This window comes from Pseudomonas syringae, assembly GCF_021605415.1.
Classification (GTDB): domain Bacteria; phylum Pseudomonadota; class Gammaproteobacteria; order Pseudomonadales; family Pseudomonadaceae; genus Aquipseudomonas; species Aquipseudomonas syringae_S.
On sequence record NZ_WKEQ01000015.1, the window covers coordinates 1 to 56,222 of the forward strand.

General features: G+C 60.3%; 54 protein-coding genes (1 of these 54 running past the window's edge). 31 read left to right on the forward strand and 23 right to left on the reverse strand.

Annotated features, from left to right (window positions below):
* Positions 1-375 precede the first annotated feature (375 nt).
* The 4 genes from GIW69_RS12785 (at position 376) to GIW69_RS12800 (ending at position 6,770) form a co-directional block, all read left to right on the forward strand.
* On the forward strand, positions 376-2,754 hold the full coding sequence (locus GIW69_RS12785) for a hybrid sensor histidine kinase/response regulator (protein WP_236483010.1): 2,379 nt from the start codon (positions 376-378) through the stop codon (positions 2,752-2,754).
* Between the two features lie 72 nt (positions 2,755-2,826).
* Positions 2,827-4,476 carry an acyl-CoA dehydrogenase family protein gene (locus GIW69_RS12790; protein WP_236483012.1) on the forward strand — a complete coding sequence of 550 codons (1,650 nt, stop codon included), beginning with the start codon at positions 2,827-2,829 and terminating at the stop codon, positions 4,474-4,476.
* Positions 4,477-4,562: 86 nt separating this feature from the next.
* Positions 4,563-6,062 (forward strand): AMP nucleosidase, encoded by a 1,500-nt coding sequence (gene amn / locus GIW69_RS12795; protein WP_236483014.1) that lies wholly within the window; start codon positions 4,563-4,565, stop codon positions 6,060-6,062.
* A 72-nt stretch (positions 6,063-6,134) separates the two neighbouring features.
* Positions 6,135-6,770 (forward strand): pseudouridine synthase, encoded by a 636-nt coding sequence (locus tag GIW69_RS12800; RefSeq protein ID WP_236483016.1) that lies wholly within the window; start codon positions 6,135-6,137, stop codon positions 6,768-6,770.
* On the opposite strand, the gene GIW69_RS12805 is transcribed toward GIW69_RS12800, so the two are convergent.
* Complete coding sequence (locus GIW69_RS12805) at positions 6,765-6,974, reverse strand: DUF2788 domain-containing protein (RefSeq protein ID WP_236483018.1); 210 nt, start codon at positions 6,972-6,974, stop codon at positions 6,765-6,767. The genes GIW69_RS12800 and GIW69_RS12805 overlap by 6 nt on opposite strands.
* Before the next feature lie 212 nt (positions 6,975-7,186).
* The gene (locus GIW69_RS12810; RefSeq protein WP_007909658.1) at positions 7,187-7,666 is read right to left on the reverse strand and encodes an Lrp/AsnC family transcriptional regulator; all 480 of its coding nucleotides are present in this window, start codon (positions 7,664-7,666) and stop codon (positions 7,187-7,189) included.
* Between the two features lie 448 nt (positions 7,667-8,114).
* Here GIW69_RS12810 and GIW69_RS12815 point away from each other — a divergent pair, with 448 nt between their 5' ends.
* Complete coding sequence (locus GIW69_RS12815) at positions 8,115-9,179, forward strand: DUF6515 family protein (RefSeq protein ID WP_236483020.1); 1,065 nt, start codon at positions 8,115-8,117, stop codon at positions 9,177-9,179.
* A 23-nt stretch (positions 9,180-9,202) separates the two neighbouring features.
* Here the strand turns inward: GIW69_RS12815 and GIW69_RS12820 are convergent, their stop codons facing one another.
* On the reverse strand, positions 9,203-10,108 hold the full coding sequence (locus GIW69_RS12820) for a cation diffusion facilitator family transporter (protein ID WP_236483022.1): 906 nt from the start codon (positions 10,106-10,108) through the stop codon (positions 9,203-9,205).
* A 24-nt stretch (positions 10,109-10,132) separates the two neighbouring features.
* Positions 10,133-10,552, reverse strand: coding sequence for a periplasmic Zn2+ metallochaperone PmcY (pmcY, locus tag GIW69_RS12825; RefSeq protein ID WP_236483023.1), 420 nt, complete (start codon positions 10,550-10,552; stop codon positions 10,133-10,135).
* A gap of 109 nt (positions 10,553-10,661) precedes the next feature.
* Between pmcY and hrpB the strand changes: the two genes are divergently transcribed.
* Positions 10,662-13,172, forward strand: a complete 2,511-nt coding sequence (hrpB, locus tag GIW69_RS12830; RefSeq protein ID WP_236483025.1) for an ATP-dependent helicase HrpB — start codon at positions 10,662-10,664, stop codon at positions 13,170-13,172.
* A gap of 12 nt (positions 13,173-13,184) precedes the next feature.
* Here the strand turns inward: hrpB and GIW69_RS12835 are convergent, their stop codons facing one another.
* Entirely contained in the window at positions 13,185-14,267 is a 1,083-nt protein-coding gene (locus tag GIW69_RS12835; RefSeq protein WP_236483027.1) for an endonuclease/exonuclease/phosphatase family protein, read from the reverse strand.
* Positions 14,268-14,343: 76 nt separating this feature from the next.
* A complete protein-coding gene (locus tag GIW69_RS12840) occupies positions 14,344-15,018 on the reverse strand; it encodes a YciC family protein (protein ID WP_236483029.1) in 675 nt (224 codons plus the stop codon).
* A gap of 179 nt (positions 15,019-15,197) precedes the next feature.
* Between GIW69_RS12840 and GIW69_RS12845 the strand changes: the two genes are divergently transcribed.
* The 5 genes from GIW69_RS12845 to rhlE1 all read left to right on the forward strand — a co-directional run bounded on the left by GIW69_RS12845 (position 15,198) and on the right by rhlE1 (position 19,647).
* Positions 15,198-15,950 carry a DUF2076 domain-containing protein gene (locus GIW69_RS12845; protein ID WP_236483031.1) on the forward strand — a complete coding sequence of 251 codons (753 nt, stop codon included), beginning with the start codon at positions 15,198-15,200 and terminating at the stop codon, positions 15,948-15,950.
* Between the two features lie 136 nt (positions 15,951-16,086).
* Positions 16,087-16,566, forward strand: a complete 480-nt coding sequence (locus tag GIW69_RS12850; protein ID WP_236483033.1) for a LabA-like NYN domain-containing protein — start codon at positions 16,087-16,089, stop codon at positions 16,564-16,566.
* Positions 16,567-16,590: 24 nt separating this feature from the next.
* On the forward strand, positions 16,591-17,196 hold the full coding sequence (locus tag GIW69_RS12855) for a 3'-5' exonuclease (RefSeq protein WP_236483035.1): 606 nt from the start codon (positions 16,591-16,593) through the stop codon (positions 17,194-17,196).
* Between the two features lie 110 nt (positions 17,197-17,306).
* On the forward strand, positions 17,307-18,233 hold the full coding sequence (gene yedA, locus GIW69_RS12860) for a drug/metabolite exporter YedA (RefSeq protein WP_236483037.1): 927 nt from the start codon (positions 17,307-17,309) through the stop codon (positions 18,231-18,233).
* Between the two features lie 76 nt (positions 18,234-18,309).
* Positions 18,310-19,647, forward strand: coding sequence for an RNA helicase RhlE1 (rhlE1, locus tag GIW69_RS12865; protein WP_236483039.1), 1,338 nt, complete (start codon positions 18,310-18,312; stop codon positions 19,645-19,647).
* Between the two features lie 63 nt (positions 19,648-19,710).
* Here rhlE1 and GIW69_RS12870 read toward each other — a convergent pair whose 3' ends face one another.
* Entirely contained in the window at positions 19,711-20,958 is a 1,248-nt protein-coding gene (locus GIW69_RS12870; protein WP_236483041.1) for a TIGR03862 family flavoprotein, read from the reverse strand.
* A 282-nt stretch (positions 20,959-21,240) separates the two neighbouring features.
* Positions 21,241-22,158: a histone deacetylase family protein gene (locus GIW69_RS12875; RefSeq protein WP_236483043.1), complete on the reverse strand. Its 918-nt coding sequence runs from the start codon at positions 22,156-22,158 to the stop codon at positions 21,241-21,243.
* Positions 22,159-22,239: 81 nt separating this feature from the next.
* Between GIW69_RS12875 and GIW69_RS12880 the strand changes: the two genes are divergently transcribed.
* The 3 genes from GIW69_RS12880 (at position 22,240) to GIW69_RS12890 (ending at position 24,375) form a co-directional block, all read left to right on the forward strand.
* Positions 22,240-22,809 carry a GNAT family N-acetyltransferase gene (locus GIW69_RS12880; protein ID WP_236483044.1) on the forward strand — a complete coding sequence of 190 codons (570 nt, stop codon included), beginning with the start codon at positions 22,240-22,242 and terminating at the stop codon, positions 22,807-22,809.
* 106 nt (positions 22,810-22,915) lie between these two features.
* Positions 22,916-23,785, forward strand: a complete 870-nt coding sequence (tesB, locus tag GIW69_RS12885) for an acyl-CoA thioesterase II (protein ID WP_236483046.1) — start codon at positions 22,916-22,918, stop codon at positions 23,783-23,785.
* On the forward strand, positions 23,782-24,375 hold the full coding sequence (locus GIW69_RS12890) for an HAD family hydrolase (RefSeq protein ID WP_236483047.1): 594 nt from the start codon (positions 23,782-23,784) through the stop codon (positions 24,373-24,375). The genes tesB and GIW69_RS12890 overlap by 4 nt, the downstream gene beginning before the upstream one ends.
* Before the next feature lie 31 nt (positions 24,376-24,406).
* On the opposite strand, the gene GIW69_RS12895 is transcribed toward GIW69_RS12890, so the two are convergent.
* From GIW69_RS12895 to GIW69_RS12915, 5 genes are all read right to left on the reverse strand, one after another.
* Positions 24,407-25,363 carry an alpha/beta hydrolase gene (locus GIW69_RS12895; protein WP_236483049.1) on the reverse strand — a complete coding sequence of 319 codons (957 nt, stop codon included), beginning with the start codon at positions 25,361-25,363 and terminating at the stop codon, positions 24,407-24,409.
* On the reverse strand, positions 25,364-26,254 hold the full coding sequence (gene ypfJ / locus GIW69_RS12900; RefSeq protein WP_236483051.1) for a KPN_02809 family neutral zinc metallopeptidase: 891 nt from the start codon (positions 26,252-26,254) through the stop codon (positions 25,364-25,366).
* A gap of 113 nt (positions 26,255-26,367) precedes the next feature.
* Positions 26,368-27,189 carry a KPN_02809 family neutral zinc metallopeptidase gene (ypfJ, locus tag GIW69_RS12905; RefSeq protein ID WP_236483053.1) on the reverse strand — a complete coding sequence of 274 codons (822 nt, stop codon included), beginning with the start codon at positions 27,187-27,189 and terminating at the stop codon, positions 26,368-26,370.
* A gap of 99 nt (positions 27,190-27,288) precedes the next feature.
* Complete coding sequence (locus tag GIW69_RS12910) at positions 27,289-28,122, reverse strand: aldo/keto reductase (protein ID WP_236483054.1); 834 nt, start codon at positions 28,120-28,122, stop codon at positions 27,289-27,291.
* Positions 28,106-29,851 (reverse strand): FAD-dependent oxidoreductase, encoded by a 1,746-nt coding sequence (locus tag GIW69_RS12915; protein WP_236483056.1) that lies wholly within the window; start codon positions 29,849-29,851, stop codon positions 28,106-28,108. Before GIW69_RS12915 ends, GIW69_RS12910 begins: the two co-directional genes overlap by 17 nt.
* Positions 29,852-30,028: 177 nt before the next feature.
* Between GIW69_RS12915 and GIW69_RS12920 the strand changes: the two genes are divergently transcribed.
* The 4 genes from GIW69_RS12920 (at position 30,029) to GIW69_RS12935 (ending at position 33,996) form a co-directional block, all read left to right on the forward strand.
* Positions 30,029-30,805, forward strand: a complete 777-nt coding sequence (locus GIW69_RS12920; protein ID WP_236483058.1) for an IclR family transcriptional regulator — start codon at positions 30,029-30,031, stop codon at positions 30,803-30,805.
* Between the two features lie 243 nt (positions 30,806-31,048).
* Entirely contained in the window at positions 31,049-32,110 is a 1,062-nt protein-coding gene (locus GIW69_RS12925; RefSeq protein ID WP_236483060.1) for a Gfo/Idh/MocA family protein, read from the forward strand.
* A gap of 2 nt (positions 32,111-32,112) precedes the next feature.
* Positions 32,113-32,928, forward strand: a complete 816-nt coding sequence (locus tag GIW69_RS12930; RefSeq protein ID WP_236483062.1) for a sugar phosphate isomerase/epimerase family protein — start codon at positions 32,113-32,115, stop codon at positions 32,926-32,928.
* 189 nt (positions 32,929-33,117) lie between these two features.
* Positions 33,118-33,996, forward strand: coding sequence for a DMT family transporter (locus tag GIW69_RS12935; RefSeq protein WP_236483064.1), 879 nt, complete (start codon positions 33,118-33,120; stop codon positions 33,994-33,996).
* A gap of 109 nt (positions 33,997-34,105) precedes the next feature.
* Here the strand turns inward: GIW69_RS12935 and GIW69_RS12940 are convergent, their stop codons facing one another.
* Positions 34,106-35,443: an MFS transporter gene (locus GIW69_RS12940; protein ID WP_496570914.1), complete on the reverse strand. Its 1,338-nt coding sequence runs from the start codon at positions 35,441-35,443 to the stop codon at positions 34,106-34,108.
* A 363-nt stretch (positions 35,444-35,806) separates the two neighbouring features.
* On the opposite strand from GIW69_RS12940, the gene quiC reads away from it, so the two are divergent.
* Both quiC and GIW69_RS12950 read left to right on the forward strand, forming a co-directional pair.
* Positions 35,807-37,708 carry a 3-dehydroshikimate dehydratase QuiC gene (gene quiC / locus GIW69_RS12945; protein ID WP_236483065.1) on the forward strand — a complete coding sequence of 634 codons (1,902 nt, stop codon included), beginning with the start codon at positions 35,807-35,809 and terminating at the stop codon, positions 37,706-37,708.
* A 102-nt stretch (positions 37,709-37,810) separates the two neighbouring features.
* On the forward strand, positions 37,811-38,497 hold the full coding sequence (locus tag GIW69_RS12950) for a TetR/AcrR family transcriptional regulator (protein ID WP_236483067.1): 687 nt from the start codon (positions 37,811-37,813) through the stop codon (positions 38,495-38,497).
* Positions 38,498-38,571: 74 nt separating this feature from the next.
* Here the strand turns inward: GIW69_RS12950 and GIW69_RS12955 are convergent, their stop codons facing one another.
* From GIW69_RS12955 to GIW69_RS12965, 3 genes are all read right to left on the reverse strand, one after another.
* Complete coding sequence (locus tag GIW69_RS12955) at positions 38,572-39,426, reverse strand: shikimate dehydrogenase (RefSeq protein WP_236483069.1); 855 nt, start codon at positions 39,424-39,426, stop codon at positions 38,572-38,574.
* 5 nt (positions 39,427-39,431) lie between these two features.
* A complete protein-coding gene (gene aroQ / locus GIW69_RS12960; protein ID WP_102899935.1) occupies positions 39,432-39,872 on the reverse strand; it encodes a type II 3-dehydroquinate dehydratase in 441 nt (146 codons plus the stop codon).
* A gap of 182 nt (positions 39,873-40,054) precedes the next feature.
* Positions 40,055-40,966 (reverse strand): LysR family transcriptional regulator, encoded by a 912-nt coding sequence (locus GIW69_RS12965; protein WP_236483071.1) that lies wholly within the window; start codon positions 40,964-40,966, stop codon positions 40,055-40,057.
* A 211-nt stretch (positions 40,967-41,177) separates the two neighbouring features.
* Here GIW69_RS12965 and GIW69_RS12970 point away from each other — a divergent pair, with 211 nt between their 5' ends.
* Complete coding sequence (locus GIW69_RS12970; RefSeq protein ID WP_236483073.1) at positions 41,178-41,606, forward strand: DUF4160 domain-containing protein; 429 nt, start codon at positions 41,178-41,180, stop codon at positions 41,604-41,606.
* A complete protein-coding gene (locus tag GIW69_RS12975; protein WP_236483075.1) occupies positions 41,603-42,049 on the forward strand; it encodes a DUF2442 domain-containing protein in 447 nt (148 codons plus the stop codon). Before GIW69_RS12970 ends, GIW69_RS12975 begins: the two co-directional genes overlap by 4 nt.
* Before the next feature lie 55 nt (positions 42,050-42,104).
* Here the strand turns inward: GIW69_RS12975 and trmA are convergent, their stop codons facing one another.
* Both trmA and GIW69_RS12985 read right to left on the reverse strand, forming a co-directional pair.
* Complete coding sequence (gene trmA, locus GIW69_RS12980) at positions 42,105-43,184, reverse strand: tRNA (uridine(54)-C5)-methyltransferase TrmA (protein ID WP_236483077.1); 1,080 nt, start codon at positions 43,182-43,184, stop codon at positions 42,105-42,107.
* Positions 43,181-44,476: an NCS2 family permease gene (locus GIW69_RS12985; RefSeq protein ID WP_236483078.1), complete on the reverse strand. Its 1,296-nt coding sequence runs from the start codon at positions 44,474-44,476 to the stop codon at positions 43,181-43,183. Before GIW69_RS12985 ends, trmA begins: the two co-directional genes overlap by 4 nt.
* Before the next feature lie 216 nt (positions 44,477-44,692).
* Between GIW69_RS12985 and GIW69_RS12990 the strand changes: the two genes are divergently transcribed.
* Positions 44,693-45,139, forward strand: coding sequence for a DUF4879 domain-containing protein (locus tag GIW69_RS12990; protein WP_236483080.1), 447 nt, complete (start codon positions 44,693-44,695; stop codon positions 45,137-45,139).
* A 67-nt stretch (positions 45,140-45,206) separates the two neighbouring features.
* Positions 45,207-45,758, forward strand: a complete 552-nt coding sequence (locus tag GIW69_RS12995) for a DJ-1 family glyoxalase III (protein WP_236483082.1) — start codon at positions 45,207-45,209, stop codon at positions 45,756-45,758.
* A 6-nt stretch (positions 45,759-45,764) separates the two neighbouring features.
* Here the strand turns inward: GIW69_RS12995 and GIW69_RS13000 are convergent, their stop codons facing one another.
* Positions 45,765-47,003 (reverse strand): MFS transporter, encoded by a 1,239-nt coding sequence (locus tag GIW69_RS13000; protein WP_236483083.1) that lies wholly within the window; start codon positions 47,001-47,003, stop codon positions 45,765-45,767.
* A 395-nt stretch (positions 47,004-47,398) separates the two neighbouring features.
* Here GIW69_RS13000 and GIW69_RS13005 point away from each other — a divergent pair, with 395 nt between their 5' ends.
* From GIW69_RS13005 to GIW69_RS13015, 3 genes are all read left to right on the forward strand, one after another.
* Entirely contained in the window at positions 47,399-48,838 is a 1,440-nt protein-coding gene (locus GIW69_RS13005) for a cytochrome ubiquinol oxidase subunit I (RefSeq protein WP_236483085.1), read from the forward strand.
* Between the two features lie 3 nt (positions 48,839-48,841).
* Positions 48,842-49,849 carry a cytochrome d ubiquinol oxidase subunit II gene (gene cydB / locus GIW69_RS13010; RefSeq protein ID WP_236483087.1) on the forward strand — a complete coding sequence of 336 codons (1,008 nt, stop codon included), beginning with the start codon at positions 48,842-48,844 and terminating at the stop codon, positions 49,847-49,849.
* 73 nt (positions 49,850-49,922) lie between these two features.
* Positions 49,923-50,090 carry a DUF2474 domain-containing protein gene (locus GIW69_RS13015; protein ID WP_236483088.1) on the forward strand — a complete coding sequence of 56 codons (168 nt, stop codon included), beginning with the start codon at positions 49,923-49,925 and terminating at the stop codon, positions 50,088-50,090.
* Between the two features lie 72 nt (positions 50,091-50,162).
* Here the strand turns inward: GIW69_RS13015 and GIW69_RS13020 are convergent, their stop codons facing one another.
* Positions 50,163-51,287 carry a class I SAM-dependent methyltransferase gene (locus GIW69_RS13020; protein WP_236483089.1) on the reverse strand — a complete coding sequence of 375 codons (1,125 nt, stop codon included), beginning with the start codon at positions 51,285-51,287 and terminating at the stop codon, positions 50,163-50,165.
* Between the two features lie 174 nt (positions 51,288-51,461).
* Positions 51,462-52,172 carry an autoinducer binding domain-containing protein gene (locus GIW69_RS13025; protein ID WP_236483090.1) on the reverse strand — a complete coding sequence of 237 codons (711 nt, stop codon included), beginning with the start codon at positions 52,170-52,172 and terminating at the stop codon, positions 51,462-51,464.
* A gap of 320 nt (positions 52,173-52,492) precedes the next feature.
* On the opposite strand from GIW69_RS13025, the gene GIW69_RS13030 reads away from it, so the two are divergent.
* On the forward strand, positions 52,493-53,269 hold the full coding sequence (locus GIW69_RS13030) for a ferredoxin--NADP reductase (protein ID WP_236483091.1): 777 nt from the start codon (positions 52,493-52,495) through the stop codon (positions 53,267-53,269).
* 42 nt (positions 53,270-53,311) lie between these two features.
* On the opposite strand, the gene mscL is transcribed toward GIW69_RS13030, so the two are convergent.
* Positions 53,312-53,725 carry a large-conductance mechanosensitive channel protein MscL gene (gene mscL / locus GIW69_RS13035; protein WP_236483092.1) on the reverse strand — a complete coding sequence of 138 codons (414 nt, stop codon included), beginning with the start codon at positions 53,723-53,725 and terminating at the stop codon, positions 53,312-53,314.
* 283 nt (positions 53,726-54,008) lie between these two features.
* Between mscL and GIW69_RS13040 the strand changes: the two genes are divergently transcribed.
* From GIW69_RS13040 to radA, 3 genes are all read left to right on the forward strand, one after another.
* A complete protein-coding gene (locus tag GIW69_RS13040) occupies positions 54,009-55,550 on the forward strand; it encodes a catalase (RefSeq protein ID WP_236483093.1) in 1,542 nt (513 codons plus the stop codon).
* A 62-nt stretch (positions 55,551-55,612) separates the two neighbouring features.
* A complete protein-coding gene (locus tag GIW69_RS13045; RefSeq protein ID WP_236483094.1) occupies positions 55,613-56,149 on the forward strand; it encodes an ankyrin repeat domain-containing protein in 537 nt (178 codons plus the stop codon).
* A gap of 45 nt (positions 56,150-56,194) precedes the next feature.
* A protein-coding gene (gene radA, locus GIW69_RS13050; RefSeq protein ID WP_236483095.1) for a DNA repair protein RadA crosses the window boundary here: on the forward strand, positions 56,195-56,222 show its start. It continues 1,340 nt past the right edge of the window; the window shows 28 of its 1,368 coding nt (coding positions 1-28); the start codon lies at positions 56,195-56,197; the stop codon falls past the right edge of the window.

The window sequence follows — 56,222 nt, forward strand, 5'->3', positions numbered from 1 at the left end:
GGGATGGAGCACCATCTACATTGCAGGCAAAAAGCCTAAGGAGCTGCGCGGCTTCCAGATCCCTCCCTCGATGATCAGTCGAGAACTATCGCTCCGTCAGGGGCGATAGTCGAGATACAAGGAGCTGTCGCAGGCTGCGATCTTTTAATGGCCGGTCGCGACAAATTCTGACCAAGCCAACAGCTCTAGCGCGTGTCTCTTGTCTGGAACGCCCGTTCTAGAGGCCTCAAAGTAAAATTTTCAATGGTGCTCAATGGCCACCAACGGCTATGCTAGTCTGGATCCAAACCAATAACGGGTAATACCGGTTTTATGTCTACTCAAGGGAAATGGGGGGCTTCCTGACACAACCGGACAGGCCACGCTGGGGCTTCAATGCGCTATTTGTTGATGTTGTTGTTCTGCTTGCCCCTGTTTGCAAGCGCCGTCGAGTTTGACGAATTCACTCAGAGCCTGCCCTTGGGTCGTTCCCTGCAAGTGTTCGAAGACACGAGCGGTGAGGCGACCATTGGCGACGTCCTCGCGCAAGCGGCGGCCGGTAATTTCAAAACCAATCCCAACGCCACGTTGAATGCCGGCTATTCGCGATCGGCGTTCTGGCTGAAGATCGATCTTCATTATCGCCCGAGCAATCCGTCGGCCCAGCGCACCTGGTTGCTGGAGCTGGCCTATCCGCCGCTCGATCACCTTGACCTTTACCTGCCCGACGCCAGTGGCGCTTATCGACTGGTGCGCCAGACCGGCGATGCCTTGCCGTTCGCCAGTCGCGAGATTCGTCAGAACAACTATCTGTTTGACCTGGCCTTCAAGCCCGATCAGCAGCAGACCGCTTTTCTGCGACTGTCCAGCGAAGGGTCGATTCAGGCGCCGGTGACGCTCTGGTCGAGCACTGCGTATCTGGAAGACCAACCCGTACGCCTTTATGTACTGGGGATCATTTATGGCGTGCTGCTGGGGATGCTGGTCTACAACCTGTTCATCTACCTCAGCGTGCGCGACACCAGTTATCTCTATTACATCTTTTACATTGCCTCGTTCGGCCTCTATCAATTGTCGGTGAACGGTGCGGCGGTGGAATACTTCTGGCCGAATAACCCGTGGTGGGCGAACGCTTCCACGCCGTTTTTCATTGGCTGCGCCGGCCTGTTCGGCAGCCAGTTTGCCCGCAGCTTTCTGCAGACCAAAAACCACAGCCGTTGGCTCGACCGGTTGTTGATCGCGTTGATTGCCTTCGGGGCATTGGTGGCAGGTCTTTCATTGATGGCCAGTTATGCGCTGGCCTTGCGCCTGGCAACGACGCTGGCGCTGACATTCACGGTCGTGATTTACGCGGCCGGCATTCTGGCCTGGTGGCGTGGCTTGCGCGTGGCGCGGTACTTCATTATTGCCTGGTCGGCGTTTTTGCTCGGCGGCATCGTCAACACGCTGATGGTGCTGGGTTTGCTGCCGAACGTCTTCCTGACGATGTACGCCAGCCAGATCGGCTCGGCCATCGAAGTGGCGCTGTTGTCCCTGGCGTTGGCCGATCGCATCAATGCCATGCGCGAGCAGCAGGCGAAAATCCTCTATGACGCGGGCCAGAAACTCGAAGTGCTCAACCAGCAACTGGCCCACGGCAACAAGCTCAAGGATGAATTTCTCGCGACCCTGACCCACGAATTGCGCACGCCGATGAATGGTGTGATCGGCTCGCTGGAGTTGATGCAAACCGTGGACATGGATCCGGAACTGGAGCAATACCAGCAGACCGCCGCCGGATCCGCGCGGGACATGATGCGCATGGTTAACGGCATTCTTACCCTCACCGAATTGCAGGCCGGCAAGCTAACAGCGACACCGGGACCGTTCAGCCTGCGCGCAGTGGTCGAAGCCTTGCGCGTGCAGTTCGACGGCAACGCCGCCGGCAAGTCGCTGGATTTCAAAGTCGACGTGCTCCCGACCCTGCCGGATCGCTTGTACGGTGACAGCGCGAAGCTTGCGCAATGCCTGGAGTGCCTGCTGGATAACGCGATCAAGTTCACCCGCGTCGGAGGCCTCGCCTTGCGCGTGACCGGCAGACCGGCCGGGGACAATCGCATGGCGCTGTCATTTGCGGTGATCGACACCGGCATTGGTTTCACCGACCTCGGGGAGGCGACGATGTATCAGCGTTTCTTCCAGCTCGACGGTTCGATGACCCGTGAATACGGCGGCCTGGGCGTGGGTCTGGCGATCTGTCGCCAATTGGTCGAACTGCTCGGCGGCAAACTCACGCATCGCTCCGAGCCGGCCCGTGGCAGTCGTTTTCAGCTGGATGTCGAATTTGAATTGCCAGTGGTTGAACCTGCGCCGACGGCGGCGAATGCCCGCACAAGTATGCGCGAGCCGCAGGATTGCACCGTCCTGTTGGTCGATGACAATAGCGTCAACCAACTGGTGCTGCGCGGCATGTTGCTCAAGCTCGGCTTCCGCGTGCGCAGCGTCGACAGTGGTGCGGCGGCCATCGGTTGCTTGCAGCGCGAAACCTACGACGCCGTTCTGATCGATTGCCACTTGCCTGGACTGGACGGCGCATCGCTGGGCTGCCAGATTCGTGATCTCCCGGGCTGCGCTGATTTGCCGGTGCTCATGCTTGTGCCGAGTGCGGAGCGGGAGTACGGCGCGACCGGTGCATTAATCGATTATTTGAATAAACCGGTGAAGTTCGAAGATTTGCAGACGATGCTGCTGCGACGGGTTCTTGGATTTACACAGGGCGAAAGCGCCGCCAATTAGGCGCATATGACACTTTGATTGGCCTGGGCGGCGGTGCTTAACTGACTCCCTGGCCGATCGAGGAGCCCTGTCATGAACCTGCATCAATTTGCCGAAACCCACGAAGTCACCAATCAGCCGCCGTCGCTGGACGGCACCAACCTGTATCGCATCGATGTGCCGCTGCAGGAATGGTCGCGGCGATTCGGCGCCGGGTGGGCCGAGTCGCGGATCGATGCTTACGGCGCGCTGGCCGGCGGACCGCTGATGGAAGCCGGGTTTCTCGCCAATCAAAACAAACCGGTGTTCGCCAGTCACGACCGTTACGGCCATCGCATCGATCTGGTGGAGTTTCACCCGGCGTATCACGAGCTGATGCGCACCGCCGTCGAACACGGCTTGACGTCGCTGCCGTGGGCTCATCCGCAGGACGGCGCCCATGTCGCTCGCGCCTCGATGACTTATTTGCACAGCCAGGCCGAGGCGGGTAGCGGGTGTCCATTGACCATGACCTTCGCCAGCGTGCCGGCCCTGCGCCTGCAACCGAACCTGGCCGAAGCGTGGCTGCCGAAAATCCTTGCCACCGAATACGACCCGCGCAATGTCGGCATGGCGCACAAGGCCGGCGTGACCATCGGCATGGCGATGACCGAAAAACAGGGCGGCACGGACGTGCGCGCCAATACCACCAAGGCGTATCCGGTCGGCGCCGGCGGCCCGGGCCAGGCCTATGAACTGGTCGGGCATAAATGGTTTTGCTCGGCGCCGATGTGCGATGCCTTTCTCACCCTGGCGCAGACCGACAAGGGTTTGACCTGCTTCCTGTTGCCGCGCCATCGCCCGGACGACACGCGCAATCAGTTCTACATCCAGCGTCTGAAAAACAAACTCGGCAATCAATCCAATGCGTCCAGCGAAGTGGAATTTCGCGGTGCGCTGGCGTGGATGGTCGGCGAAGAAGGGCGCGGCGTGCCGACTATCATCGAAATGGTCGCCATGACCCGCTTCGATTGCATGGTCGGTTCCAGTTCGCTGATGCGCCAGGCGCTGACTCAGGCCAGCCATCACTGCGCCCATCGCAAGGTCGGCGGCAAGCTGCTTGGCGAGCAGCCGCTGATGCAAAACGTACTGGCGGATCTGGCGTTGGAGAGCGAAGCAGCGCTGGCCTTGAGTTTGCGCATGGGCAAGGCGCTGGATCATCTGAATGATCGCCACGAAGCGCAGTTCGCGAGGCTGGTGACGGCGGTGGGCAAATACTGGATCTGCAAGCGCGCACCGGGAATGATCAACGAAGCGGCTGAATGCATGGGGGGCGCCGGTTATGTCGAAGACAGCATCCTGCCGCGTCTTTATCGTGAGGCGCCGGTGAATTCGACATGGGAAGGTTCCGGTAATGTGCAATGCCTCGACGTGTTGCGCGCCTTGTCGAAAGAGCCGGGCGTGCTCGATGTGTTGTTCGCCGAACTGGGCGATGGCCATGGCGACAAACGACTGGCCGCGCACATTCAGCAATTGCAGGCGGCCTTCAAGGACACGAGCGACATTCAATACCGCGCGCGGCAACTGACTGAAGACATTGCTCTGGGCTTGCAGGCCAAGCTGTTGCTGGAGGCAGGTAACTCGGCGGTCAGCGACGGGTTTATTGCCAGTCGTCTGGCCGGTAACGGTCGAGTCTACGGCGCATTGCCGCGTGGGCTGGACATCGAAGCCATCGTCGCCCGCTCAACCCCACAGGGTTTTTGACCCCAGCCCACGGGGATTCGAGTTGTCTGAAAGATTTGTGTGCACCCACAACGCCACTGTTCCCGTCACGCCACGATGCAGGCAAGATGAAGCCCTGCAAGTCAGAACACAGGAAGCTGATCGTGACCGAAGCGTTTATCGTTGTTCAAACCGCCGAACAAGCTGTGGATCGTCTGGCCGAGCTGCATGAACAGGCCACCACGGCGCTGAACCAGGCGCTCAAGCGCTACCTCAAGGATCGCGTCGAGCCGGACGCGGAGCAGCGTGCCCAGTTTCGTTATCCCGAGTTGCGTCTGACCTACCATTGCCAGGGCGAAGTCCCGCAGACCACCCGCGCTTACGCCAAGGTGCAACTGCCAGGCACGTACAGCGTCACCGTCACTCACCCGAAAGCCTTCCGCAAATATTTGCTCGAACAGCTGACGCCGTTGATGCACGACTTCACTGTCACGGTGGAAGTCGGCGTCAGCCAGCAGAACATTCCGTATCCATATGTGGTCGAGCAGGGCGATGAACTGGCCGGCTCCGGCGTGACCGCCGCCGTGCTGGCGCGGGTGTTCCCAAGCACCGACCTGTCCGCCGCCACCGATGGCATCGCCGATGGTCTCTACGACTGGGAAAACACCGATCCACTTCCGCTGGCGTTGTTCGATGCCGCGCGGGTCGATTTCTCCCTGCGGCGACTGGTGCATTACACCGGCAGCGACTGGCGCCATGTGCAGCCGTGGATTCTGCTGACCAACTACCACCGTTATGTCGACCAGTTCATCGTCCATGGGCTGGAGCAGTTGCGCAGCGATCCGCGTTTCGTGCGCATGGTGTTGCCGGGCAATGTAATCATCGAAAAGAGCATGGATCACGGCGAAGCCTCGGCGATTGCCGCTGGCGTGGTCTGGCACCGTTATCAAATGCCGGCCTATCACCTGATCGCCAGCGATGGTCACGGCGTGACGCTGGTCAATATTGGTGTAGGCCCATCCAACGCCAAGAACATCACCGACCACCTGGCTGTGCTGCGTCCGCATTGCTGGCTGATGATCGGCCACTGCGGTGGCTTGCGTCAGTCGCAGACCATCGGCGACTACGTGCTGGCTCACGCGTACATGCGACGCGACGGGATTCTCGATCGCGTCGTGCCGCCGAACATTCCGATCCCGGCGCTGGCCGAAGTGCAGCTTGCGCTTCAGCAAGCGGCGGCGAACGTCACCGGCGATCAGGGCGATGACCTGAAGAAACGCCTGCGCACCGGCACCGTGTTGACCTACGACGACCGTAACTGGGAACTGCGCTGGGCGCAGGAACGACCGCTGATCAACCTGTCCCGCGCGGTGGCGGTAGACATGGAAAGCGGCACCATCGCCGCCCAGGGTTATCGCTTGCGGGTGCCGTATGGCACGTTGCTCTGCGTCTCGGACAAACCCCTGCACAGCGAAATCAAGCTGCCGGGCTCGGCCAACGCCTTCTATGAGCGTGCAGTCAGCCAACATCTGAAGATCGGCATCGAAGCGGTGGATCTGCTGCGCACCGAACTCAACTCGCTGCACTCGCGCAAACTGCGCAGCTTCGACGAACCGCCGTTCCGCTAACGGTTTGTCGTGGTCATTTGGCGGTCGGGGCACTAGCATTGTCAGCCCTGACCGTTAGATGTTCTCTTGCTTATGTCCCGTCCCTCGCGTCCAGCTTCCCGCCGCCCCGCCACGAAACCTCCGTCCGCTGCCCCGCGCCGTGTCGCCAAGGCGCCGCCGGCGGAGCCAAAACTGATCCTGTTCAACAAGCCGTTCGATGTGCTGACGCAATTCAGCGACGGTGAAGGGCGGGCGACGCTCAAGGACTATATCGACATCCCCGGGATTTACCCGGCCGGCCGACTGGATCGCGACAGCGAAGGTTTGCTGCTGCTGACCAACGATGGCCAGTTACAGGCAAGGATCGCTGATCCGAAGCACAAACTGGCCAAGACCTATTGGGTGCAGGTCGAAGGCGAGCCGAGCGCGGAGCAATTGCAGCGCTTGCGCGATGGCGTCGAACTGAATGACGGCATGACCTTGCCCGCCGAGGCCCGGCAACTGGACGAACCGGAACTCTGGCCGCGTACCCCGCCGGTTCGCTTTCGCAAAAGCGTGCCGACGAGTTGGCTGGAGTTGGTGATTCGCGAAGGGCGCAATCGTCAGGTACGACGCATGACCGCTGCGGTCGGGCTGCCGACGTTGCGGCTAGTGCGGGTCAGGATTGGCGAATGGACCATCGAAGGGCTGGATCAGGGCCAGTGGAAGGAAGTGCCGGCGCGCTTATAAAGCACCGGATTCGATCAGGCCGATCACCACGCTTTTGATGATGAACGCCGCGATCCCCAGACCCAGTACGAAGAACAGAATGAACGAGCCGAAACGCCCGGCCTTGGACTTCTTCGCCAGATCCCAGACGATGAAACCCATGAAAATGATCAGGATGCTGACCAGGCCAGTCATCATCCACTCTTCAAATACAGCAGGATCCATCGGGTATCTCCGGCTCGGTCGGGACTGAATAGAAGGCCGGCGAGTATACGCCAGCGGCTGGCGGCGGCACATTGACCTGCGTCGCTCTATGCTCGGCACGGCCCCCTTCGGCAGTGCCTACAGAAACAGTGCTGTAAATCGTGACGCAGAGCGTCACAGGATGCATTCCCACGCGGAGCGTGGGAACGATCAGTCATCAAGGATTTAGCTGGTCAGCTGCGCAAATGAGTCAGCGGCAATTCAGTACTGTTGAGCACCTGATTCAACACAAAACTCGAGCGCACGCTGGTGACGCCTTCAATCCGGGTCAAATGCCCGAGCAGCAATTTCTGGTAGTGATCCATGTCCGGCACCACCACTTTCAACTGGTAATCAGCATCCACGCCCGTCACCAGGCTGCACTCCAACACCTGCGGCAGCGTCCGAATCGCCGCCTCAAAGTTCTCGAAACGCTCCGGGGTATGCCGATCCATGCCGATCAACACATAAGCCGTGAGACTCAAACCGAGCATCTTGCGATCCAGCAGCGCAACCTGCCGCGAAATGTAGCCGTCATCTTCAAGTTGCTTGACCCGGCGCGAACAGGGGGAGGGCGACAGGCCGATGCGTTCGGCCAGTTCCTGGTTGGAGATGCGGGCGTCGCGTTGCAATTCCGCCAAAATGCTCAGGTCATAACGGTCAAGCTTGCTCATGAATCAGGCCTTTGTTGTATCTATTGCGGCGGATTATCTATCCAGGGTTAAAAATTGCGCAAGTGGTGTTTATTTCAGCAATCTTCGCAATCCTCTGTCGCAGCCACGGGCCTATTATCATCACCAGAATCACTGCTCGGTAACACAGTCCACTGCGGCCCGCCCAATCAGGCCCGCCGCGGCCGCCGCCCCCACCGGGGACGTGCCGGCCCCCGAGCTGCACACTGTCCACAAGACGGCGTGAGGTGAGCCGACGTCAAAAGCGTCGAGCCAGGACGCAGTTTTCTAGAAGGGAGGCCGACGGGTCTCCCTTTTTTCTTGCGCGCGTTTTTTATACCGGGAACAAAAGCGCCCTCAATAAATAGGTGGCGCGACTGATAACCTGTGCAGAACCCGGTGAGCAGATTTCCGGTCTTAGCTACAAGCCTAATCCGCAGTGAGGAAGAGCATGAAGTCGCGCATCTGGCGTCTGGCCGGTGTTGGTTTGCTGTGTGTGGGCATCAGTGCGCAAGCACTGGCCGACGATCCCGAGAACCGCAGCCCCAATGGTGGCGGGCGCGGGCCGGATCATCAGGGCAATCATCAGGGCCATGGCGGTAATAATCAGCCGCGCCCGCAGGACAACCCAATCATCCGGGGCGATAACAGCCGCCAGTTCGAGCACAACGGTCAGCAACCCAACGGCCAACAGCACAACAACGGCCAGTGGCAGAATCAGCCGCACAAGCAGAACCAGCCACGCCCGGCGTTGGATAACAGCCCGGTGCGCTCGCCGCCGCCACCGCCGCAGTTGCCGGCCAATGACCTGCCGATTTCCCCACGCCCCGACGCCGTGCGCCAGACCCAGCAACCGCGCCAGGGCTACTATCGCGACGAGCGTCCGCAGAACGGCTATAACAACCAGCAATGGCAGACCGGCACCCGTCCCGGCTACAACAACCGGCCCAATGACAACCGTTGGCCCGGGCGCCCCGACGGACACGGCAATGGTTGGGGCCCCGGGCCGCAATATCGCCCGGGTCATGTGATTGACCGTTTCCCGGATCGCGACTACCGCGTGCCGTATCGCGGCCAGGATTACTACTTCTCCGGTGGCTACTGGTATCGCCCGCAAGGCCCGCGCTATGTCGTGGTGCAACCGCCACGAGGCATCCGCGTGCAATACCTGCCGGATTATTCACGGGAAGTGTGGATCGGCGGCTCGCTGCTGTTCCTCGCCGCCGGATCCTATTACGCCTATCAGGAATCGACTCAGGATTACGTGGTCGTCGAGCCACCGGTCGAGCAGCCACAGCAACCGGCCAGCAACGGCTACGACGTGGTTGCCTACCCGGCCAACGGCCAGTCGCCGGAGCAGGTCGAGCGTGACGGTTACGAGTGCTATCAATACGCCGTCCAGCAAAGCGGCTTCAACCCGCGCACCGCGACGTACCAACCGGCGCCCGAAGTGGTGCAGGCGTATCGTCAGGCCCAAGGCAATTGCCTGGCCAGTCGCGGTTATAGAGTCGAATAACAGCAGCCATGAGCTGCAAGCTTTTAGCTTGAAGCTTGCAGCTTGCCACTCATAGCTGTCGTTACAGGATCTGCGTGTACGAGCACTTCGGCTCGTGGGTAGGCGGCGTGAATGGCGGCGGCGGCCTGATCGCTGATGCCGTGGGCGACGGAAAGCGTCAGATCGCCCGGCAGTTCCAGATGCAATTGCACGAACCAGTGATTGCCCGAGATCCGTGTGCGCAGATCATGTGCGCCGAGCACGCCCGGTACGGCGCAAGCCAGTTCGAGCATGTGCTGGCTGACGTCCGGCGGCAGTTCTTCGTCCATCAGCACGGCAAAACTTTCCCGGGCAATCTGGATGGCGCTCCAGAAAATGTACACGGCGATTGCCAGGCCGAACCACGCATCCAGTTGATGGAAGCCGAATCCGGCCAGCACCAGCGCAATCAAAATACTGCCGTTGAGCAGCATGTCCGACCGGTAATGCAGCGAGTCCGCGCGCACGGCATTTGAGCCGGTCTGTTTGATGACTTTGTGCTGCAGCATCAGTAGCGCCAAGGTCAGTAACAGGGAAAACACGATCACGCCAATGCTGATCCACGGCGCGCCGAGGGGCTGCGGATCTTTCAAACGCTCGAACGCTTGAAAGGCAATCAGCACCGCACTGCCGCCGATGAACAACGCCTGAGCCATGCCGGCCAGTGATTCAGCCTTGCCGTGTCCGTAACGATGATCGTCATCGGCCGGGCGCAGGGCGTAATGCACCGCCAGCAGATTGAGCATCGAGGTGACGCCATCAAGGGCCGAGTCGGTGAGGCCGGCGAGCATGCTCACCGAACCGCTCAGCCACCACGCGATGGCTTTGGCGACGATCAGCGTGCAGGCCACCGCCACCGAGGCGCGGGTTGCCAGCCGCAGGAGGCGGGCGTGTTCGGTGCTTGCAGTCATGGCGGGGCGAGTTCCTTCTTGCAATTAAGCGGCCGGTTGCAGGCCGAACATGGCCAGTTGTTGAGTGCTGCCCTTGTGCTGGATCAGGCGCGGATCGTCCAGCGGCAGATCACGGCCAAGCTCTTTTTCCAGAATTGCCTGCAATTTCAGGTTATCGACCTGGCCATCCGGGCCAATGGCTTGCTTGAGCTTGGCCGGATCAACCTGCGCGGTGTGGCCCGGTTCGAAATAGATGGCGCCGGTGGCGAAGTCCACGGCAAACGCAATCAGGCCTGGAACGATATAGAACAGCAAGCCCACGGCGTCGAGCACGGCGATGGCCGGGTCGATCTTGCCGTCGATCTGGCCACGGCGATCCGGGTAGAAAATCGAGCCGCACGCGGTCACTTGAGTGAGCAGGGTGGCGACCAGTACACCGCCAATCAGGCGAAAGGGAATGCGCATGGTGAATCTCCTGAGTCATCTGAAAACGAAGCGTCGTCGTGTGAAGTTAAGACCCTGACGAACGCTCGGCAGTTCGCCGTTATACTCGGCGATCTGTTTTGGAGCCAGCATGATCTCTCTGCCAATCGATGAAGTTTTACCCGCCCTGCGTGCAGCGTTGGCGACACGCCACGAAGCCGTGCTCGAAGCGCCGCCCGGTGCCGGTAAAACCACCCGCGTGCCACTGGCCTTGCTCGACGAAGCCTGGCTGGCCGGGCAGACCATTCTCATGCTCGAACCGCGCCGTCTCGCCGCCCGTGCCGCCGCCGAACGGCTGGCCAGCGAGTTGGGCGAGAAGGTCGGTGAAACCGTCGGCTATCGCATTCGCCTCGACAGCAAGGTCGGCCCCGACACCCGCATCGAAGTGGTCACCGAGGGCATTCTCACCCGGCGCTTGCAGGATGACCCGGCGCTGGAAGGCGTGGGGCTGCTGATCTTCGATGAGTTCCACGAGCGCAGTCTCGACGCCGACCTGGCGCTGGCGCTCAGTCTGAACGGGCGCGAGCTGTTCCGTGATGAACAGCCGCTGAAGATTTTGCTGATGTCCGCCACCCTCGAAGGCGAGCGCCTGGCCGAACGGCTGAATGACGCGCCGATCCTGCGCAGCGAAGGCCGGATGTTCCCGGTGACGATGCGCTGGGGGCGACCGTTTCAGCCCGGCGAATACATCGACCAGCGCGTAACGCAAACCGTGCTCGAAGCGCTCAATGATGAAACCGGCAGTCTATTGGTGTTCCTGCCGGGGCAAGCCGAAATCCGCCGCGTCCATCAACAGGTCGCCGACGCCTTGGGCGAGCGCAGCGATGTGCTGTTGTGTCCGTTGCACGGTGAGCTGGATCTGAATGCACAGCGCGCCGCGATCGATCCTGCACCGCCGGGCAAGCGCAAAGTCGTGCTGGCCACCAACATTGCCGAAACCAGTCTGACCATCAATGGCGTGCGCGTGGTGATCGACGCCGGGCTGGCGCGGGTGCCGCGTTTCGATCCGGGCAGCGGCATGACTCGCCTCGATACTCAACGCATCTCCAGGGCCAGCGCCACCCAACGCGCCGGTCGGGCCGGACGTCTGGAACCAGGCGTGTGTTATCGGCTGTGGTCGCAGGATCAGCACGAACAACTCGCCGCTTACGGCAGCGCGGAAATTCTCTCGGCGGATCTTGCCGGACTGGCTCTGCAACTCGGCCGTTGGGGCGTGACGCCTGATCAATTGGTCTGGCTCGACGTGCCGCCCGCAGCGGCCTACGCACAGGCGCAGGATCTATTGGCGCGGCTCGGCGCGATGGACGGTGAAACCCTGAACCGTCACGGTCAAGCGATGGCCGAACTGCCGGCCCATCCTCGCATCGCTCATTTGTTGCTGCGTGGCCAGGCGTTGGGGTTGGCGACGATGGCGTGCGATGTGGCCGCGTTACTCGGCGAACGCGACATTTTGCGTGGTGCCGGCGCGGATCTGCACAGTCGTCTGGTGTTGTTGTCCGGCGAAGAGCGGGCCGGGCGCGGTGCTCAGGGTGGCGTGCAGCGTGCGCGACAACTGGCGCGGCAATATCGCGGCTACCTGAGGGGCAAACCGAGCGAGGCGGTGGCGGATCCCGATCATCCGCGCTGGCTCGGTGCCTTGCTGGCGCTGGCCTATCCGGATCGCGTCGCCCAGCAACGGCGTGCCGGTGGCGCCGAGTATCGACTCGCCAACGGTCGCGCCGCGCTGTTCGCCGAGGCCGACAGCCTGATGAAACAACCATGGCTGGTCATCGCCGATCTCGGCAGTCGTCAGGGCCAGCGCGAAGAGCGGATTTACCTCGCGGCGGATTTCGATCCGGCGTTGTTCGATTCGGTGCTGGCCGAGCAAGTGCATTGCGTCGATCAACTGGACTGGGACGAACGCGAAGGCGTGCTGCGTGCCGAACGCCAGCGCAAGGTCGGCGAACTGGTGCTCAGCCGCGAACCGCTGACCGGCCTCGATGAAACCGCGCGCAGTCAGGCGTTGGTCAATCTGGTGCGACGCAAGGGTCTGGAACTGTTGCCGTGGACGCCGGAACTGCGTCAGTGGCAGGCGCGGGTGGCGTTGCTGCGGCAACTCGATCAGGGCGACAGTGAATGGCCGGATGTCAGTGACGCCGCGTTATTGAAAAACCTTGAACACTGGCTGATGCCGTATCTCGGTAAAGTCTCGCGCTTGAGCCACTTCGCCAACCTGGACTTGTCGAGCATCGTCCGCAACCTGCTGCCCTGGCCGTTGCCGACGAAGCTCGATGAACTGGCGCCGCATCATCTGAGCGTGCCGTCCGGGTCATCGATTCGCCTGGACTACAGCGAGTACCCGCCGATTCTTGCGGTGCGTTTGCAGGAATTGTTTGGTTTGGCCGAAACACCCCGGATTGCCGGCGGACGGCAGGTGGTCAAGTTGCATCTGCTGTCGCCGGCGCGGCGACCGGTGCAGGTGACCCAGGATTTGGCGAACTTCTGGCGCAGCACGTATGCCGAGGTGAAGAAGGATTTGAAAGGGCGCTATCCGAAACATTACTGGCCGGATGATCCGCTGGTGGCCGAGGCCACCGCCCGGATCAAACCGCGTAAGAGCTGAAGATCTTTTGATCTATGGCGTCGCCGGCAACAAAAACCGCGCAATCACCGGCAGATGGTCGGAAATCCGCAATGTATCGTCCTGCCGCACCGTCGCCTCGATCCGTTTGATCTTCAGGCTGTAAAACAAATAATCAACGGTGCGATCCGGGCCGTTGAGGCCGGGGTCGTTGGGGTAGTGGGTCAGCCAGTCTGCGCGGTCGGCGCCGCTCGCTTCGTTGTTGGTGGGGATCATCGGGTATTTGTCCCACAGCAGGTGCAACGGGCTGTCGGCGGTATAGGGCGTGCGTTGTTCGGCGGACAGGCGTCGGTACTGGCCGAGCGGTAACAGATTGAAGTCGCCGCCGATCAACCATGGCGTGCCTTGGCTTTCGTACTTGTCGAGCACCTTGGTGATGGCCTGCACCTGGTTTCGCAACGTGTCGTCATTCGGTTGGCTGGCCCGCTCCAGGTGCGTATTGATCACCACCAGTTGCCCGCTATCACTCAGTGGCAGCGTGGTTGCGAGCAAGGCATTTTTAGGCTGGAACTGGCGGCTGATGAAATTGCTCGAGGCCACCGGCAGTTGCACACGCTCGGCATGTTCGATGCGGTAGCGGCTGAGGGTGGCGAGTTGTCGGCCGACGCTGCCGTAGATGTGCGGCTCGGGGACGAAATCGGCTTTCCAGTCGAAGGCACTGACGCTGCACGGGTACAGGTCGGCGACCCGCTCCTGCAGTAATTTGAGTTGATTCTGATAGTCGCTGGCCTTGGCGCCGTCATCCAGTTCCTGTAACAACACCACGTCAGGTTTTTCATCGCGAATGACTCGCGCCACTTCGTCGAGGCTGAAGGCCATGTCTTCCAGAGTCGGCGCTTCATCGTTGCCACCGGCCAGGTCGTTCCAGAACACATAGCGCTTGCCGGCGAGATATTGCACGTTCCAGGTCATGACCTTCAACGCCTGGCCCGACACCAGCGTGGGGGATTGCGCGGCGCAACTGACCGGCAAGGTTTCCCTGGCATCGGGGCGCCAGGTCAGGCTGTAGATCAATGCGCCAGTCACGGCGATGGCGAGCAATACGAACAACACGGTGTAGCGCAGTAGACGGGTCATGGCTCGGCTTATTAGCGTTACAGAAAGTGGCCCCGAGCATACCTGACGGCAGTGTCGTAGCCCAAGCGCGGCGCGGTCAGACGATTCTGTCCTGTATGTCAGGCCGTTCGCTGATCAGCATGAACAATCTGAACAGCACTACGCCGGTGAACAGTTGCAGGAAGCTGTGGGCACTGTCGATCAGCACGGCGAGCAGCGGGTGTTGTGGCTCCGGGTAAATCTCCATGGTCGCGCCCTTGAGCAGCCATAGCGGGATCATCACGCACAGAATGCAGACCAGAATTCGCAGAAAATTCCCACGACTCAGACGCAGACTTTCTTTCATCGCCTGTAACGGGCCGAAACCCCGCAGCACTAGCAAATACTCGCCGAACGCCAAGGTGACCATCAGGTATAAACCCGGCAGGAAATACAACGACAGCCCGAGCAGGATCAGCAAGGTGTTGAGCGCCGTCAGCACGGCGAAACGCGGCCACATCGTCGCAGCCATCGCCAGCAGATCACGGTTGCGTGGCGATTCGCCCCGGGTGCGAGCATCGAGAAACAGAATCAGCGCGCCGGTGTACAGCGGATACACCAGCAACCCGACGATGACGGTGATAGCCGAATAGTTGTCCGGGCCGCTGGAATGCTCCACCACTCGCTGCAGCACCGCTTCGAAAATCACCAGCGGCAGACACAACTGAACGATCTGGCCCAGATTGCGTTTGAAGAAATACAACGAGTCGCGCAGGACATCCAAGACTTTCATGGGTCGGTATCGCAGGTCAAAAGCAGGCGCCCACTTTAACCGATGAAGCGGGGCAGGGCGCAAACGTAAACGTTCGGTAAAGGCCATTGAAACATTCTGTCGCAGCCTCCATTACGGACGGGCACCTTGCTCAAACGTGGGCGAGGGCACCGTTATCTCCGGCAATCTACGAGGTCGCCATGAACAGCGAAGAACAAACCCTGATCGATGGACTGTTTTCCCGTCTGCAACAAGCCGAAACGGAGGCAGCCCCGCGCGACGCCCAGGCCGAGACGCGGATCAAGGAACACCTGACGCGCCAGCCGGCGGCAGGTTATTTCATGACCCAGGCGATTTTGGTGCAAGAGGCCGCCCTCAAAAGCCTCGATGAACAGAACAAGCAACTGTCGGCGCAAGTCCAGCAATTGCAGGCCGAACTGCAAGCGACCAAGTCGCAAAACCCTGCGCCCGCGACAAGCGGCGGCGGGTTCCTTTCCAGCATTTTTGGTGGCAGCTCGCGCCCGGCGCCGAGCCAGAGTGCGCCGGCATCTACCGGCGGCTGGCGTGAACCGGCGCGTCCGAGCTTCGGCTCGCCTGCGCCGCAGCAGAACTTCGGCGCACCGCCGCCCAATTATCCACAGCAGCAAGCGGCGCCAGCGGGTGGCAACAGCTTCCTCGGTGGCGCGCTGAAAACAGCGGCCGGCGTAGCGGGTGGCGTGATGCTGGCGCAAGGCATCAGCAGCCTGTTTCATCACAATCAGACGCCTGAAGAAATCGTCGAAGTGATCAAGGAAGAGCCGGCCCAGGTCAATGACCAAAGTAACAGCGGCTGGGGCGACGACCAGCGCATGGCCGGCAACGATACCTTCAACAACGACCAGGGCGGCTTCAGTGACGCCGACTACAGCGATGACAACTCATCGTTCTTCGGCGACGACGATTCCTACGTCTGACCCGCCATTCGTCCGGAGCGCCCGAGCGCTCCGGGGCGATGATTCGCGTAATCCTCCTGTGGACTGGCATACTGGGCGCCTTTTCGGGCAAGGCGCCTGATCCGGCTCATGCGCAAGCGCGCCCACAGGAACTCCGGTGAAAAAAATCGCAGTGTTCGCCGACGTGCAGAACCTCTACTACACCGTGCGTCAGGCCTATGGTTGTCACTTCAACTATGCGGCGTTGTGGGCGGATATCAGCAAACAGGGCCAGATCGTCGAGGCCTACGCCTACGCCATCGATCGCGGCGACAGCAAGCAGCAGCAGTTCCAGCAGATCCTGCGCAACCTCGGTTTTACCGTAAAACTCAAACCCTACATCCAGCGCAGCGACGGCTCGGCCAAGGGCGACTGGGACGTGGGTATTACCCTCGACATCATGGACGCGGCCGATCACGTCGACGAAGTGGTGCTGGCTTCCGGTGATGGCGATTTCGACATGCTGCTCGAACGCATCATCACCAAGCACGGCGTACAAGCCGTCGCATACGGCGTGCCCGGCCTGACCGCCAACTCGCTGATCCGCGCCGCCAGCCGTTATGTGCCCATCGAAGGCGCGTTGCTGCTTAAAAATTGAATGAACGAACGGAGTTGAACCGGTTTGGAACGCATCGCAGTCATCGACTTTGAAACCACTGGCCTGTCACCGAACAGCAGCTGCCGCGCGACGGAAATCGCTGTGGTCATGCTGGAAAACGGCCGCATCGTCGAGCGTTACCAAAGCCTGATGAATACTGGCGTACGCGTCCCGGCCTTCATCGAACAACTCACCGGCATCAGCAACGCCATGCTGCGCACCGCGCCGCCGGCCGAATGGGTGATGAACGAAGTCAACGAATTCGTCGGCTGCACGCCACTGCTTGCTCACAACGCCTCCTTCGACCAGAAATTCTGGGACTTCGAACTGGGCCGCATCAAACGCACCCGCCTGCAAAACTTCGCCTGTTCGCTGCTGCTGGCCCGCCGACTGATGCCGGCCGCGCCGAACCACAAACTCGGCACCCTCACCACGTTCGCCCGCCTGCCTCACACCGGCCAGGCTCACCGTGCGATGGCCGATGCCGAAATGGCGGCCAACCTGATGGCGCATCTGGCGGGGGAACTGCGCCAGAAGCATGGGGTGCGTGAGCTGAACCATGATCTGTTGTGCAAGTTGCAGAAGGTACCGGCGGCGAAGGTAGCGGAGCATTTGCAGCGGTATCGCTGATCTCGTAGGAGCGTATCTGTACCGGCGGGATTTACCGCTTTTGTTCCTTATCTTTCGGCGTCGGCCTTTTTAGAATGTCCGGTCTTCCTGCCCTGATTCCGAGTCGCCCCATGTCTGGCCTGCGCCGTTTTCCCTTACCGTTGATTGCTGCGTTTTTTGCGCTCTACGTGATTTGGGGGTCGACCTATCTGGTGATCCGCATTGGTGTTGAATATTGGCCGCCGTTGATGCTCGGCGGCGTGCGTTTCGTGATTGCCGGGACGTTGATGTACGCCTTCCTGCGCTGGCGCGGGGCGCCGGCGCCGACTTGGGCACAGTGGAAGGCGGGTGGGATCATCGGGATTTTGCTGCTCAGTTTCGGCAACGGCGCGGTGAGTGTGGCCGAGCACACCGGGGTGGCATCGGGTGTGGCGGCGTTGGCGGTGGCGACAGTGCCGCTGTTTACCTTGCTCTGCGGTTATTTCTGGGGGGCGCGCAATACGCGACTCGAATGGGCGGGCGTGGTGTTGGGGATTATCGGGATCGCCATGCTCAACATGGGCTCCAACCTGCAATCGAGTCCGCTGGGCGCGTCATTGCTGATCTTTGCGGCGGCGTCATGGGCCTTCGGTTCGGTGTGGAGCAAACATCTGCCGCTGCCGGCGGGCGCGATGGCCAGTGCCGTGGAAATGCTCGTCGGCGGGGTCGTATTGCTGGTCGGCAGCGCGCTCAGCGGCGAGCACCTGCAAGCGATGCCGCCGCTGGAAGGCTGGCTGGCGCTGGCGTACCTGATCGGCTTCGGCTCGATCATCGCCTTCAACGCTTACATGTATCTGCTCAAGCATGTGCGCCCGGCGGCGGCCACCAGTTATGCCTACGTCAACCCGGCAGTGGCGGTGTTGCTGGGGATTGTGTTCGTCGGCGAGACCATCGGCATCGAGGAAGCACTGGCGATGCTGGTGATCATCAGCGCCGTGGTGTTGATCGGCTTGCCGCAGTGGCGTCGGACGAAGCCGGCGGTCGTGACGGCCATGCCGGAAGAATCCCGTGTGAATTAGGGTAAACTGCGCGTCATTGCACACCTGTTTACAACTCGTCTCGCATAATCGCGCTGAATTTTCCTACGGTACTTCCATGACTTTCGCCACCCTTGGCCTGATCGAACCCTTGCTGCGCTCCCTTGAGACGCTCGGCTACCAGACCCCGACGCCGGTTCAGGCGCAAGCCATTCCAGCAGTTCTGGCCGGTCGCGACCTGATGGCAGCAGCCCAGACCGGCACCGGCAAGACCGCCGGTTTCGCGCTGCCGCTGTTGCAGCTGCTGTCCATGGAAGGGCCGAAAGTCGCCGCCAACTCGGTGCGCGCACTGATTCTGGTGCCGACCCGCGAACTGGCGGAGCAAGTCCACGAGGCCGTGCGCCAATACGCTGAAAACCTGCCATTGCGCACCTACGCGGTGTACGGCGGCGTCAGCATCAACCCGCAAATGATGAAGCTGCGCGGTGGCGTCGACGTATTGGTTGCAACGCCGGGGCGTTTGCTCGACCTGTTCCGTCAGAAAGCGCTGAAGTTCAATCAGCTGCAAACCCTGGTGCTGGACGAAGCCGACCGCATGCTCGACCTGGGCTTCTCCGAAGAGCTGGCGAACATTTATCGCGCACTCCCGAAGAAGCGTCAGACGCTGTTGTTCTCCGCGACCTTCTCCGACGACATCCGCCTGCTCGCCGGGCAGATGCTCGACGACCCGCTGAGCATCGAAGTCAGCCCGCGCAACGTCGCCGCCAACACCGTCAAGCAATGGATTGTGACGGTGGACAAGAAGCGCAAGGCTGAACTGTTCGTGCACTTGATGCGCAAGGGCAAGTGGAAGCAAGTCCTGGTGTTCGCCAAGACCCGCAATGGCGTGGACGCGCTGGTGGAAAAACTTCAGGGTCTGGGCATCAATGCCGACGGCATCCACGGCGATAAGCCGCAAGCCACGCGCCAGCGTGCGCTGGATCGGTTCAAGCTCAGCGAAGTGCAGATCCTGGTGGCCACCGATGTGGCGGCGCGTGGTCTGGATATCGAAGACTTGCCGCTGGTGGTCAACTTCGACCTGCCAATCGTGGCCGAAGATTACATCCACCGCATCGGCCGTACGGGCCGTGCGGGCGCCACCGGGGAAGCGATCTCATTGGTGTGCGCCGATGAAGTGAACATGCTCTCGGCGATCGAAATGCTGACGCGCCAGACCTTGAAACGTCAGAACGAACCGGATTTCGAACCTGAACACCGTGTGCCGGATACCGATGCCAGTGGCCAGGTTGTCAAGAAGCCGAAGAAACCGAAGAAGCCAAAGGCGTCGGGTGGTGGCGGCAAGCGCAATCTGGGCAAGTGGGTGGACAGCGGTGATACGCCAGCGCCGGAAACGGCGATCAAGCCTGTGCGAAAAGTACCGGTGTTCAACACCGGGCCGCGTAAGAAGAAGCCTTAAAAGCAGCTTTAAGTTGCAAGCTGCAAGCTGCAAGTCAAGAGCGGCTAGCTTGTAGCTTAAAGCTCAACGCTTGCCGCTGCCGTTAAGCCAATCCAACATTCCCAACCCCGCCGCCCGTCCACTGGCAAAACACCCTGTCAGCAAATAACCCCCGGTCGGCGCCTCCCAGTCGAGCATTTCCCCGGCGCAGAACACGCCCGGCAATGCCTTGAGCATCAAGCGCTCGTCCATCGCCTCAAACGTTACGCCGCCGGCACTGCTGATCGCTTCGTCCAGTGGACGGGTTTTGACCAGCGTCAGCGGCAATGCCTTGATCGCCCGGGCCAGCGCGGCGGGATCAGCAAACGTCTCGGCGGATGTCAGTTCGCGCAGCAACGCTGCTTTCACCCCATCGATGCCAATCTGACTGTGCAAATGCTTGGCCATCGACCTTGAACCACGGGGTTTGCTCAGTGCCGCCTGCACTTTATCCACAGGCTTGCCCGGCAGCAGATCAATGTGAATCACCGCCGCGCCATTACGGTTGATCGTCTCGCGGATCGGGGCCGATAGCGCATAGATCAGACTGCCTTCAATCCCGGTGGCGGTGATCACGCATTCGCCAAGGCGCGGGATATCGTCGTTCAAACCGATGGCGATATTTTTCAGGGGCGCGCCGGCGAATTTGCTCACCATCAAATCGCTCCAGGCTTGCACCTCGAAGCCGCAATTACTTGGCTGCAACGGCGCCAGTCCTACGCCGCGTTGCTCCAATGCCAGCATCCACGAACCGTCCGACCCCAGGCGCGACCAACTGCCGCCGCCCAGGGCGAGGAGGGTGGCGTCGGGTGTTATGGTTTTTTCGCCGTCGGGGCTGTCGATGCGTAATGCGCCGGATTCATCCCAACCCAGCCAGCGGTGGCGCGTGTGGATAATCACGCCACTGTCGCGCAGGCGTTTGAGCCAGGCACGCAGTAACGGCGCGGCTTTCATGTCGGTGGGGAAGACGCGGCCGGAGCTGCCGATGAAGGTTTCGATACCCAGGTCGTGAATCCACTGGCACAGCGCATCGGCGTCGAAACCGCGCAGCAGTGGCGCAATGTGCGGCGCCCGTTCGGCATAGCGCGACAGGAACGCCGGGTACGCTTCGGAGTGGGTGATGTTCATACCGCCGACCCCGGCGAGGAGGAATTTGCGGCCCACCGAAGGCATGCCGTCGTACAGATCGACGCGCACACCGGCCTGGCTCAACACTTCAGCGGCCATAAGGCCGGCGGGGCCGCCGCCGATGATGGCGACGTGGGCGGAGAGAGGGGCGGAAGTCTGGGTCATGGCATGCGCTGCGGTATGGCGGGATAAGCCGCGCATTCTAACAGCCGACCACTAAACCTGTGGGAGCTGGCTTGCCAGCGAAGGCGGCGGATCAGCAGCAATCACGTTGACTGACACGTGGCTATCGCTGGCAAGGCAGCTCCCACACAAATCCAGGGTGGATTCCAGAGCTGATCAAAAAATCACCGTCAGGCTGTACGCATTGAATAACGTGGGTTCTAGTCCTTTTCACTCAGGTTATCCACAGGCGGTTCCACAGCCATTGTGGGTAACCAGCACACCTCAATGACAACCCGATGACTGCCAGACCCGCTGCGCACTGTGATGGAGGATGCCGTGGCGGCGGGCGAGGGCGTGGCGATCCTTGCTGTAACCACCGCCGATCACGCCGACCACCGGAATGTCGCGGCCGAGGCAATGGCGCATGACGCTTTCATCCCGGGCGGCAACGCCTGCGTCGGTCAGTTGCAGATAACCGAGGGCGTCGTCCTTGTGTACATCGACACCGGCGTCGTACAGCACCAGATCCGGTTGATACAGCGGCAGCAAATAGTTGAGCGCGTCATCGACGACGTTCAAATAGTCGGCATCGCCCATGCCGTTGGGCAACGGAATATCCCAGTCACTTTGCGCCTTGCGTGCGGGGAAGTTCTTCTCGCAGTGCAGGGAAACGGTGATCGCCTCTGGCGTATCGTGGAGGATGCGCGCGGTGCCATCGCCCTGATGCACGTCGCAATCAAAAATCAGCACCCGATTCACGCGACCGCTTTGCAGCATGAACTGACTGATGATCGCCAGGTCATTGAAGATGCAGAAACCTGCGGGGTAATCGTAATGCGCATGGTGAGTGCCGCCGGCCAGATGACAGGCGAGGCCGTGCTGGAGCGCTTTTTCCGCCGCCAGCAGCGAACCGCCGACCGCCCGTACCGTGCGTCGGGCCAAGGCGTCGTTCCAGGGCAAACCGAGACGCCGCTGGTCTTCGCGAGACAACTCGCCGCTCATATAGCGTTCGATATAACGGCGGTCATGGGCGAGGGCGAGGATGTCGGGCGGGCACAACTCAGGGCGCAACAAATCGGCGTCACGGGTGAGGCCACTGTCGACAAGGTGGTCGCGCAGCAAGCGGAATTTGTCCATGGGAAAGCGGTGATCCGCCGGAAATTCGGGGCTGTAATCTTCGTGGTAGATCAACGGCAGCATGGCGATTTCACGCAAGGATGCAGGAAGGAATGAAGGATCCTATCAGCGATATAGACTGGCGGCATACGACGGGGGAACAGGATGGAACCGATTCTGGAGCTGGAAAGCGCGCGATTGCTGCTGCGCCAATGGCAGGACGAGGATTTGCCGGCGTTTGCCGACATGTGTGCCGACCCGCAGGTGATGCGTTACTTCCCGGCACCCCTGACTCGCCTTGAAAGTGCCGCCGTGATCGGTCGGGTGCGCGGGCATTTTTCCGAGCACGGTTTCGGTTTGTGGGCTCTGGAGCGCAAAGACACCGGCCAGTTCATCGGTTTTACCGGACTCGGCGTGGTCGGTTTCGACGCGCCGTTCACGCCGGCAGTGGAAATCGGCTGGCGCCTGGCGAAAGAGCACTGGGGGTTGGGCTATGCCAGCGAAGCGGCGTGGACGGCTCTGCGCTGCGGCTTTGACCGGATCGCGTTGAGAGAAGTCGTTTCGTTCACCAGCCAGACCAATCTGCCGTCGCAGAAGGTGATGCAGGCGATCGGCATGCATCACGACCTGAGTGACGACTTCGAGCATCCGAAGCTCCCCGCCGATCACCCGCTGCGTCAACACGTGCTGTACCGCATCACCCGCGAACAATGGCTGGAAACCTTGCATGGATAAGCCCCCACGGACGGTTACAATGGCCGGCATGTTGGCCCGTGCCAGAACCTGAATGGGCCGCCGCAGCCAAGACTGCGCGGCATTGCTTTGTGTGAGGAGAGTCTGAATGAGCCAAGTGTTGGAAGATCTGGTCGACCTGCTGACCCTGGAACCGATCGAAGAAAACCTGTTTCGTGGCCGCAGCCAGGATCTGGGTTTCCGTCAGTTGTTTGGTGGTCAGGTGCTCGGGCAGTCGCTGTCGGCGGCCAGTCAGACCGTTGAAGAAGCGCGGCATGTGCATTCGATGCACGGTTATTTTCTGCGTCCGGGCGACGCCAAGTTGCCAGTGGTGTATTCGGTTGATCGCGTGCGCGATGGCGGCAGTTTCAGCACCCGCCGCGTCACGGCGATCCAGAAAGGTCACCCGATTTTCACGTGCAGCGCTTCGTTCCAGTACGACGAGGCCGGCTTCGAGCATCAGAGCCAGATGCCACAAGTGGTCGGCCCGGAAAACCTGCCGTCGGAGCTGGAACTGACCCAGCAACGCGCCCACCTGATTCCCGAGCACATGCGTGAAAAACTGCTATGCCCGAAACCCATCGAAGTGCGCCCGGTCACTGAAAAAGACCCGTACAACCCGCAGCCGTCCGATCCGGTGAAATACGTGTGGTTCCGCGCCGATGGTGCGTTGGCCGATATCCCGGCGTTGCACAAATACTTGCTGGCCTATGCCTCGGATTTCGGTCTGTTGACCACGTCGATGCTGCCGCACGGCAAATCGGTCTGGCAGAAGGACATGCAGGTCGCCAGCCTCGATCATGCGTTGTGGTTCCACAATGACCTGCGCGCCGATGACTGGCTGCTTTACGCGATGGACAGCCCGTGGGCCGGCAACTCCCGTGGTTTCTCCCGTGGCAGCGTGTACAACCGCGCCGGGCAACTGGTGGCCTCGGTGACGCAGGAAGGTTTGATCCGCCATCGCAAGGATTGGGCATGAGCCTGAGCGATGTGCGCCATTGGGTGTTCGACATGGACGGCACCCTGACCGTCGCCGTGCATGACTTTGCCGCGATTCGCGTGGCGCTGGCGATCCCGCCCGAGGACGACATCCTCACCCATCTCGCTGCATTGCCAGCGCAGGAAGCCGCTGCCAAACACGCGTGGTTGCTGGAGCATGAGCGCGATCTGGCGCTCGGTTCGACCCCGGCCACCGGCGCGGTGGAACTGGTGCGTGAACTGGCCGGGCGCGGTTATCGCCTCGGCATCCTCACCCGCAATGCCCGCGAGTTGGCGCATGTAACGCTGGAGGCCATCGGGCTGGCGGACTGCTTTGCAGTGGATGACATTCTGGGCCGCGACGAAGCACCGCCCAAACCGCACCCGGGTGGATTGTTGAAACTGGCCGAAGCGTGGAATGTGCCGACCGGCGACATGGTGATGGTCGGCGATTATCGCTTTGATCTGGATTGCGGTCGGGCGGCGGGGACGCACACGGTGCTGGTGAATCTGCCGGACAATCCCTGGCCGGAGCTGACGGACTGGCATGCGCGCGATTGTGTCGAGTTGCGGCGGATGGTGACGGCTTAAGAGATGTGGCGTCAGACCGGCCACCGCCTATTCACTCAAACAACGCTTTCTGACCTTCCGGCGAGGTCAGCATCCCGTCGCCGTCATGCCCGACCCCCGGCACTTCGACCAGCCGCTGATTGACCCCTTGGGGATGGCGACGCAGCAAATAGCCAAAATACAACTTGCCGCGCTCCAGTCGATAACTTCCCTGCGCCTCGGCGGCACAGCTTTTGTCCAGTGCCGGATGCTGCGGGTCGGTGTCCTGCTGGCCCAACAGATAAATCACCTCGCGTTTGACGTAACGGCTTTCAAGTTGCGTCGGCGATTGCCCACCGCCATAGATCGGCGGATCCACCAGGCCGTATTTCCAACGATTGAAACCCAGGCACTGCGCGTGATCGAAGGCCACTGGCCGCTGTTCGTTGAAATAGGCGTAGGACGACGGATTGGCCACCACGTAACGCAGGCGAATGCCATTTTGCTTGAGCGCCGGTTGTTCCTGAGCGAGCAGGGCGTAGCGCTGTACCACTTGCGCGCCACCGGAGTGGCCGGCAATGACAATCTGCTTCACGTCCGGAAATTGCTTGCGGTCGCTGACCCGGGCGACGATTTCGTCCAGCGCAGCGTAGGAACTGAGCGGCTGCGGGCCTGTGGATAAGCCGCCGCCCATCCACTCATTGCCTCGCCAGCGCAACACGGTGGGTGGCAATGAGTAGAGAGTGACGTCGCTTTCATTGAGAAATTGCGGAGCGATCACCAGCGTGTTCGCCGCCTGGCCGGCCTGGGCGGCAGCATTTTCACCGCTCTTGCGATAGGTCTCGGCGTTGCGCAAGCGACCGTGGATGACGATCAGTATCCGCTCGATTTTCTCCGGCGCGGCACCGATGCCCACGGCCATTTCCCCAGACTTCAATTGCAGGCGGCCGGGGCTGATGGCGTCCACGCCGAAACTGGCAGCTTGGGCGGTGCTGCCGATGATCAGTAAAGCCAACAGCCATTTATGCATTTACAGGTTTTTCGCCGCGAAGGTATCGCACTGGCCGACCTGGCCCTGAGCGAATCCGGTTTTGAACCAGCGCACCCTTTGCGCCGACGTACCGTGAGTGAAGGAGTCCGGCACCACGCGGCCCTGACCCTGTTGCTGCAAGCGATCGTCGCCGATGGCGTTGGCGGCATTCAAGGCTTCTTCAATGTCGCCCGGCTCCAGCCAATTCAAACGTTTTTGCGCATGGTTGGCCCAGACGCCCGCCAGGCAATCGGCTTGCAGTTCCTGGCGCACGAGCAAACCGCCATCGCCTTCCATCTGCCGACCTTGCTGGCGAGCCGTCTGAATTTTCGCGGAAACCCCGAGAAGCGTCTGCACATGGTGTCCGACTTCGTGAGCGATCACGTAGGCCTGAGCGAAATCGCCGGCGGCGGAGAAGCGCCGGGCCATTTCCTGGAAGAACGCCATGTCGAGGTAGACCTTTTGATCCGCCGGGCAATAAAACGGGCCGGTGGCGGAGGTCGCCAAACCGCACGCCGAGTTGACCCGATTGCTGAACAGCACCAGGGTCGGATCCTTATATTGGCGACCGGCCTGCTGGAAAATCGGGCCCCAGGTGTCTTCGGTGTCGCCGAGGATCGACCGCACGAATTCGGCCTGTTCATCGTTGGCCGGCGGTGCCTGACGGGTTTGCGAACTGGCCGGTGCCGATTGCTCGGTCATTTGCCCGGTCAGTTGGCCGAGGATCTGCAGCGGATCCTGGCCGGTGATCCACCCGATGCCGACGATCAATACAATGGCGGTCAGGCTAAGTCCCTTGCCGCCACCGAAGCGCATTCCGCCACCCCCCCCCATGTCATCACCACGGGCGTCGACGACGTTGTCACTGCGTCGGCCTTTTTTCCATAGCATGTGGGAATCCTCTGATTGATCGTGGTGATGAGTGTTGCTGGTGTGCAGGAGTGGCGCCAGTCCGATCGTCAGACAGCCTTTAACCACGGCGGTTCTGTGGCGTGGCGACAAGCTTACAGCGACGTGGCTGCAAAGGTATCGCAGGTGTCAATCCGGCCGCTATCGAAGCCCGCCGTGAACCAGCGTGAACGCTGCTGCGACGTGCCGTGACTGAAGGTGTCCGGGCGCACGGTTTGCTGTTGCGCGGTTTGCAGATAGTCGTCGCCAAACACCGTGGCGGCGTTCAAGGCTTCTTCGATATCACCGGGTTCCAGCCAGTCCAGACGCTGTTGCGCATGATGCGCCCAGACCCCGGCCAGGCAATCGGCCTGCAATTCGGCGCGCACTTCGAGGCCGCCATCGCCTGCAACCCGTTCACGTGCGGCGAGGGCTTTATCGAACGGCGCGGAGAGGCCCAATTGCAGCTGTACGTGATGCCCGACCTCGTGGGCGATGACGTAGGCCTGGGCGAAGTCGCCGACCAAGGCAAAACGCCGGGCCATCTGTGCGAAAAATTCCGGGTCGAGGTAGAGCTGTCGATTGTCCGGGCAGTAGAAAGGGCCACTGCCGGCACCGGCGTAACCGCATCCGGAAGAGACGCCATCGCTGTAGAGGGTCAGCGAAGGGGCGTTGTACTGGCGACCCGTTTGCGCGAAGAGTTGTTTCCAGGTGTCTTCGGTATCACCCAGTATCGATTCGACAAATTGGCGGTAGGGATCTTCGGTCAGGATGTCGCCCTGCTCGGGCGTAATCGCCAGTGTCGAATAAACGCCCATCCCGGCCAGGGTAAACGCCGCGAATCCGGCGGCCAGCGCTTTCCCTTTAGAGGTGCGGGCATCCTTGCCCTCGCGTGTGTCATTTACGTTGCTGCTGCGTCGTGCCTTGTTCCATAGCATTGCTGCGGTCTCTCATCGGTTGATCGGCGGTTGCCGTGCCTATGAATAACCGCAGCGGTAAAACGCTGCAGGAAAGATGTGTAAGGCCGCGTAAGTCGATCAGCGGTCGAACGCATCCCATACGGGAGCGAAATCCGGACTGACCTGGCGTTCACGCTTGGACAGTCCCGCAATCAGGGCGCGGTCGTCATCGTCGAGTTCAACCTTGAGCGAGGCGAGGTTGGCCATTTGATTGGCCTTGCTGCTGGCCTTGGGAATCGCGGCGACGTTGGGCTGATCGAGCAGCCATTTCAAGGCGACCTGGGTGGGCAGCACGCCGTGTTTCTCGGCGATCTGTCGGATCTGCGGAACCTCGGAAACCTTGTTGCGCGCCAGCGGTGTGTAGGCCGTCAGCGCCAGATCGTGTTGGCGGGCGTAATCGAGCAAGGCGTTTTGTCCGAGCAAGACGTGGTACTCGACCTGAATGGCTGACAGAGCAATGCCATATTCCTCGACAACTTTGCGCAGCAGCGGCAGCGGAAAATTCGCCACGCCGATATTGCGCGCCAGCCCTTGTTCCTTGAATTCGGCCAGGGTGTCGAGGGTGCGCGGCAAATCCCAGTCGGTGCTCGGCCAGTGGATCATGAACAGATCAACGTAATCGCTGCGCAGTGCTTTGAGGCTGCGTTGCAGGGAGTGGCGCATGGCGTCGGGTTGCAATTGATCCCACCAGACCTTAGTGGTGAGGTGGATCTGCTCGCGGGGTGTCGGGCTGTTCTCCAGGGCTTGTCCGACGGCGTCCTCGTTGTTGTAGGCCGCTGCCGTGTCGACATGGCGATAACCCAGTTCCAGCGCTTGCTCCACGGCGCGGGTGCATTCGTCATCAAGCATCGGCCAGGTGCCGAGGCCGAGTTTCGGCATGTTCAAACCCTGGGCGTTAACGATGTGCTGCATGGTCGATCTCCTGTTCGAAAGGCGTGGCGCCGGCGATATGCCGCGCGGCGATGTAACCGAAAGTCAGTGCCGGGCCGATGTTGATGCCGCCCGCCGGATAGTGCCCGCCCATGATGCTGGCCATGTCGCCGCCAGCGGCGTAGAGCCCGGCGATGGGATTTTGTTCGGCATCGAGTACTTGAGCATGTGGGTTGACCTTGAGCCCGGCGAACGTGCCGAAACATCCCGGTTGCACCTTTACCGCGTAGAACGGGCCGTCTTCGATGGGGGCTACGCATGGATTGGGTTGCCGGGACGGGTCGCCCTGTTTGCGGTTGTACGTCGTGGCGCCACGACCGAATGCCGGATCTTCGCCGCTGCGGGCATGGAGGTTGTACGCGTCCAGCGTGGCGCGCAAACCGGCCGGATCAATACCGCAGGCCTGCGCCAATTCTTCAGGGGTGTTACCGGTTTTCAGATAACCGCTGCGGATAAAACCTGACACGGGCACAGGGAAGGGTCGCGACATCCCCAGGCCGTAGCGCCGCTGGAAAGCACGGGTGCAGATCAGCCAGGACGCCACATCTTCGCCTTCCGCCGTGGCGGCCACCATCGCGCTGACATAGTCGTAGTAACCGTTGGCTTCGTTGACGAAACGTTGGCCGCTGCGTAGCACGCCGATGATCCCGGGTTTGCCGCGCTCAATGATGTGTGGGAAATGGCCGATACTGCCGTCGGAATGAGGCACTTGCGACACGGGTGCCCAAGCCACGGGCGAGACCATGTTGGTGTTGACCCGCGCGCCGACGCTTTCGCCCAGGCGCAAGCCGTCGCCATTGACGGCCAGCGGCGGCAGTGCCCAGTGCTCGTTGCCGGTTGGCGTATGGGGAAACAAAGCCTTGCGCCGTTCGATGTCGTTGGCAAAGCCGCCCGCCGCCAGCACCACGGCTTTGCGCGCATTGATGCGGATCAGGCCTTTTGCGCTGTTGACCATTGCGCCTGTCACGCGCCCGTTTTCACGCAGGAGTTCGGTCACCGGCGCCGATTCCCACAACAGCACGCCGAGGTCTTCGGCGGATTTGGCCAGCCGTGCGATCAGTGCGACACCGTTGACCAGTTGCATCGCCCGGCCATGCACGGCGAGGTCAAGCAGATGCCGGGTGAAGCGGCGTGTCACATGCCAAGCGGCGGACAGCGAACGCGTGAGGTTGAGAAACGCCGCCAGATCGGCCCCGGCCATGATCGGCATGCCCATGAATGACGTTTCTCTCATCGTTGTACGAAGACGCTTGAGCAAGCGTCCGGCTTTACGTCCGTCATACGACGCGGCAATCACCGAGCGTCCGCCGGTTCCGGCACCGGGCGTATCGCCATGGATGTCGGCGATGGCGTTGCCATCGGCAAATTGCAGTGCCGTGTGCTGCTCGAAAAAAGTCACCATGTTCGGGCCAGCGGTGAGGAAGGCGTCGATCATGGCCGGGTCGTATTGCTCGCCGAGTTCGTGACGCAGGTAGGTGCGCGGCAGTTCGATGTCTTCAACGATACCGGCGCGGCGCGCCAACGGATTGCACGGCACCCAGGCCCAGCCGCCAGACCACGCCGTGGCGCCGCCGAACACCGGATCTTTTTCGACCACGATGACTTTGAGCCCGTGCCAGGCTGCGGTGACTGCAGCCGACAGGCCGGCAGCGCCTGATCCGACGACGAGAACGTCGCAATCGACAGCGGGAAATTCGGGGGCGGCAGACATTCGAAACGACTCCAGCAATGATAGTTATTAGAATTGAGTTCCAGAAAATACCCAAGGACTGCAATGCGTAACAAGACTTGCCCGGCGCAAAGTGGGCGTTTATCGAACAGGCAGTTCCACATTTCTCATTGAAGCGGATGTCTTCTAGAATCGGCGAAATTTCATTTGGATTTCACCATGGCCGGCAGTCAAATCGAACGGGTTTTCAGCGTGCTGGAATGCCTTACCAGTGATCCGCGCGGGCTGCAGATGCAGACGCTGGCGGAGCAACTGGATATCCCTAAAAGCGCGACTCACCGCTTGTTGGCCGAGTTGATCCGCCTGGGTTACGTGCGGCAGAACGCGGAAACCCTGCGCTATCAACTGTCGACCAAACTGGTGGCGATGGGTTTCCAGTACCTGGCGAGCAGCGGGGCGGACATCGTGCAGCCGGTGCTGGATCGTCTGGCCCAGGAGACCGGTGAACTGGTACGCCTGGGGGTGATCGACGGTGAGCGCCAGACCTGGATCGCCAAGTCCCAAGGGGCCAGAACCGGCCTGCGCTACGATCCGGACATGGGGCGCGACGCGCCGCTGTTTTATACCGCGTCGGGCCATGCGTGGCTGGCGTGCATGAGCGATGCCGAGGCGTTGTCGCTGGTCGAGCGCCAGGCGGCCGACGTGCCGGTGGGTGTCGGGCCCAATGCACCGCGCTCCAACATCGAACTGCTTGAACGCCTGCGTCTTGCTCGAGAACAAGGCTATGCCTGGGTCGAGCAAAGTTCGGCCGTCGGTACGTCGGCGATCGCAGCAGTGGTTCGCCATCCGGGCGATGGCCGGGTGATTGGCGTGCTCAGCATTGCGGGCCCCAGCGCACGGATGCCGGGGGCGCGGCTGCATGAACTGGCGCCGCTGCTGTTGACGTTTGCCGAGGAGTTGTCGGCGGCGAGCCTGGCGTCGGAGTTGTTCATCTAGATTGAATAATCCCCAATCCCTGTAGGAGTGAGCCTGCTCGCGATAGGTGAGTGTCAGTCACCGCATTGCTGATGGATAAACCGCCATCGCGAGCAGGCTGGCTCCTACAAGGGATTCGGTCAGTGATAGAAAACGTGCGCTGACCGCACGGTTTTCTGTTCGATGGGTGGGAGAATGTGGAACCGGGTTCTAAATTGTTGTCGGCATAGTCTTTCCTACAACAATGACAAGAGGATTCACACCTTGAGCTCCTACCTGCGAATCGCGCTGATCGGCGCTGGCACCATGGGCCAGCAACATTATCGGCACCTGCAAACCCTCACCGACGCCACGCTGTGCGCCGTGGCTGATCCCGGCCCGCAAGCACCGGCTCTCGCTGCCGATTGGGGCGTGGCGTATTTCGCCGATCACCGGCAGATGCTGGAACAGGCACGGCCAGACGCGGTCATCGTGGCCAATCCGAATAATCAGCACGTCAGTACGGCGCTGGATTGTCTGGCGGCCGGTGTCGCGGTGCTGCTGGAAAAACCGGTGGGCGTGGATCTCGCCGAGGTTCGCGAGTTGGTCGCCGTCGTGAAAAGCACCGGTGTGCCGGTATTGGTCGGCCACCATCGTCGGCACAACCCGCTGATTGTCCGCGCCCATGAGCTGGTGAAGGGCGGGGCGCTGGGACGGTTGACCCTGGTCACGGCGCTGTTTCAGTTGCGCAAACCGGACAGCTATTTCGAGGTTCCATGGCGCCGCGAAGCCGGAGCGGGAATGCTGTTGACCAACTTGATTCACGACCTCGATCTGTTGCGGCATCTGTGCGGTGAAGTCCGCTCGGTGCAGGCGATGACTGATAACGCCGTGCGCGGTTTTGCCAATGAGGACAGCGCGGCGGTGCTGCTGCAATTCGAGGGCGGTGCGTTGGGCACGCTGACCGGTTCCGATGCCGTTGCGGCGCCGTGGAGCTGGGAGCTGAGTTCCGGAGAAAATCCGGTGTACCCGCGTCATGCCGATCAGCCTTGCTATCTGCTCGCGGGTACGGCCGGGGCCTTGAGCATTCCGCAGCTCAAGCGTTGGCATTACTCCGCCGATCAAACGGATGCGGGTTGGCATGAGCCATTGCTGGCGGAGCAGGAATCCTGCACGGCCGACGAAGCATTGCGTCTGCAACTGGAACATTTTGTGCGCGTGGCCCGGCGTGAAATCCAACCGTTGGTCAGTGCCGCCGATGCGGCGCGCACGCTCGCGCTGATCGAAGCCATCCACCAGGCCGCTGTCACTGGCCGCGCCTGCACCCCTGAACTGATCGAGGCATGACCATGAATAATCGAATATTGTCCCTGGCCAGCCTGACCGTGCTGGAATTGTCGCCGCCGGACATGGTCGACGTTGCGGCCCGCGCCGGTTATAGCCATGTCGGCTTGCGCCTGGAGCCGGCTACGCCCGAGGAATATCACTTCCCGCTCGTAGCCGATGCCGACTTGCGTCGTCAGACACTGGCGCGGCTGCGCGATACCGGTATCGGCGTGCTCGACGTGGAAATCCTGCGGCTGAAAGCGCAGACCGTGGTCGCTGATTTCGAACGAATTCTTGCGGTCGGTGCCGAATTCGGGGCGACGGAATTGCTGGTGGCCGGTAACGATCCTGACGAGCAAAGGCTCACCGACAACTTCGCAGCGCTATGTGATCTGGCAGTGCCTTACAGTTTGCATCCGCATCTGGAGTTCATGCCGTGGACCGATGCGCGCGACCTGCAACAGGCTGCGCGTATCGTAGAAAGTGCCGGGCGCGAAAACGGTGCGGTGCTGGTGGATGCGTTCCATTTTGATCGCTCGGGTTCAACCCTTGCCGACCTGGCGAGCGTGCCTGCCGCGCGTTTACGCTATGCGCAGTTGTGTGATGTTGCGGGGCCGAGGCCGACGGACATGGCCGAGATCTTGCGTCAGGCACGGAACGAGCGACGGTTTCCCGGCGAGGGCGATTGCGACTTGCTCGGGCTGTTGCGGGGTCTACCGGCTAACCTTCCATTGAGCCTGGAAATCCCCACGGTGAAACTGCTGGAGCAGGGTGTGAGTGGATTGCAGCGGGCGCAGATGGCGATGGCCGCGACGCAGGCCGTGTTGGCGCGGCTGTAAGCGGTGCTGCAAACCCTGTGGGAGCGAGCCTGCTCGCGAATGCAATCTGTCAGTGAGATTGTTGTTACCTGACTCACCGCTTTCGCGAGCAGGCTCGCTCCCACAGTCATTCGGCGTGTACACAACGTTCTGGTGCACCGCAGTCTTCGGCAGGTCCTACACAAAGAACGATTACGAAAAGGAAACCCAATGACCGTCAGCACTCCACTTTCAGGCGTCAACCAACCCTTCAAGGGGATCTTGCTGATTGTGGTGGCGACTTTTCTGTTTTCCAGCCATGACGCGTTGTCGAAATATCTCTCCGGGTTCTACCCGATTGTCATGGTGGTCTGGGCCCGCTATCTGGTTCACACCTTGCTGATGGCGGGGATTTTCCTGCCGCAGTCCGGTCTGCGTGTCCTGCGCACCAAGCGACCGTTATGGCAACTGGTGCGGGCACTGTGTCTGTTGGGCACCAGCCTGTTTTTCACCACTGCGCTGCTGTACATCCCCTTGGCGGAAGCCACGGCGGTCAACTTTCTTGCGCCGGTGCTGGTGACGGCGCTGTCGGTACCGTTGCTCAAGGAGCGCGTGACGCGAGGCCAATGGATCGCTGTGATTTGCGGCTTCGTCGGCGTGTTGATCATCGTCCATCCGGGCGGTGAACTGTTCACTCCGGCAATCTTGCTGCCGTTCTGTTCGGCGCTGTTTTTTTGCTTCTATCAACTGCTGACCCGCAAGCTCGCCGAGATCGACAGCCCGACCACCAGCAACTTTTTCGCAGGGTTATGCAACACCTTGGTGATGAGTGCCCTGGTGCCATTCTTCTGGCAGGTACCCACGCTGAATCACGCGGTGCTGATGCTGGCGCTGGGCAGTTGCGGGATGACCGCGCATTTGTTTCTGACTCAGGCGTTTCGCCACGCGGCACCGGCATTGCTGGCACCGTTCGGCTATTGCCAGATCGTGTTTGCGGGATTGTTGGGCTGGTTGCTGTTCAGTCACACACCGACTCTGACCACGGTGGTGGGCATCGCAGTGATCTGTTGCAGCGGATTGGCGGCAGCCTGGCAGCAGCGCCGAAGCTGAAACTGAAAACTGTAGGAGTGAGCCTGCTCGCGATGCGGTGTGTCAGTCGACATCAATGCCGGATGTCAGTGCGCAATCGCGAGCAGGCTCACCCCTACAAGGGGGAGCGTTACTCGGTGACGGTTGGAATCTTGCGCGGCGCCATGAAGTACATCCAGGTCAGGGCAATGAAGTACATCGCCGGAATCAGGGTGAACAACACGGTGTAGTTGTTATTGGTGACGGTCAGGATGTGGCCGACGATCTGGGTCATGAACATCCCGCCGATTGCTGCACACATGCCACCGAAGCCGAAGACCGTGCTCATCATGTGCTTGGGCGTGTAGTCCATCACCAGGCTCCAGATGTTCGCCGTCCAGGCCTGATGCGCGCCGATCGCCAGAGAGATGGCGGCGACCGCGACCCACAGGCTGCTCGAACCGGCCGCCATGACCACGCCGATGATGCAGCAGGCAAACAGGAACATCGACAGCAGCCGCGCCTTGATCGGGTTCATCCCGCGACCGATCAGGAACGAAGACAGGATGCCGCCACCCACGCTGCCGAAGTCGGCGGTCAGGTAAATGATGATCAGCGGAATGCCCATCTGGGTCACGTTGATGCCCAGGTTGTATTGCTGATTCAGGAACGGCGGCAGCCAATACAGGTAGAACCAGAACACCGGCGCCGTCAGCGAGTAGGCGATGGCGAAGGCCCAGGTGCCGCGCATGCGCAGGATTTTCGAGAACGGCACGCGGACCTGTTCCGGTTCGACTTGCTGCTGGATGTAGTCCAGTTCCGACTGTTTAAGGCTCGGATGATCTTCCGGGTTGAAATATTTCAAACCCCAGAACAACAGCCAGATCCCGCCCAGTGCCGCCATGCACAGGAACGCGGCTTGCCAGCCCCATACGTGGAGAATCAGCGGCAGCAGCATCGGGGTGAACATCGCGCCGACGTTGGTGCCGGCGTTGAAGATGCCGGTGGCTACGGCGCGTTCGCCGGCCGGGAACCACAGGCGCGTGGTTTTCACGCAGGCCGGGTAGTTGGCCGCTTCGGTCAGGCCGAGAATGAATCGACAGACCATGAAGCCGACCGCCGACGTCGCCAGACCGTGGGCGCCGGTGGCCAGGCTCCAGAGCAGCACGGCGCAGAAGAATACGCGTTTGACGCCGACGCGGTCGATCAGTCGCCCTTGCAGCACGAAGCCGATGGCGTAGCCGACTTGAAACCAGAAGTTGATGTTGGCGTAGTCCATCGCCGTCCAGCTCATTTCCTTGGCGAGAATGGGCTGCATGACGCCGAGGGCGGCGCGGTCGATGTAGTTGAGGGTTGTGGCAAAAAACACCAGCGCCAGCATGCCCCAACGGGTCTTGCCGACGGCCATGGCGCCGCGGATCTTGTCGCCAATGCCACCCGTGGCAGTGCTCACGGCTGGCGCCATGCGGGAAGTCTGTGAAGGAATCATATGTTCCACCCGTTCTTGAATTTGTTATGTGGTGTTCTTTTATTTCACTGCGACCGGTGGTTCGCGTCCGGACTCAATGTGAATCGAATGGTGGGCAGTGGACAAAAAATCGTCAATTCACCAAATCGGCTTTGTGTTCGATAATCGCACGCAAAACTAACCGGGTAGTACAACTTTAAATTGCTGTGCGACGGTATGCAGCCAATAATTTGAACATGCCCCTGATTTGCTGAATCCCACGCTTTGTGCAGGAGCTGCCTCAGACTGCGATCCTTTGATCTTGTTTATTCAACGCAATATCAACAGATCGCAGCCTGCGGCAGCTCCAGTGTCTCTAACAAGATCTCCACCGGGAGTTGAAACATGCAGCGTTCCATTGCCACCGTTTGCCTGAGCGGTACTCTGCCGGAAAAACTCGAAGCCATTGCTGCCGCCGGGTTCGACGGGGTGGAGATTTTCGAGAACGACCTTCTGTACTACGACGGAAGTCCCCGGGAAGTTAAACAGATGTGTGCCGACCTCGGCATCGCCATCACCCTGTTCCAGCCGTTTCGCGATTTTGAAGGCTGCCGCCGCGATCGCCTGCAGCGTAATCTGGACCGGGCCGAGCGCAAATTCGATTTGATGCAGGAGCTCGGCACCGACCTTGTGCTGGTGTGCAGCAACGCGTCGGCGGACAGCGTCGGCGATCAGCAGATTCTGATCGATGACTTGCGTTTGCTCGGCGAACACGCCGGCGCCCGTGGGCTGCGCATCGGCTACGAAGCGCTGGCCTGGGGTCGCCACGTCAATACTTATCAACAAGTCTGGGACATCGTCCGCCAGGCCGATCACCCGAGCCTCGGCGTGCTGCTCGACAGCTTTCATACCCTGTCGCTCAAGGGCGACCCACGGGCGATTGCCGATATTCCCGGCGACAAAATCTTCTTCGTGCAAATGGCCGACGCACCGATCCTGGCCATGGATGTGCTGGAGTGGAGCCGGCATTTCCGCTGCTTCCCGGGCCAGGGCGAGTTCGATTTGCCTGGTTTCCTCGCACCGATTATCCAGAGCGGCTACACCGGCCCGTTGTCGCTGGAAGTCTTCAACGACGGCTTCCGCGCCGCGCCGCCTCGGGCCAATGCCGCCGACGGTTTGCGTTCGCTGCTGTATCTGGAAGAAAAGACTCGCGAGCGTCTGGCGCAGCAAGCCACACCTGTAGCCGCCCCCGAAATCCTGTTCGAAACCGCCAAGGCCAGCGAATACAACGGCATCGAATTCCTTGAATTCGCCGTGGACGAAGCGCTCGGTGCCAAGCTCACCCATTGGCTGGAGCGCCTGGGTTTCGTCAAGGCCGGGCAGCATCGTTCCAAAGGTGTGAGCCTGCTGCGCCAGGGCGATATCAACCTGATTCTGAACGCCGAACCTTATTCCTTCGGCCACAGCTTCTTCGAGGCCCACGGCCCGTCGCTGTGTGCCACCGCCGTGCGGGTCAAGGACAGTGCGAGCGCGTTGGCGCGTGCCGTTGCTTATAAAGGTCAGCCGTATCGCGGACTGGTCGGACCGAACGAGCTGGAACTCGCCGCCGTGCGCGCGCCGGATGGCAGCCTGATTTATCTGGTGGACGAGGACGCGGATGTCTACGGCACTGACTTCAATCTGCTGCCGAACGCCGGTAGCGGCGGCGGTCTCAAGCGTATCGACCACATGGCCATGGCGCTGCCGGCGGACAGCCTCGACAGTTGGGTGATGTTTTACAAAAGCCTGCTGGATTTCGAGGCCGACGACGAAGTGGTGCTGCCTGATCCGTATGGTCTGGTGAAGAGTCGCGCACTGCGCAGCCGCGACAGTTCGATTCGCTTGCCGCTGAACATTTCCGAAAATCGCAACACCGCGATCTCCCACGCCTTGTCGAGTTATCGCGGTTCCGGCGTGCATCACATTGCGTTTGATTGCGATGACATCTTCGCGCAGGTCAGCCGTGCCAAAGAGGCTGGCGTGCCGTTGCTGGATATTCCGCTCAACTATTACGACGACCTTGCCGCGCGCTTCGATTTCGATGACGAATTTCTTAGCGAACTGGCTTACTACAACGTGCTGTACGACCGAGACGCGCAAGGTGGTGAGTTGTTTCACGTTTACACCGAGCCGTTCGAAGGGCGCTTCTTCTTCGAGATCATCCAGCGCAAAAACGGTTACGCCGGGTATGGCGCGGCCAACGTGGCGGTGCGACTGGCGGCAATGGCCAAGTCCCGTAGCGGAGCAGTGCGCCAGGCCAAGTTGTAGGAATTTCGTAAACGCGGGGTTAAACACAGGCCGCGCGGCTTCCTTCACTGTACCGCGCGGCCCATAATCGCCCGCTTGTGCAGTGATGGCCGTGAGCCCGCAATGACCATGAATTCAAAACTTACCGCAGCTCCCGAATCGATTGCTCTGACTGCCATCGAGCCGCGCAAGAGTCGCAAGAACAATCCGGAAAAAACCCGCGAAAACATCCTGCAAGAGGCGATCGTCGAATTCGTCCAGCAGGGGCTTTCCGGTGCGCGCGTCGATTCGATCGCCGAGCGCATTCACACCTCCAAACGCATGATCTATTACTACTTCGGCAGTAAGGAGCAGTTGTACGTCGAGGTGCTGGAGAAACTCTACGGCGATATCCGTAGCACGGAAAACCGTCTGCACCTGGCGGAGTTGTCGCCGATGGTGGCGATTCGACGGCTGGTGGAATTCACCTTCGATCACCATGATCGCAATGTCGATTTCGTGCGCATCGTCAGCATTGAAAACATCCACAACGCCGAGTTTGTGAAACGCTCCGATGCGATCAAGGCAATGAACAACACGATTCTGGATTCGCTCAGCGAGATTCTGCGTCGGGGTGCGGAGGAAGGTGTATTCCGCGCCGGGCTCGACGCGCTGGACGTGCACTTGTTGATCAGCTCGTTCTGCTTCTATCGCGTGTCGAACCGGCATACGTTCGGCGAGATTTTTCAGATTGATCTGCCGGACGAAGCCATCAAGTTGCGTCATCGCGAGATGATTTGCGAGTCGGTTTTACGCTATTTGCAAGCCTGACACCGGCCATGTGGGAGCGAGCCTGCTCGCGAAAGCGGTATGTCAGTGATGACGCCTTCGCGAGCAGGTTTCGTTTAAACGTTCATGCTTTGAAAGTGCGCCAACATCCGCTGCGCATCCGCCGCCACGCCGCTGAACAACTCAAACGCCTTCACCGCCTGAAACACCGCCATGTTGCCGCCATCCAGCGTGCGGCAACCGAGGGCGCGGGCGTTGCGCAGCAGCTCGGTTTCCAGCGGGAAGTAAACAATCTCCGCGACCCACAATTCAGCCCGTAACAAGTCAACCGGCACTGGCATGCCCGGCAGTTTCTGCATGCCCATCGGGGTGGTGTTGACCAGTCCATCAGCCTGACTCAGCGTGCTCGGCAGATCGTGGCCCGCCACTGCACGACCGAAACCGAAGTGCTGATTGAGGTTATTCGCCAGGCTTTCGGCACGGCTGACGTCCACATCGAAAATCGTCAGCTGTTGTACGCCCTCGCTTAACAGTGCGTGGGCCACCGCGGCGCCAGCACCACCGGCGCCCATCTGGACGACGCGCTCACGGGAAACGTCCGGCAAACCGCGACGAAGCCCTTCGGCAAAGCCCAGGCAATCGGTGTTGTGGCCGACGCGTTTGCCATCCTTGAGCACCACGGTGTTGACCGCGCCAATGCCCCGGGCTTCCGGTGACAATTCATCGAGCAGCGGGATGATTGCCTGTTTGCACGGAAATGTGATGTTCAGCCCGGTGAAGCTCATCCGTTCGGCAGCCAACAGCAAGTCGGGCAGGGCGGTGCTGTCCAGTTGCAACTGATCGAGATCGATCAGCCGATACAGATAGCGCATGCCTTGGGCATCGCCTTCATGTTCATGCATCGCGGGGGTGCGGGACGCCTGAATGCCGGCGCCGATCAGGCCGGCGAGGATCACATTGTCGTGGCTCATACCGTTTACCCCTTCAACCGCTGGCTGAAATGTTCGAGCGCCAAGCGATAGCCGTGGCTGCCGAAACCGCACATCACCGCCGTGGCGATGGCCGAGACGAATGAATGGTGACGAAACGGCTCGCGGGCATGGACGTTGGACAAATGGACTTCAATCACCGGCAGTTCGCTGGCGACCAATGCGTCGCGGATTGCTACAGAGGTGTGCGTCCATGCGGCGGGATTAATGACGATCCCGGCGCAGCGGCCGCGCGCGGCGTGAATCCAGTCGAGCAGTTCGCCTTCATGATTGGTCTGGCGAAACTCCACTGCCAGGCCAAATTCTTCAGCGGCGCGGCCGCACAGAGCCGAGATGTCGGCGAGCGTCTCGTGGCCGTAAGTGGCCGGTTCGCGGGTGCCGAGCAGGTTCAGGTTCGGGCCGTTGAGCACGAGAACGATAGGGGGCATGGGAACAAACTCCACTTATTGTTTTTGGATTGGCCGACAGGTTTCGGCCCGTGGAGATAAATTGTACTGGCTGGTTACTTTTGGCAATTGCTCTGTAATAAATCGGTCTTTTTTTGTGCGGTGATCGCACAACGATCCAAAGTTTGCAGCCTTCGGCCGCTCCTACAGGCTTGGCAGTGATTTCAGTTCGGTAACTGCTCGACCAGAAAATCGATGAATGCCCGCACGCGCAAAGGCATGTGCCGGTTCTGCGGATACAACAGGGTGAAGGGGCGGGAGCGTCCGCTATAGGGTTTCAGCAGCTCCACCAGCGAGCCGTCGGCCAGTTCCTTTTCCACGATGAAGCGATAGGTCTGGAACAGTCCCGCGCCATGCTTGGCTAGTGTCACACCGCCAAGTACGTCATCGGAGCAACAGAAATTGCCCTCGGCGAGGATTTCTCGCGGTATGTCCTGATCAAAAAACAACCAGGTGATCCGGCGTCCGCTGCTGGGTAGCTCGAACTGGATGCACTCGTGTTGTTTAAGCTCATCGAGGGTTTTCGGCGTACCGGCACGGTGCAAGTAGTCGGGACTGGCGACCAGCACCAGCGCCGCATCTTCGAGATGCCGGGCGATCAGGCCGGAGTCCGGTATGGCGCGCACCCGGATCGCCAGGTCGTAACCTTCACCGACAAAGTCGATGTTGCGGTTGCTGATGTGCATGTCGACCTTCACCTGAGGAAAGCGTGCACGAAACGCCGGAAGCAGCGGCAGGATGCGGTGATGGGCGTAGGTTGTAGGAATACTGATACGCAGTGTGCCGGACGGCGCCTGCTGTTTGCCCATGACCTCACGCTGGGCTTCGATCAACTGGGCCAGCGCCTGACGACATTCTTCGTAATATCGACGGCCGCTGTCGGTCAACTTCACGCTGCGAGTGGTGCGGGCAAACAGCCGCACGCCCAGGCGCTCCTCCATGCGCGACACCGATCGGCTCACTGCTGCCGGTGTTACTGCCGCCGCTAGCGCCGCAGCGGTGAAACTGCCGGTTTCGGCCGCCAGGCAAAACAGCTCGATGCTGCCCAACTGGAGGTCGTCGAAATGTCGCTGCATGGTGTGCGCCGCCGATCAAAAGGAACTTGAAGCGCTGGTTTACCAAATGCCGAGGGTCAGCGAAAGGAATGCTTACGATTTTGTGCCCATGGGGGGCGAGCTTAATGGCAGCGGGACGCTAGGCTCGATGAGGTAACAGGCGACACCACTAGTCAGATTCGTCAGGGAATGGCGATTGTTTAAGTTTTAAACCTAACGGATGGGTTAGCATTTGAAAGTATTCAGCCACAAGGGATTGTCGGTCGTGATCATGTTGCGTGACGAACATTGCCCGCCTCATGCGCATGTAGATGCAGGCGCCTGGAGCGCACGATTCAAATTCAGTTTCTGGCACAACGGCGTCGAGCTGTGGGATGTCGTCCCGCTCTCCCGTCGGCCGCCAACGACGGTGCTCGAAGGTTTGCGCCAGTCGTTGCGCCAGCCGGAGCACTTGCGTCGAGCGCGGGACATCTGGTGGCATCGCTTGCAGACCGCCTGCCTCGACCATCAATGGTGGGATTGCCAGACAGATGAAGTGGTGGTGATCCGGCAAATTGCCAGCACGACTTACAGGATCGATTCCGCCCATTACGAGCCCGAAGCCAATCGCACGTTGCTGACTCTGGTGGGCGCACAGGAAGGTGTAGAAATAGAACTATGAAAAGCATAAAAGCCAGACAACCGCTGGATCGCCCGGTGACGCAGTCGCTGCTCGATGAGGCCATCGAACGTGGCAAGACCCGCCAGGCAGTCGGATTGCAGGCCGTGGGCGTGTCGTATCAGGATCCATGCCTGGTCATCCGTTTTGAGGACGGCTGCGGTGTGTTGCTGCCGCCGGCGCAATACGCCGAACTGGACGGTTTCGACAAGGCGGATCTTGAGGCGCTGACCGTCGGTTTCGGCGGCACGGCGCTGTGTCACGCCGACAAGGATCTGCAGGTCTCCATCGCCGGGATGATTTCGGCAAGCAAGCCGCTGATGGCCATGGCCGCGTCGGTGATCGCCTCACGCAATGGCCGTCAAAGCAGTGCCGCCAAGGCGGAAGCCGCCCGGGCCAATGGCCGGAAGGGCGGGCGTCCGCGCAAGGTCGAAATCGCTCAATGAACCGTCACAAAAAAGCCGTCAATCACGACGGCTTTGTTGTCTGCGGCAATTACGATCAACGACGGGTCAGCAACACGCCGGATTCCATGTGATGCGTCCACGGGAACTGGTCGAACAATGCGCATTGGGTGATGCGATGGGTGTCATGCAGCTGAGCGATGTTCGCCGCGAGGGTTTCCGGGTTGCAGGAGATGTACAGGATGTTGTCGAAGCGACGGGTCAGCTCGCAGGTGTCGGGATCCATGCCGGCGCGCGGAGGATCAACGAACACGCTGCCAAATTCGTAGCTTTTCAGATCAATGCCGTGCAGGCGACGGAACGGTCGCACTTCATTGAGGGCTTCGGTCAGCTCTTCCGCCGAGAGGCGCACGAGAGTGACGTTATCCACAGCGTTTTCGCTGAGGTTGCTCAGTGCTGCGTTGACCGAGGTCTTGCTGATTTCAGTGGCCAGCACTTTGCGCACACGGGTCGCCAACGGCAGGGTGAAGTTGCCATTGCCGCAATACAGCTCCAGCAGATCGTCGCTGCGATCACCCAAGGCGTCGAACGCCCAGTTCAGCATTTTCTGGTTCACGGTGCCGTTGGGTTGAGTGAACGCGCCTTCCGGCTGGCGATAGCTGAAAGTGCGGCCGCCGACGTCGAGTTTTTCCACCACGTAGTCGTGGCCGATGACTTCACGCTTACCTTTGGAGCGGCCGATCACGCTGACGTTGAGATCCGCCGCCAGTTTTGTCGCGGCGGCGTGCCAGTGCTCGTCCAGTGGGCGGTGGTAGCACAGGGTGATCATTGCATCGCCGGCCAGGGTGGTCAGGAACTCCACCTGAAACAGCTTGTGGCTCAGGGCCGAACTGGCTTGCCAGGCGGCTTTCAACTGCGGCATCAACTGGTTGATGCGCAGGCTGGCGATCGGGAATTCCTCGATCAGGATCGGCGTGCGTTTGTCATCCTGAGAGAACATCGCGTAATGACGCTCGCCGGCTTCGCGCCAGAGGCGGAATTCGGCGCGCAGGCGAAAGTTCTGCAGCGGCGAATCAAACACAGTCGGTTCGGGCGCATCGAACGGGGCGAGCAGGTCACGCAGGCGCGTGACCTTGTCTTCTAGCTGTACGGCGTAAGCCTGGGAATCAAAAGTCATGCGTTGAACCAACCCAACTTGATCACGAACAGTATCGACAGAATCACCAGCGCCGGGTTCAGTTCACGGGCGCGCCCGGACAGCAACTTGATCACGGTCCAGGAAATGAAGCCGAAGGCGATGCCGTTGGCGATGGAGTAAGTGAACGGCATCGCCAGGGCGGTGACCACGACCGGCGCGGCGACGGTAATGTCGTCCCAGTCGATTTCCGCCAGGCCCGAGGTCATCAGCACGGCGACGAACAGCAGTGCCGGCGCGGTAGCGAAGGCTGGAACGCTGGCGGCCAGTGGCGAGAAGAACAACGCCAGCAGAAACAGAATCGCGACGACGATGGCGGTCAGGCCCGTGCGGCCCCCGGCGCTCACGCCGGCAGCGGATTCGATGTAACTGGTGGTGGTCGACGTGCCGAGCAGCGAACCGGCCATGGCGGCGGTGCTGTCGGCGATCAGCGCACGACCCATCTTCGGCATGTGGCCGTCCTTGCCCATCAGGCCGGCGCGCTTGGCGACGCCGATCAGGGTGCCGGAGTTGTCGAACAGATCGACGAACAGGAAGGCGAAAATCACGCTGACCAGACCGATATCCAGCGCACCTTTGATATCCAGTTGCATGAACGTCGGGGCCAGCGATGGTGGCATCGAGGTGACGCCACCGAATGCGGTGAAGCCCATGGCGATCGATACGATAGTCACCACCAGAATGCCGATCAGCACCGCGCCGCGCACTTTCAGCGCTTCAAGCGCGACGATCAGCGCGAAACCGAGCGTGGCGAGAATGGGCGCCGGTTGTTTCAAGTCACCGAGGCCGACCATGGTCGCCGAGTTGCTGACGACGATGCCCGCGTTATGCAAAGCGATCAGCGCCAGGAACAGACCGATACCGGCGGCAATCGCCGAACGCAGTGGCAGCGGGATGCTGTTGATGATCCATTCGCGGATGCGGAAGATCGACAGCAGGAAGAACAGCACGGCGGAAATGAACACCGCACCCAACGCCACTTGCCAGGTGTGGCCCATGTGCAGAACGACGGTATAAGTGAAAAAGGCGTTCAGACCCATGCCCGGAGCGAGGGCGATCGGGTAGTTGGCGATCAGGCCCATCACGGTCGAGCCGATGGCGGCGGCCAGGCAGGTGGCAACGAACACGGCGCCCTTGTCCATGCCGGTCTCGCCGAGGATGCTCGGGTTGACGAACAAAATGTAGGCCATGGCCAAAAAGGTCGTGACGCCCGCCAGAATCTCGGTTCGCACGTTGGTGTTATGTGCCTTGAGTTGAAACAGCCGTTCCAGCATGTCCGCTCCCCGTGGCGCGCGCAGCGCCGTGAATGTATCGACCTCAACAGCAAAGCACAGACCGAAGGATGCGCCTGGGAATTTCTGGTGGGTCGGAAAAAGCCGCGCATCATACCAGCAGCGTGAGGGATTTGGCGGCTGATGGCGTCGATCGTCGTCGAAGTTTTGCCGAGCAAACAACTGAGCCATACTGCGCGCTGTTTTGAGGGGGATCGTATGAGCAAGCGCTGGGTGAGAATGTTTGGGCTGGTGAGTCTGTTGATGGCGACAATGCCAGCAGCTTTGGCTGCTTCGGCGCCGCCGTTGACGCAATTGAAAGTCCTCAAGGTCGAGTCGCCGGTCTGCGGCTTTGAAAACATTGCGGCCGGCCAGGAACAGACCCGTTGCGATCACGGCGGGCCGAGCATCAAGGTCTACGTGCTGGAAGTCGGTTACGGCCGCAACGCCCATGTCGCGTTGGACGGTTTTGAAATAAGCGGTACGCGCACGCCGGTCTGCGCCTTCGACACCGGCAATCTGACCGAATGTACGGTCGGAAGAAAAACCGTCGGCTACCTTTACGTTTTCGACCTGGCGGGCAAGCAAAGCGGCATCTTCACCTTCAGCAACACCTCGATCAACGCACCCGGCAATACCATGTCGACGCAGCTTTACATCAAGTAACGCCTGCAACTGAACGACTCAAGGCAAAGCTGACTACGCTTTAAGGAATATTCAGCGGATGGTGCCTATGACCTTCAGAGCCCTGATCACCCTCGCCGAGGGCATTGATGACCTGCAAAGCGTGACCCTGATCGACGTCCTGCGCCGGGCCGGCGTCGAAGTGGTGGCCGCCAGCATCGAATGCCGGCGCATGCTCACCTGCGCTCGCGGCACGCGACTGACCGCCGACGGCATGTTGGTGGATGTGCTGGCGCAGACGTTCGATCTGATCGTCCTGCCTGGCGGCGCCGTCGGTGCGCAACATCTCGCGGCGCATCAGCCGCTGCAACAACTGCTCAGGGATCAGGCCGCCGCCGGCCGTCTGTTCGCCGCCATCGCCGAAGCCCCGGCCGTCGCCCTGCAAACGTTCGGCCTGTTGCGCCAGCGCCGCATGACGTGCTTGCCATCGGCCAGCCATCAACTCAACGGTTGTAGTTTTGTTGACCAACCCGTCGTGGTCGACGGCAACTGCATCACCTCCCAAGGCTCCGGCGCAGCATTGGTTTTCGCGCTGACGCTGGTCGAGCAACTGTGCGGCAACGCGGTTCGAGCGAAAGTGGCGGGGGAGTTGTTGGCCTGAAATTCGTCAGACCTTCACCTCTTCCACTGGCACATGCATCCGATCCCGATTGGCCAGGGTCGGGAACAGTTTGATCCAGACGCCAGTCACCACCAGTGTGCCGATGCCGCCCATCACCACCGCCGGTACGGTGCCGAACCAGTGGGCGGTGATGCCGGATTCGAATTCACCCAGTTGGTTGGATGCGCCGATGAACAGGCCGTTGACCGCGCTGACGCGGCCGCGCATTTCGTCAGGGGTTTCCAGTTGTACGAAGGAGGCGCGGATGACCATGCTGATCATGTCTGCCGCGCCGAGCACCACCAGCACCGCGAGGGAGAACCAGAACGAGGTCGACAGGCCGAAGGCGATGGTGGCGACGCCGAAGATGCCGACGGCGGTGAACATCACCCGGCCGACCTTGCGCTCTACGGCGAACCGCGCCAGATACAACGACATGGCCAGCGCGCCGACGGCCGGTGCCGAACGCAGCAGGCCCAGACCCCACGGCCCGGTCAGCAGGATGTCCTTGGCAAACACCGGCAACAGCGCCGTCGCGCCGCCCAGCAACACCGCAAACAGATCCAGCGAAATGGCGCCAAGGATGTCCTGGCGGCTGCGGATGAAGCGGATACCCGCCAGCAACGAATCCAGCGTCGCCTTGCCTTTGTTCAGCGGCGTCTGGCGTGCCGGCAAATTGAGCATCAGCGTGCAGGCGATTACGTAGAGCAACACCGTCGGGCCGTACACCCAAACGCTGCCGAACGCATAAAGCAGACCGCCAAGGGCCGGGGCAACGATCGTTGCCGATTGTTGTGCCGATTGCGCCGCAGCGACTGCACGCGGGAACAGCGCGCTGGGCACGATGCCCGGCAGCAACGCCTGGGTGGTTGGCATCTCAAAGGAACGCGCTGCGCCCAGCAGGAAGGCGAGAACGAAGATCATCTCGCGGGTGATGTGATCGGTGGCGCTGCCGATGGCCAGCGACAGGGCGATCAAGGCTTGAAGCGACTGACAGATTGCCGCGACTTTGCGCCGGTCATAACGGTCGGCGACGTGACCGGTGTGCAGCATGAACAGCACGCGCGGGGCGAATTCCACCAGCCCGACCAGACCCAGATCGAGGACGTTGCCGGTCAGTTGGTACAGATTCCAGCCGATCGCCACAGTCAGCATCTGGAAGCCGCTGGCAGTGAAGATTCGCGCAAACCAGAACGCGAGGAAGGGACGGTGATGACGTAACAGCAGGGGCGTTTGGCTGGGCATCTGAAGGCAGGTCTTGTACGAGGGGAATGGCGAGACTATCACCAGTCTGTAACCAGAAGTTGCTGGTATAACACATATACTTAGCAAGGCATCGATTTCCCTGGGATGCGACCCGACAGCCGATTCCAGAGCCGCGCGCGATCCATGAGGCAACTTGTCACGCGGCAAAAGACCACGCGGTTCATTGCCGAAAATGGGACTACTCTTTGAGTGTTGCTTGATCCAGATCAAGACCCATCAAGGAATTGATCCGGCGGCCATGAGGCCAGACTCCCCGCGTTGTAATGGTTGTAAAAAAAAGAACGAATTCAAATTCGCCGCACTCAATAAACGTGGGGGCAGTGGAGGCAAAGCCACAAGCCTTGCAGCCGGTATTACCTGACAGAGGAAGACTTATGTTCGGTTTGGAGGCGCTTGATCTCGCCCGAATCCAGTTCGCGTTCACCATCTCGTTCCACATCCTGTTCCCGGCGATCACCATCGGCCTGGCCAGTTACCTGGCAGTGCTCGAAGGTTTGTGGCTGAAAACCCATAACGATACCTACCGTGATCTTTACCACTTCTGGTCGAAGATATTTGCCGTCAACTTCGGTATGGGCGTAGTGTCCGGTCTGGTCATGGCGTATCAGTTCGGCACCAACTGGAGCCGTTTTTCGGACTTCGCCGGTGCCGTCACGGGCCCGTTGCTCACGTATGAAGTGCTCACGGCGTTCTTCCTCGAAGCCGGTTTCCTCGGCGTCATGCTCTTCGGCTGGAACAAGGTCGGACGTGGCCTGCACTTCTTCTCCACGGTGATGGTGGCCATCGGCACGCTGATCTCGACCTTCTGGATTCTCGCCTCCAATAGCTGGATGCAAACCCCACAGGGTTTCGAAATCGTCAATGGCCAGGTGATTCCAACCGACTGGCTGGCGATCATCTTCAACCCCTCATTTCCCTATCGCCTGATGCACATGGCGACGGCAGCCTTCGTGGCCACGGCGTTCTTCGTCGGCTCGTCGGCGGCGTGGCACTTGCTGCGCGGCAAAGACAATCCGGCGATCCGCACCATGCTCTCGATGGCGATGTGGATGGCGCTGATCGTCGCGCCGATCCAGGCGGTCATCGGTGACTTCCACGGGCTCAATACCCTTGAGCATCAGCCGGCGAAAATCGCCGCAATCGAAGGTCACTGGGAAAACAAGGGCGATGAAGCGACGCCGTTGATTCTGTTCGGCTGGCCGGACATGAAAGAAGAGCGAACCAAATTTGCCGTGGAGATTCCCTATCTCGGAAGCCTGATCCTGACGCACTCGCTGGATAAGCAAGTGCCGGCGCTCAAGGAGTTCCCGCCTGAGGATCGGCCGAATTCGACCATCGTGTTCTGGTCATTCCGGGTGATGGTCGGCCTCGGTTTCCTGATGATTTTCACAGGGCTGTGGAGTCTTTGGCTGCGCAAGCGTGGCGGTTTGTATACCTCGCGGCCGTTCCTGTATCTGGCGCTGTGGATGGGGCCGTCCGGGTTAATCGCGATTCTCGCCGGTTGGTTCACCACTGAAATCGGCCGTCAGCCGTGGGTGGTTTACGGCCTGATGCGCACGGCGGATGCGTCCTCCAATCACAGCTTCGCGCAGATGAGCATCACGCTGGTCATGTTCGTGGTGGTGTATTTCGCGCTGTTCGGCGCTGGGCTGGGCTACATGATGCGACTGGTGCGCAAAGGGCCGAAGATCAGCGAAGGCAAGCAGACGCCGGAAGGTGGCCCGGGCAAACCGCGTACACCGGCTCGTCCGCTGTCCGCGGCCGACGATTCCGCCGATGCCGATCACGGCACCGCTCAGCAAAAGGAGATTTGAGTCATGGGTATTGATCTTCCGCTGATCTGGGCCGTGATCATCATCTTCGGCATCATGATGTACGTGATCATGGACGGGTTCGATCTGGGGATCGGGATTCTCTTCCCGTTCATCCCCGGTAAAGTCGACCGTGACGTAATGATGAACACTGTTGCGCCCGTTTGGGACGGCAATGAAACCTGGCTGGTACTGGGCGGCGCGGCGTTGTTCGGTGCTTTCCCGCTGGCTTATTCGGTGGTGTTGTCGGCGCTGTACCTGCCGCTGATTTTCATGCTGATGGGCCTGATTTTTCGCGGTGTGGCGTTCGAGTTTCGTTTCAAGGCCACGGATGAAAAACGTCATCTGTGGGACAAGGCGTTTATCGGCGGCTCGATTGCGGCAACTTTTTTCCAGGGCGTGGCGCTCGGGGCGTTCATCGACGGCTTGCCGGTGGTCAACCGGCAGTTTGCCGGCGGCTCACTGGACTGGCTGACACCGTTCACGATGTTCTGTGGTGTGGCGCTGGTGGTGGCTTACGCCTTGCTCGGCTGTACGTGGCTGATCATGAAGACCGAAGGCAAGCTGCAAGAACAGATGCATGATCTGGCGCGGCCACTGGCCTTTGTTGTGCTGGCGGTGATCGGCATCGTCAGCATCTGGACGCCGTTGAGCCATGCTGAAATCGCCGCGCGCTGGTTCACGCTGCCGAACCTGTTCTGGTTCTTGCCCGTGCCGATTCTGGTGCTGGTGACGATGTATGGCTTGATCCGCGCGGTGGCCCGCAACGCTCACTACACGCCGTTCCTGCTGACGCTGGTGCTGATCTTCCTCGGCTACAGCGGTCTGGGCATCAGCTTGTGGCCGAACATCGTGCCGCCGTCGATCTCGATCTGGGACGCCGCCGCGCCACCGCAAAGCCAGGGCTTCATGCTGGTGGGGACGCTGTTCATCATCCCGTTCATCCTGGGTTACACCTTCTGGAGCTACTACGTGTTCCGCGGCAAGGTGACTCACGAAGATGGCTACCACTAACCGAACATGTGGGAGCGAGACTGCTCGCGATGGCGTCTTCATCGGCGCCATCGATAAACCGAGGATCGAAGCAATGAACAGCAAACCAACATTGGAAGAGATAAAAGACGCCGAAAAAAAACCGCTGCGGCAGCGGCTCGGCTGGTTGGCCCTGATCTGGATCGGCAGCGTCGGCGCACTCTTCATCGTCGCCAGCCTGATGCGCATGTTCATGAACGCGGCCGGCCTGACCACGCACTGAATCATCCCACCCGTTGCCATCCCCAGATGGCACGGTTTCAACCCTCCGAACGGAGGGTTTTTTTTGCCTGTGCTATTTGCGCGCCTTGAGAATCACGAATTTCGGCGTGGCGGCCACTTGCTCGACGCCCCGGAACAAGCGGGCGAGTTTGCTGTGATAGCCCAGGTGACGGTTGCCGACGATGTACAGGGCACCGCCCACTACCAGCGCCTCGCGGGCCTGCTGAAACATGCGCCAGGCGAGGAAATCACCCACCACTTGTTGCTGATGGAAAGGCGGGTTGCACAGCACAATGTCCAGGGATTGCGGTTCCTGACCGGCCAGACCGTCGCCGGCACGCACCGTCACATCGCGTTCGCCCAATGCCGCATGCCAGTTTTCGGCGGCCGATTGCACGGCCATGAACGATTCGTCCACCAGCGTGTAATGCGCGTCCGGGTTTTGCAGGGCGCTGGCGATGGCCAGCACGCCGTTGCCGCAGCCCAGATCGGCGACCCGCGCAGTGCCCAGATTTTTCGGCAAGTGTGGGAGGAACGCCCGAGTGCCGATGTCCAGGCCTTCACGGCAGAAAACGTTGGCGTGATTGAGCAGCTCGATGCCTGGCTCATCAAGGCGATAACGGGTCGGATAGGGCGAGACTGCCGGGGTTCTGGGTTCCGGCGTAGCGATCAGCAGGCGTGCTTTTTTCACTGCCAGCGAAGCCTGCACCGGGCCGATATACCGTTCGAGCAGATCACCGGCGGCGCGGGGTAAATGTTTGATCATCGCTGCCGCCACCACCTCGGCGCCGGGCGCCAATTGACCTTGCAGGCGGATGAGTTGTTCTTCCAGCAACGCGAGCGTTTTTGGTACACGGATCAGCACACGGTCGAAGGGGCCGGGCAACGGTTCGCTGGCCGGGATGCCCTGCACCGCATCAAAGGCCTGGCCGTTGCGCACCAGGTTTTTTTCCAGACCCTGAAAACCCAAAAACGAATCCCCGCTGCTGCTCACCTGCACCTTGCCGGCCAGACTCACGGCCAGGGCGCCGAAACTGTCGTTGAGCACCAGTACCCGGGTAACCGCCGTCGGCTGTTGTTCGGCCAGATGATTGAGCAGGTATTCGTCGGCGGCATCGAAGGCCTGCAACGGTTCGTTCTGCTGTTCGGGCTGGCGAATCAGGTCGAGCTGGGCGAATGGTGTGTCGAGCAAAGGCATGGCGGTGGGGACTCAGGGTGATCAACGGATGTCCCGCGGCCCTGATGGTGTGCGGCGGAACCGTCCGAGTGTACTGCGGCGCAGAAGGGCTGCGTCGTCACTCAGGAAGGTCGCAAATGGTACGTTTTTTCGCTTGGAATACCCACAAGTTTTCTTGGGTGCGGGCAGGCCCGTCTAGATGATTCCGGCTCGCGTGGCCGCGATGACGGCCGAAATCTTGTTGCAGACATTGAGTTTCATAATCACGTTCTGGACGTGGTAATTCACCGTCCGTTCGCTGAGGCTGAGGATCCTGGCGATCTCATACGCAGTCTTGCCGCCCGCTGACAACTTCAATACTTCCAGCTCTCGCGACGACAGGCGTGGTGGGTGAGGATTCTGAGAACCCTGAGGAAGGTTGCGGGTAAACAGGTCGATCAAATGGCTGGTGACGTAAAACAGATAGCCAAAGTGTTCGTACAGCTCCAGCGGGCTGATTGAATGGTGCTTCCGGGCGAGGCTAAGAATGGCGCATCGGCCGCTTTCATCATGAAAAGCTTGCGACCAGCCATGGCGTACCTCCTGCTGTTGCAGGGTTTGCCAAAGATCCGGCGCATGGCAGAACATTTTTTCGCTCCAGACAATCGGTAGCATCGAATGGTTACAGTGAGTTAATACGGGGTCGGTTTCGTTGTAGTGTTCATCTTCATATTTTTGATTCCACTCTTTCGAAAAGTTATTGATTTGCAGGAGTTTTGAATACCGATCGTGTTTGTTTGCCACTATTGTGATGGCACAGAAATTGAAACCGATATTCTCGGTGAGTTTGAGCAGTATCGGAAAAGCTGTTTCTATTCGGCTGGCAAGCGTCAGTTGCTTTAATTGCGATTCCTTCCATATTTCCATCTCGAAACACTCCATGAACATTGACTCTGGGGGTGCAGTCATTTTGGATCCAAAATGTACGGAAACGAGTGTAGGACATTTCCTGCAACAGCGTTTTGACTTTTTTGCTCTTAATAAAAGCCTTCGAGACGACCAATCGTTATTAGTCATCTGGCAACTTTTATATGCAGCTCAACATATCAAAGGGCGGGTTCTTTCAGTTCTTTTACAAAAAACTTATACATGTCCGCACGATGTACAGTGAATACCATTACAAAACATCGGTGTTTAAGGCGATGACTTTGCGGGACACTGTTTCCAATCGTTGATTGGAGACACCCATGACCGCCAGCGCAGAGAAGTTCACCCGCCAGACCTTGCTCGAAGTGCAGCCTTTGACCCCAAGCCTGTTCACCTTGCGTACCACCCGTGATCCCGGCTTTCGCTTTCAGGCCGGACAATTTGCCCGGCTCGGCGTGACCAAGGCCGATGGCAGCACGGTTTGGCGGGCGTACTCCATGGTGTCGTCACCGTTCGACGAGTTTCTTGAATTCTTTTCCATCGTGGTGCCCGGCGGAGAGTTCACCAGCGAACTGAGTCGACTCGCGGTCGGCGACACGTTGATGATCGATCGTCAGGCGTTCGGTTATCTGACCCTGAACCGTTTCGTTGATGGCCGTGACCTGTGGCTTTTATCCACTGGCACGGGCGTCGCGCCGTTCCTGTCGATCCTGCAGGATTTTGAGGTCTGGGAAAAATTCGAGCGCATTATTCTGGTGTACAGCGTGCGTGAGGCGGCGGAACTGGCGTATCAACAGCTGATTGCCGAACTGACGCAACGGGATTATCTGGCGGAATACGCCCATAAGCTGCAGTTCATTCCCACGGTCACCCGTGAACGGCACCCCGGCGCACTGGAAGGCCGCATCACCACGCTTATCGAAAACGGCGAGCTCGAGCGGGCTGCCGGCGTAGCGCTGACGGCGGAGCATTCCCGGGTCATGTTGTGCGGTAATCCGCAAATGATTGATGACACCCGAGCACTGCTCAAGCAACGCGGCATGAGCCTGAGCCTCACACGCAGGCCCGGTCAGGTGGCGGTGGAAAATTACTGGTAAAAAAAACGGCGCCCCGGAGGCGCCATTCATTGCGACGATTGTTCAAGGTTGATTGTTCTGCGCCTTGAGCAAGTCGCGGATTTCGGCCAACAGCAGCTCTTCCTTGGTCGGCACCGGCGGGGCGGATGGGGCCACGGCTTCTTCGCGCTTCAATCGGTTGATGGCTTTGACACCCATGAAGATCGCGAACGCGACGATGATGAAGTCGAGCACGGTCTGAATGAATTTACCGTACGCCAGCACCACGGCCGGAGCCGCGCCATCCGCGGCTTTGAGCGTGACAGCCAGGTCGCTGAAATCCACGCCGCCGATCAGTAAGCCAATTGGCGGCATGATCACGTCGCCGACAAATGATGAAACGATCTTGCCGAACGCAGCACCGATGATGATACCGACGGCCATGTCGACCACGTTGCCTTTGACCGCGAAGGCCTTGAACTCATTGATCACGCCCATAGGTTATTCCTTGTTACAGATGAGTTAGGTGGAGGAGTGTAAGTCAGCAAGACGCATTTTGCCCGACACACTTGCTTACGTAGCTTGCTTGCTATCGACCGACTGACCCTCGAAAAGTTTATATAAGGCGAATGCTCGCGCGCGGTTTAACCGCTCTGCCACAGCCTTTTCCACCCTTTTTTACCTATCGCGCCGTTGCGCTATTTCTATTTAGAATCCTCGCCAGCGGTCACTAGCCTCTGGGGTGCGCATCTGGATGCGCTCTATAACAGAGGAAAAATCAATGAAAACTCAACTTGGCTTCGGGGCTTTTCCCCACCGCCGTACCCTCGGCATCTTGTCTGCCGGTTTGCTCAGTTTCTCCGTGACGGCCGCTCCGCTGACCCGCGACAACGGTGCCGTCGTCGGCGACAACCAGAACTCGCAAACCGCCGGCGCCAACGGCCCGGTGCTGCTGCAGGATGTGCAGTTGATTCAGAAGCTGCAGCGTTTTGATCGGGAGCGCATTCCCGAGCGCGTGGTTCACGCCCGTGGCACCGGTGCCCACGGTACGTTCACCGTCACCAACGACCTCAGCGACTTAAGCAAGGCCAAGGTGTTTGCCGCTGGCCAGATCACCCCGGTGTTCGTGCGTTTCTCGGCCGTGGTGCACGGTGTTCATTCCCCGGAAACCCTGCGCGATCCTCGCGGTTTCGCCACCAAGTTCTACACCGCCGATGGAAACTGGGATCTGGTGGGCAACAATTTTCCGACCTTCTTCATCCGCGATGCCATCAAGTTCCCGGACATGGTGCATGCCTTCAAACCGGATCCGCGCACCAACCTGGATGACGATTCGCGCCGCTTCGACTTCTTCTCTCATGTACCAGAAGCCACGCGCACGCTGACCGAGTTGTATTCCAACTCAGGCACACCTGCCAGCTATCGGGAAATGGACGGTAACGGGGTGCATGCTTACAAGTTGGTTAACGCCAAGGGCGATGTGCAGTATGTGAAGTTTCATTGGAAGAGTCTGCAAGGGATCAAGAACCTTGATCCAAAGGAAGTTACCAAAGTTCAAGGTCAGGATTACAGTCATATGACCCAGGACTTGGTCACGAATATCAATAAGGGTAACTTCCCGAAATGGGACTTGTACGTTCAAGTTGTAAGTCCGCAAGATTTGTCCAAGTTTGATTTTGATCCATTGGATGCGACAAAGATTTGGCCTGGCATTCCGGAACGCAAAGTTGGACAAATGATGTTGAACCGTAATCCGGCGAATGTATTCCAGGAAACCGAACAAGTCGCGATGGCGCCCGCCAATGTCGTTCCGGGTATCGAACCTTCGGAAGATCGACTGTTGCAAGGCCGAGTGTTCTCTTACGCCGATACGCAAATGTATCGCCTGGGCGCCAATGCGCTGCAATTGCCGATCAACGCGCCAAAAGTTACCGTCAATAACGGTAATCAGGACGGGGCCGCCAATATCGGCGCCACCTCCTCGGGCGTGAACTATCAGCCGAGCCGCCTGCAACCGCGCGATGAAGCGCAGGGCGCGCGTTATAGCCAATTGGCGCTGTCGGGCAGCACCCAGCAAGCGAAAATCCAGCGCGAGCAGAACTTCAAGCAAGCGGGCGATCTGTATCGCTCGTACAGCAAGAAGGAACGTCAAGATCTGATCGACAGCTTCGGCGGCTCGCTGGCCACCACCGATGACGAAAGCAAGCACATCATTTTGTCCTTCCTCTATAAGGCCGATCCGGAATACGGCACCGGCGTCGCGAAAGTGGCGAAGGGCGACCTGAGCCGGGTCAAGGCACTGGCGGCGAAACTGGCCGACTGATTGACGCAATGCCCCCACGCGGGGCCTGATTCAGGCCCCCGTTCTGTTTGAGGAGACGGCTGATGCGCCACTGCTTTTATCTGTTGCTGAGTTGCCTGGCTTTGACGGCGCACGCGGCACAGGACCCCGCCGAAATCAAAAGCCAGTTGCAGGATTACTACTTCGATGCCGCCCGTCGCGGCGACGTGCCGATGCTCGATACGTTCATCGAGGCCGGTTATTCCCTCGATACCCGAGACGCCAAGGGCTATACCGCGCTGATCCTCGCGGCTTATCACGGTCGGGGCGAGGCGGTCGAACGCTTGCTCACTGCCGGCGCCGATGCTTGCGCTCAGGATCAGCGCGGTAACACAGCGTTGATGGGCGCCATCTTCAAGGGTGAACTGCAGATCGCCCGGCGCTTGATGCGCAGCGATTGCAGTCCCGATCAACGCAACGGCGCCGGGCAGACGGCGGCGATGTACGCCGGGTTGTTCAAGCGTGTGGAATTGCTCGACGCCCTCAAGGCCCGCGGCGCCGATCTGAATGCCGAGGATCCATTGGGCAACAGCGCCACGCGTCTGGCCAACGGCGAAATCCGTACCGCTGCGCCGCGCTGATTCACGACGTCTGCGTTATCATCGCGGTTTTTGTCGGGGGTTCAGATGGCCAAGGCCAAGCGCATGTTCGGCT

Excerpts from the sequence above, each read along its gene's own strand:
- GIW69_RS12785 (WP_236483010.1), top strand. The coding sequence starts at position 376 with ATGCGCTATTTGTTGATGTTGTTGTTCTGCTTGCCCCTGTTTGCAAGC.
- GIW69_RS12790 (WP_236483012.1), top strand. The coding sequence starts at position 2,827 with ATGAACCTGCATCAATTTGCCGAAACCCACGAAGTCACCAATCAGCCG.
- amn (WP_236483014.1), top strand. The coding sequence starts at position 4,563 with ATGAAGCCCTGCAAGTCAGAACACAGGAAGCTGATCGTGACCGAAGCG.
- GIW69_RS12800 (WP_236483016.1), top strand. The coding sequence starts at position 6,135 with ATGTCCCGTCCCTCGCGTCCAGCTTCCCGCCGCCCCGCCACGAAACCT.
- GIW69_RS12805 (WP_236483018.1), bottom strand. The coding sequence starts at position 6,974 with ATGGATCCTGCTGTATTTGAAGAGTGGATGATGACTGGCCTGGTCAGC.
- GIW69_RS12810 (WP_007909658.1), bottom strand. The coding sequence starts at position 7,666 with ATGAGCAAGCTTGACCGTTATGACCTGAGCATTTTGGCGGAATTGCAA.
- GIW69_RS12815 (WP_236483020.1), top strand. The coding sequence starts at position 8,115 with ATGAAGTCGCGCATCTGGCGTCTGGCCGGTGTTGGTTTGCTGTGTGTG.
- GIW69_RS12820 (WP_236483022.1), bottom strand. The coding sequence starts at position 10,108 with ATGACTGCAAGCACCGAACACGCCCGCCTCCTGCGGCTGGCAACCCGC.
- pmcY (WP_236483023.1), bottom strand. The coding sequence starts at position 10,552 with ATGCGCATTCCCTTTCGCCTGATTGGCGGTGTACTGGTCGCCACCCTG.
- hrpB (WP_236483025.1), top strand. The coding sequence starts at position 10,662 with ATGATCTCTCTGCCAATCGATGAAGTTTTACCCGCCCTGCGTGCAGCG.
- GIW69_RS12835 (WP_236483027.1), bottom strand. The coding sequence starts at position 14,267 with ATGACCCGTCTACTGCGCTACACCGTGTTGTTCGTATTGCTCGCCATC.
- GIW69_RS12840 (WP_236483029.1), bottom strand. The coding sequence starts at position 15,018 with ATGAAAGTCTTGGATGTCCTGCGCGACTCGTTGTATTTCTTCAAACGC.
- GIW69_RS12845 (WP_236483031.1), top strand. The coding sequence starts at position 15,198 with ATGAACAGCGAAGAACAAACCCTGATCGATGGACTGTTTTCCCGTCTG.
- yedA (WP_236483037.1), top strand. The coding sequence starts at position 17,307 with ATGTCTGGCCTGCGCCGTTTTCCCTTACCGTTGATTGCTGCGTTTTTT.
- rhlE1 (WP_236483039.1), top strand. The coding sequence starts at position 18,310 with ATGACTTTCGCCACCCTTGGCCTGATCGAACCCTTGCTGCGCTCCCTT.
- GIW69_RS12870 (WP_236483041.1), bottom strand. The coding sequence starts at position 20,958 with ATGACCCAGACTTCCGCCCCTCTCTCCGCCCACGTCGCCATCATCGGC.
- GIW69_RS12875 (WP_236483043.1), bottom strand. The coding sequence starts at position 22,158 with ATGCTGCCGTTGATCTACCACGAAGATTACAGCCCCGAATTTCCGGCG.
- GIW69_RS12880 (WP_236483044.1), top strand. The coding sequence starts at position 22,240 with ATGGAACCGATTCTGGAGCTGGAAAGCGCGCGATTGCTGCTGCGCCAA.
- tesB (WP_236483046.1), top strand. The coding sequence starts at position 22,916 with ATGAGCCAAGTGTTGGAAGATCTGGTCGACCTGCTGACCCTGGAACCG.
- GIW69_RS12890 (WP_236483047.1), top strand. The coding sequence starts at position 23,782 with ATGAGCCTGAGCGATGTGCGCCATTGGGTGTTCGACATGGACGGCACC.
- GIW69_RS12895 (WP_236483049.1), bottom strand. The coding sequence starts at position 25,363 with ATGCATAAATGGCTGTTGGCTTTACTGATCATCGGCAGCACCGCCCAA.
- ypfJ (WP_236483051.1), bottom strand. The coding sequence starts at position 26,254 with ATGCTATGGAAAAAAGGCCGACGCAGTGACAACGTCGTCGACGCCCGT.
- ypfJ (WP_236483053.1), bottom strand. The coding sequence starts at position 27,189 with ATGCTATGGAACAAGGCACGACGCAGCAGCAACGTAAATGACACACGC.
- GIW69_RS12910 (WP_236483054.1), bottom strand. The coding sequence starts at position 28,122 with ATGCAGCACATCGTTAACGCCCAGGGTTTGAACATGCCGAAACTCGGC.
- GIW69_RS12915 (WP_236483056.1), bottom strand. The coding sequence starts at position 29,851 with ATGTCTGCCGCCCCCGAATTTCCCGCTGTCGATTGCGACGTTCTCGTC.
- GIW69_RS12920 (WP_236483058.1), top strand. The coding sequence starts at position 30,029 with ATGGCCGGCAGTCAAATCGAACGGGTTTTCAGCGTGCTGGAATGCCTT.
- GIW69_RS12930 (WP_236483062.1), top strand. The coding sequence starts at position 32,113 with ATGAATAATCGAATATTGTCCCTGGCCAGCCTGACCGTGCTGGAATTG.
- GIW69_RS12935 (WP_236483064.1), top strand. The coding sequence starts at position 33,118 with ATGACCGTCAGCACTCCACTTTCAGGCGTCAACCAACCCTTCAAGGGG.
- GIW69_RS12940 (WP_496570914.1), bottom strand. The coding sequence starts at position 35,443 with ATGATTCCTTCACAGACTTCCCGCATGGCGCCAGCCGTGAGCACTGCC.
- quiC (WP_236483065.1), top strand. The coding sequence starts at position 35,807 with ATGCAGCGTTCCATTGCCACCGTTTGCCTGAGCGGTACTCTGCCGGAA.
- GIW69_RS12950 (WP_236483067.1), top strand. The coding sequence starts at position 37,811 with ATGACCATGAATTCAAAACTTACCGCAGCTCCCGAATCGATTGCTCTG.
- GIW69_RS12955 (WP_236483069.1), bottom strand. The coding sequence starts at position 39,426 with ATGAGCCACGACAATGTGATCCTCGCCGGCCTGATCGGCGCCGGCATT.
- aroQ (WP_102899935.1), bottom strand. The coding sequence starts at position 39,872 with ATGCCCCCTATCGTTCTCGTGCTCAACGGCCCGAACCTGAACCTGCTC.
- GIW69_RS12965 (WP_236483071.1), bottom strand. The coding sequence starts at position 40,966 with ATGCAGCGACATTTCGACGACCTCCAGTTGGGCAGCATCGAGCTGTTT.
- GIW69_RS12975 (WP_236483075.1), top strand. The coding sequence starts at position 41,603 with ATGAAAAGCATAAAAGCCAGACAACCGCTGGATCGCCCGGTGACGCAG.
- trmA (WP_236483077.1), bottom strand. The coding sequence starts at position 43,184 with ATGACTTTTGATTCCCAGGCTTACGCCGTACAGCTAGAAGACAAGGTC.
- GIW69_RS12985 (WP_236483078.1), bottom strand. The coding sequence starts at position 44,476 with ATGCTGGAACGGCTGTTTCAACTCAAGGCACATAACACCAACGTGCGA.
- GIW69_RS12990 (WP_236483080.1), top strand. The coding sequence starts at position 44,693 with ATGAGCAAGCGCTGGGTGAGAATGTTTGGGCTGGTGAGTCTGTTGATG.
- GIW69_RS12995 (WP_236483082.1), top strand. The coding sequence starts at position 45,207 with ATGACCTTCAGAGCCCTGATCACCCTCGCCGAGGGCATTGATGACCTG.
- GIW69_RS13000 (WP_236483083.1), bottom strand. The coding sequence starts at position 47,003 with ATGCCCAGCCAAACGCCCCTGCTGTTACGTCATCACCGTCCCTTCCTC.
- GIW69_RS13005 (WP_236483085.1), top strand. The coding sequence starts at position 47,399 with ATGTTCGGTTTGGAGGCGCTTGATCTCGCCCGAATCCAGTTCGCGTTC.
- cydB (WP_236483087.1), top strand. The coding sequence starts at position 48,842 with ATGGGTATTGATCTTCCGCTGATCTGGGCCGTGATCATCATCTTCGGC.
- GIW69_RS13015 (WP_236483088.1), top strand. The coding sequence starts at position 49,923 with ATGAACAGCAAACCAACATTGGAAGAGATAAAAGACGCCGAAAAAAAA.
- GIW69_RS13020 (WP_236483089.1), bottom strand. The coding sequence starts at position 51,287 with ATGCCTTTGCTCGACACACCATTCGCCCAGCTCGACCTGATTCGCCAG.
- GIW69_RS13025 (WP_236483090.1), bottom strand. The coding sequence starts at position 52,172 with ATGGAAATATGGAAGGAATCGCAATTAAAGCAACTGACGCTTGCCAGC.
- GIW69_RS13030 (WP_236483091.1), top strand. The coding sequence starts at position 52,493 with ATGACCGCCAGCGCAGAGAAGTTCACCCGCCAGACCTTGCTCGAAGTG.
- mscL (WP_236483092.1), bottom strand. The coding sequence starts at position 53,725 with ATGGGCGTGATCAATGAGTTCAAGGCCTTCGCGGTCAAAGGCAACGTG.
- GIW69_RS13040 (WP_236483093.1), top strand. The coding sequence starts at position 54,009 with ATGAAAACTCAACTTGGCTTCGGGGCTTTTCCCCACCGCCGTACCCTC.
- GIW69_RS13045 (WP_236483094.1), top strand. The coding sequence starts at position 55,613 with ATGCGCCACTGCTTTTATCTGTTGCTGAGTTGCCTGGCTTTGACGGCG.